The 57,671-nt window shown below is 37.8% G+C and carries 48 protein-coding genes (2 of these 48 cut by a window edge); 21 read left to right on the plus strand and 27 right to left on the minus strand.

Annotated elements, in window-relative coordinates:
• From DM558_RS07105 to lptG, 3 genes are all read left to right on the plus strand, one after another.
• Nucleotides 1-1,021, plus strand: the 3' portion of a protein-coding gene (locus DM558_RS07105) for an MFS transporter (RefSeq protein ID WP_127163032.1). Its footprint begins 908 nt before the window's first position; 1,021 of the gene's 1,929 nt are visible here — the last part of the coding sequence; the start codon falls outside the window, past its left edge; it ends in the stop codon at nt 1,019-1,021.
• Between the two features lie 156 nt (nt 1,022-1,177).
• Entirely contained in the window at nt 1,178-2,296 is a 1,119-nt protein-coding gene (gene lptF / locus DM558_RS07110) for an LPS export ABC transporter permease LptF (protein ID WP_127163034.1), read from the plus strand.
• Nucleotides 2,290-3,414: an LPS export ABC transporter permease LptG gene (gene lptG, locus DM558_RS07115; RefSeq protein WP_127163036.1), complete on the plus strand. Its 1,125-nt coding sequence runs from the start codon at nt 2,290-2,292 to the stop codon at nt 3,412-3,414. Before lptF ends, lptG begins: the two co-directional genes overlap by 7 nt.
• 58 nt (nt 3,415-3,472) lie before the next feature.
• On the opposite strand, the gene DM558_RS07120 is transcribed toward lptG, so the two are convergent.
• From DM558_RS07120 to DM558_RS07135, 4 genes are all read right to left on the minus strand, one after another.
• Nucleotides 3,473-5,161: an NAD-dependent malic enzyme gene (locus tag DM558_RS07120; protein ID WP_127163037.1), complete on the minus strand. Its 1,689-nt coding sequence runs from the start codon at nt 5,159-5,161 to the stop codon at nt 3,473-3,475.
• 46 nt (nt 5,162-5,207) lie between these two features.
• Nucleotides 5,208-6,935 (minus strand): ubiquinone-dependent pyruvate dehydrogenase, encoded by a 1,728-nt coding sequence (poxB, locus tag DM558_RS07125; protein ID WP_127163038.1) that lies wholly within the window; start codon nt 6,933-6,935, stop codon nt 5,208-5,210.
• 98 nt (nt 6,936-7,033) lie between these two features.
• Nucleotides 7,034-8,575, minus strand: coding sequence for a hypothetical protein (locus tag DM558_RS07130; RefSeq protein ID WP_127163040.1), 1,542 nt, complete (start codon nt 8,573-8,575; stop codon nt 7,034-7,036).
• A gap of 89 nt (nt 8,576-8,664) precedes the next feature.
• The gene (locus tag DM558_RS07135) at nt 8,665-10,785 is read right to left on the minus strand and encodes a sensor domain-containing protein (protein ID WP_127163042.1); all 2,121 of its coding nucleotides are present in this window, start codon (nt 10,783-10,785) and stop codon (nt 8,665-8,667) included.
• A gap of 253 nt (nt 10,786-11,038) precedes the next feature.
• Here DM558_RS07135 and argF point away from each other — a divergent pair, with 253 nt between their 5' ends.
• Nucleotides 11,039-11,953: an ornithine carbamoyltransferase gene (gene argF, locus DM558_RS07140; RefSeq protein WP_127163044.1), complete on the plus strand. Its 915-nt coding sequence runs from the start codon at nt 11,039-11,041 to the stop codon at nt 11,951-11,953.
• A 42-nt stretch (nt 11,954-11,995) separates the two neighbouring features.
• On the opposite strand, the gene DM558_RS07145 is transcribed toward argF, so the two are convergent.
• The 9 genes from DM558_RS07145 to tig all read right to left on the minus strand — a co-directional run bounded on the left by DM558_RS07145 (nt 11,996) and on the right by tig (nt 23,586).
• Complete coding sequence (locus DM558_RS07145; protein WP_127163046.1) at nt 11,996-13,207, minus strand: O-succinylhomoserine sulfhydrylase; 1,212 nt, start codon at nt 13,205-13,207, stop codon at nt 11,996-11,998.
• 15 nt (nt 13,208-13,222) lie between these two features.
• On the minus strand, nt 13,223-14,728 hold the full coding sequence (purF, locus tag DM558_RS07150) for an amidophosphoribosyltransferase (RefSeq protein ID WP_127163048.1): 1,506 nt from the start codon (nt 14,726-14,728) through the stop codon (nt 13,223-13,225).
• A 21-nt stretch (nt 14,729-14,749) separates the two neighbouring features.
• Nucleotides 14,750-15,298 (minus strand): CvpA family protein, encoded by a 549-nt coding sequence (locus DM558_RS07155; protein WP_127163050.1) that lies wholly within the window; start codon nt 15,296-15,298, stop codon nt 14,750-14,752.
• Nucleotides 15,299-15,363: 65 nt separating this feature from the next.
• Nucleotides 15,364-17,265 carry a SurA N-terminal domain-containing protein gene (locus tag DM558_RS07160; protein WP_127163052.1) on the minus strand — a complete coding sequence of 634 codons (1,902 nt, stop codon included), beginning with the start codon at nt 17,263-17,265 and terminating at the stop codon, nt 15,364-15,366.
• A 105-nt stretch (nt 17,266-17,370) separates the two neighbouring features.
• Complete coding sequence (locus tag DM558_RS07165; protein WP_109702330.1) at nt 17,371-17,643, minus strand: HU family DNA-binding protein; 273 nt, start codon at nt 17,641-17,643, stop codon at nt 17,371-17,373.
• Between the two features lie 82 nt (nt 17,644-17,725).
• Complete coding sequence (gene lon, locus DM558_RS07170) at nt 17,726-20,119, minus strand: endopeptidase La (protein ID WP_127163054.1); 2,394 nt, start codon at nt 20,117-20,119, stop codon at nt 17,726-17,728.
• Between the two features lie 80 nt (nt 20,120-20,199).
• Nucleotides 20,200-21,480 carry an ATP-dependent Clp protease ATP-binding subunit ClpX gene (gene clpX / locus DM558_RS07175; RefSeq protein ID WP_109702329.1) on the minus strand — a complete coding sequence of 427 codons (1,281 nt, stop codon included), beginning with the start codon at nt 21,478-21,480 and terminating at the stop codon, nt 20,200-20,202.
• Between the two features lie 66 nt (nt 21,481-21,546).
• On the minus strand, nt 21,547-22,164 hold the full coding sequence (clpP, locus tag DM558_RS07180; RefSeq protein ID WP_109704300.1) for an ATP-dependent Clp endopeptidase proteolytic subunit ClpP: 618 nt from the start codon (nt 22,162-22,164) through the stop codon (nt 21,547-21,549).
• A 105-nt stretch (nt 22,165-22,269) separates the two neighbouring features.
• Nucleotides 22,270-23,586, minus strand: a complete 1,317-nt coding sequence (gene tig, locus DM558_RS07185; protein ID WP_127163056.1) for a trigger factor — start codon at nt 23,584-23,586, stop codon at nt 22,270-22,272.
• 260 nt (nt 23,587-23,846) lie between these two features.
• Between tig and DM558_RS07190 the strand changes: the two genes are divergently transcribed.
• Nucleotides 23,847-25,187, plus strand: a complete 1,341-nt coding sequence (locus DM558_RS07190; protein WP_127163058.1) for an adenylate/guanylate cyclase domain-containing protein — start codon at nt 23,847-23,849, stop codon at nt 25,185-25,187.
• A 4-nt stretch (nt 25,188-25,191) separates the two neighbouring features.
• Here DM558_RS07190 and DM558_RS07195 read toward each other — a convergent pair whose 3' ends face one another.
• Nucleotides 25,192-25,518: a hypothetical protein gene (locus DM558_RS07195; protein ID WP_127163060.1), complete on the minus strand. Its 327-nt coding sequence runs from the start codon at nt 25,516-25,518 to the stop codon at nt 25,192-25,194.
• A 266-nt stretch (nt 25,519-25,784) separates the two neighbouring features.
• On the opposite strand from DM558_RS07195, the gene DM558_RS07200 reads away from it, so the two are divergent.
• Complete coding sequence (locus DM558_RS07200) at nt 25,785-29,375, plus strand: DUF2339 domain-containing protein (RefSeq protein ID WP_127163062.1); 3,591 nt, start codon at nt 25,785-25,787, stop codon at nt 29,373-29,375.
• 63 nt (nt 29,376-29,438) lie between these two features.
• Here DM558_RS07200 and DM558_RS07205 read toward each other — a convergent pair whose 3' ends face one another.
• The gene (locus tag DM558_RS07205) at nt 29,439-30,458 is read right to left on the minus strand and encodes an NAD(P)H-dependent glycerol-3-phosphate dehydrogenase (protein WP_127163064.1); all 1,020 of its coding nucleotides are present in this window, start codon (nt 30,456-30,458) and stop codon (nt 29,439-29,441) included.
• Between the two features lie 262 nt (nt 30,459-30,720).
• Between DM558_RS07205 and fabA the strand changes: the two genes are divergently transcribed.
• Nucleotides 30,721-31,236, plus strand: a complete 516-nt coding sequence (gene fabA, locus DM558_RS07210; protein ID WP_127163066.1) for a 3-hydroxyacyl-[acyl-carrier-protein] dehydratase FabA — start codon at nt 30,721-30,723, stop codon at nt 31,234-31,236.
• Nucleotides 31,237-31,247: 11 nt separating this feature from the next.
• Nucleotides 31,248-32,465 (plus strand): beta-ketoacyl-ACP synthase I, encoded by a 1,218-nt coding sequence (gene fabB / locus DM558_RS07215; protein ID WP_109702322.1) that lies wholly within the window; start codon nt 31,248-31,250, stop codon nt 32,463-32,465.
• 67 nt (nt 32,466-32,532) lie between these two features.
• On the opposite strand, the gene DM558_RS07220 is transcribed toward fabB, so the two are convergent.
• Nucleotides 32,533-33,237, minus strand: a complete 705-nt coding sequence (locus DM558_RS07220) for an MlaA family lipoprotein (protein ID WP_109702321.1) — start codon at nt 33,235-33,237, stop codon at nt 32,533-32,535.
• 281 nt (nt 33,238-33,518) lie between these two features.
• Here DM558_RS07220 and glnL point away from each other — a divergent pair, with 281 nt between their 5' ends.
• Nucleotides 33,519-34,580, plus strand: coding sequence for a nitrogen regulation protein NR(II) (glnL, locus tag DM558_RS07225; protein ID WP_127163068.1), 1,062 nt, complete (start codon nt 33,519-33,521; stop codon nt 34,578-34,580).
• 4 nt (nt 34,581-34,584) lie between these two features.
• On the plus strand, nt 34,585-36,018 hold the full coding sequence (gene ntrC / locus DM558_RS07230) for a nitrogen regulation protein NR(I) (RefSeq protein WP_127163070.1): 1,434 nt from the start codon (nt 34,585-34,587) through the stop codon (nt 36,016-36,018).
• A 32-nt stretch (nt 36,019-36,050) separates the two neighbouring features.
• On the opposite strand, the gene DM558_RS07235 is transcribed toward ntrC, so the two are convergent.
• Together DM558_RS07235 and DM558_RS07240 are read right to left on the minus strand one after the other, a co-directional pair.
• Nucleotides 36,051-37,016, minus strand: a complete 966-nt coding sequence (locus DM558_RS07235; protein ID WP_127163072.1) for an AEC family transporter — start codon at nt 37,014-37,016, stop codon at nt 36,051-36,053.
• Nucleotides 37,017-37,037: 21 nt separating this feature from the next.
• Nucleotides 37,038-38,210 carry an MFS transporter gene (locus DM558_RS07240; protein WP_127163074.1) on the minus strand — a complete coding sequence of 391 codons (1,173 nt, stop codon included), beginning with the start codon at nt 38,208-38,210 and terminating at the stop codon, nt 37,038-37,040.
• Nucleotides 38,211-38,611: 401 nt separating this feature from the next.
• Between DM558_RS07240 and DM558_RS07245 the strand changes: the two genes are divergently transcribed.
• The 3 genes from DM558_RS07245 to DM558_RS07255 all read left to right on the plus strand — a co-directional run bounded on the left by DM558_RS07245 (nt 38,612) and on the right by DM558_RS07255 (nt 40,639).
• Nucleotides 38,612-38,917 carry an HU family DNA-binding protein gene (locus DM558_RS07245; RefSeq protein ID WP_127163076.1) on the plus strand — a complete coding sequence of 102 codons (306 nt, stop codon included), beginning with the start codon at nt 38,612-38,614 and terminating at the stop codon, nt 38,915-38,917.
• A 165-nt stretch (nt 38,918-39,082) separates the two neighbouring features.
• A complete protein-coding gene (locus tag DM558_RS07250) occupies nt 39,083-40,159 on the plus strand; it encodes a hypothetical protein (RefSeq protein ID WP_127163078.1) in 1,077 nt (358 codons plus the stop codon).
• A 78-nt stretch (nt 40,160-40,237) separates the two neighbouring features.
• Nucleotides 40,238-40,639, plus strand: coding sequence for a hypothetical protein (locus DM558_RS07255; protein ID WP_127163080.1), 402 nt, complete (start codon nt 40,238-40,240; stop codon nt 40,637-40,639).
• A 53-nt stretch (nt 40,640-40,692) separates the two neighbouring features.
• Here the strand turns inward: DM558_RS07255 and dapD are convergent, their stop codons facing one another.
• From dapD to DM558_RS07275, 4 genes are all read right to left on the minus strand, one after another.
• Complete coding sequence (gene dapD / locus DM558_RS07260) at nt 40,693-41,727, minus strand: 2,3,4,5-tetrahydropyridine-2,6-dicarboxylate N-succinyltransferase (RefSeq protein ID WP_127163082.1); 1,035 nt, start codon at nt 41,725-41,727, stop codon at nt 40,693-40,695.
• A gap of 33 nt (nt 41,728-41,760) precedes the next feature.
• Nucleotides 41,761-42,126: an ArsC family reductase gene (locus DM558_RS07265; protein ID WP_127163084.1), complete on the minus strand. Its 366-nt coding sequence runs from the start codon at nt 42,124-42,126 to the stop codon at nt 41,761-41,763.
• A gap of 149 nt (nt 42,127-42,275) precedes the next feature.
• The gene (locus DM558_RS07270; RefSeq protein ID WP_127163086.1) at nt 42,276-43,226 is read right to left on the minus strand and encodes an adenosine deaminase; all 951 of its coding nucleotides are present in this window, start codon (nt 43,224-43,226) and stop codon (nt 42,276-42,278) included.
• Between the two features lie 2 nt (nt 43,227-43,228).
• Complete coding sequence (locus DM558_RS07275) at nt 43,229-45,139, minus strand: potassium transporter Kup (RefSeq protein WP_127164835.1); 1,911 nt, start codon at nt 45,137-45,139, stop codon at nt 43,229-43,231.
• A 362-nt stretch (nt 45,140-45,501) separates the two neighbouring features.
• Here DM558_RS07275 and DM558_RS07280 point away from each other — a divergent pair, with 362 nt between their 5' ends.
• Both DM558_RS07280 and nudC read left to right on the plus strand, forming a co-directional pair.
• Nucleotides 45,502-47,775 carry a hypothetical protein gene (locus DM558_RS07280; RefSeq protein WP_127163087.1) on the plus strand — a complete coding sequence of 758 codons (2,274 nt, stop codon included), beginning with the start codon at nt 45,502-45,504 and terminating at the stop codon, nt 47,773-47,775.
• A complete protein-coding gene (gene nudC, locus DM558_RS07285; protein WP_127163089.1) occupies nt 47,760-48,596 on the plus strand; it encodes an NAD(+) diphosphatase in 837 nt (278 codons plus the stop codon). Before DM558_RS07280 ends, nudC begins: the two co-directional genes overlap by 16 nt.
• Here nudC and DM558_RS07290 read toward each other — a convergent pair.
• Both DM558_RS07290 and DM558_RS07295 read right to left on the minus strand, forming a co-directional pair.
• Nucleotides 48,564-49,340, minus strand: a complete 777-nt coding sequence (locus DM558_RS07290; RefSeq protein WP_127163091.1) for a TSUP family transporter — start codon at nt 49,338-49,340, stop codon at nt 48,564-48,566. The two genes, nudC and DM558_RS07290, sit on opposite strands and share 33 nt — an antisense overlap.
• A 16-nt stretch (nt 49,341-49,356) precedes the next feature.
• Entirely contained in the window at nt 49,357-49,668 is a 312-nt protein-coding gene (locus DM558_RS07295) for an SCP2 sterol-binding domain-containing protein (RefSeq protein WP_127163093.1), read from the minus strand.
• A 166-nt stretch (nt 49,669-49,834) separates the two neighbouring features.
• Here DM558_RS07295 and sohB point away from each other — a divergent pair, with 166 nt between their 5' ends.
• Complete coding sequence (sohB, locus tag DM558_RS07300) at nt 49,835-50,863, plus strand: protease SohB (protein ID WP_127163095.1); 1,029 nt, start codon at nt 49,835-49,837, stop codon at nt 50,861-50,863.
• Nucleotides 50,864-50,897: 34 nt separating this feature from the next.
• On the opposite strand, the gene DM558_RS07305 is transcribed toward sohB, so the two are convergent.
• On the minus strand, nt 50,898-51,785 hold the full coding sequence (locus DM558_RS07305) for an alpha/beta fold hydrolase (RefSeq protein ID WP_127163097.1): 888 nt from the start codon (nt 51,783-51,785) through the stop codon (nt 50,898-50,900).
• A gap of 101 nt (nt 51,786-51,886) precedes the next feature.
• Between DM558_RS07305 and DM558_RS07310 the strand changes: the two genes are divergently transcribed.
• Nucleotides 51,887-52,477 (plus strand): IMPACT family protein, encoded by a 591-nt coding sequence (locus tag DM558_RS07310; protein ID WP_127163099.1) that lies wholly within the window; start codon nt 51,887-51,889, stop codon nt 52,475-52,477.
• A gap of 96 nt (nt 52,478-52,573) precedes the next feature.
• Nucleotides 52,574-53,092, plus strand: a complete 519-nt coding sequence (locus DM558_RS07315) for a hypothetical protein (RefSeq protein ID WP_127163101.1) — start codon at nt 52,574-52,576, stop codon at nt 53,090-53,092.
• 51 nt (nt 53,093-53,143) lie between these two features.
• On the opposite strand, the gene DM558_RS07320 is transcribed toward DM558_RS07315, so the two are convergent.
• A complete protein-coding gene (locus tag DM558_RS07320; RefSeq protein WP_127163103.1) occupies nt 53,144-54,286 on the minus strand; it encodes a PilT/PilU family type 4a pilus ATPase in 1,143 nt (380 codons plus the stop codon).
• Nucleotides 54,287-54,344: 58 nt separating this feature from the next.
• On the minus strand, nt 54,345-55,364 hold the full coding sequence (locus DM558_RS07325) for a type IV pilus twitching motility protein PilT (protein WP_127163105.1): 1,020 nt from the start codon (nt 55,362-55,364) through the stop codon (nt 54,345-54,347).
• A gap of 94 nt (nt 55,365-55,458) precedes the next feature.
• Between DM558_RS07325 and DM558_RS07330 the strand changes: the two genes are divergently transcribed.
• The 3 genes from DM558_RS07330 to metX form a co-directional block, all read left to right on the plus strand.
• Entirely contained in the window at nt 55,459-56,154 is a 696-nt protein-coding gene (locus DM558_RS07330; protein WP_127163107.1) for a YggS family pyridoxal phosphate-dependent enzyme, read from the plus strand.
• A gap of 85 nt (nt 56,155-56,239) precedes the next feature.
• Complete coding sequence (locus tag DM558_RS07335; protein WP_127163109.1) at nt 56,240-56,815, plus strand: YggT family protein; 576 nt, start codon at nt 56,240-56,242, stop codon at nt 56,813-56,815.
• A 32-nt stretch (nt 56,816-56,847) separates the two neighbouring features.
• A protein-coding gene (metX, locus tag DM558_RS07340) for a homoserine O-succinyltransferase MetX (RefSeq protein WP_127163111.1) crosses the window boundary here: on the plus strand, nt 56,848-57,671 show its 5' portion. It continues 319 nt past the right edge of the window; the window shows 824 of its 1,143 coding nt (coding positions 1-824); it begins with the start codon at nt 56,848-56,850; the stop codon falls past the right edge of the window.

Below are 57,671 nucleotides of genomic sequence, written 5' to 3' on the forward strand. Positions count from 1 at the left end.
ATCTGATCATAAAGTGGAGATTGGCCTTGTACCTTTTGGTTCTATCGGGTTAACACTGTTTAGTATCTTACTGTGGTGGCACTCAACAACATTGCCCATGGTAAACAACTCCCTCAATACATGGCTTGATGTACTTTCTTACCCCAGAGCTTGGTTGATATTATTTGATGTTTTTGGGATTGGGTTATTCGGTGGTTTTTATATTGTTCCGTTGTATGCCATCATGCAAACACGCTCAGCGGTTGAAGAAAGAGCACGTGTGATTGCTGCCAATAATATATTAAATGCACTTTTTATGGTTTTAGCCTCAGTATTAGCCATTTTATTATTAAGTATGGCAGGCTTAAGTATTCCTCAGCTTTTCCTTGTGGTTGGCTTGATGAACCTTGCTGTTAATACCTATATTTTCAAAATAGTTCCTGAGTTTACATTACGCTTTATGATGTGGTTACTCTCTCATTCTATTTATAAAGTATCGCATAAAGGTTTAGATAATATCCCAGAGCAAGGTGCTTGTGTGTTGGTATCAAACCATGTGTCCTATTTTGATGCATTGTTAATAGGCGGTGCTGTTAAACGCCCTATTCGTTTTGTCATGTACTATAAAATTTTTGACATGCCTGTCCTTAACTTCGTGTTTCGCACTGCCAATGCCATTCCTATTGCAGGCCACAAAGAGAACAAAGCTATTTTTGAACAAGCGTTTACAGATATTGCTCAAGCACTCCAAAATGACGAGCTCGTGTGCATTTTTCCAGAAGGTAGGTTAACGACGGATGGAGCGATCAATGAGTTTAAATCTGGGATTGAAAAAATCATTACTCAAACACCGGTTCCTGTTGTTCCAATGGCTATTCAAGGATTGTGGACAACCTCTTTTACTCGTAATCCTAAACGCAAACTGTTACGTAATATTTGGGCACGAATCGGCATCTTAGCGGACACGCCTATTCCACCCGAAAAAGTTAATGCGCCCATGTTATACGACAAAGTACAAACCTTACGTGGAGATAAGGCTTAATGCCTTATCTTCCTATACACTTAAATATCACCCTATACAATATCGTACTTTATGTTTCAAGAATCAAAAATTATCAAGACAACAGCATCATTTTTTAGGATAATAGCTAATTGGTATTTTTATATCACACCATTTTGACATTTGGAGTCATCTAGTTTGATCGTTTTACGCTACCTATCTCGAGAAGTTTTAACAACACTCTCTGCTATCAGTGCCGTACTACTGATTATCATTATGAGTGGGCGCTTTACAAACTACTTAAAAGATGCAGCCCAAGGCGGTATCGATCCTAGTATTTTGCTATGGATCATGTGGTACCGCTTACCTGACTTTCTTTACCTAATACTGCCTTTAGGATTATTCCTTGGCATATTACTAGCTTATGGACGCATGTACCTCGACAGTGAAATGGTTATCCTTACTAGTGCGGGCATGAGTATTAGAAAGATTTTCGCTTATACATTGATTCCTACAACCATTATTTTTGTTATCGTTGCTTGGTTATGTTTTAGTCTTGGCCCAGCAGGTATTAACAAATTTAGAGAACTGATCGAAAAACAAGACTCCATTACCGAGTTTAATACCCTAATTCCTGGGCATTTTCAAACGTATGACAAAGTAACAGGATCAACTATTACTAATCGTGTCACTTATACTGAATCTATTTCTAACGATAAGAGATACTTAAAGAACATCTTCATCTCTCAAATAGATGTTAATCATGCAACAGGTAAAACAACCAGTAATTTATTGCTTGCCAAAACAGGGAAAATTGCGGTACAACCTGATAATAGCCGTTACCTTATCCTAGACAATGGTTATCGTTATGATGGGCAAGCAGGACAAGCAGATTATCGCGTTACCCACTATAAAACCTATGGTATTTTATTACCTCAACCAGAAATCAACATTGAGCTAAAATCCAATGCATTAACAACAGAACAACTCATTGACAGTGATAAGTTTGTTGATAAAGTAGAACTGTATTGGCGCTTCTCTATGCTATTATTAGTGCCCATTATTGCAATGCTTGCCGTTCCATTGGCTAAAGTAAACCCACGCCAAGGCCGCTTTTTTAAACTAATTCCTGCAATTTTTCTCTATATGCTTTACCTTGGATTATTGATTGCCTCACGTGGACAAATGGACAAAGGGAAACTTCCTATCTTTGTATTCTGGATTATCCACTTGATATTCTTTGGCTTAGGGTTAACCCTATTATATTGGGATATTATTAAATTAAAATTCCAGTCAAAGGGAGCTAATCTATGCTAGGAAATCGCTTAGAACGCTATATAGCGGGTAATGTTTTAAATAGCATCCTATTGATTATGCTAATCATTATCTTACTGGCTTCATTATTCTCTTTGGTTGATCAGTTTGACAGTTTTAAAAATAACTATGGTATAAACCAAGCGCTTTACTACGTTCTTTTAAGTACCCCACGTCGACTTTATGACAATCTCCCCATGGCATCGCTTGTGGGAAGTTTGATTGGTTTAGGAATGATGGCAAGCCGTAGCGAACTGACCATTATGCGTGCTGCAGGTATGTCTACAGGGCGTATTGTGTACGCTGTTTTAAAACCTATTTTTATTATTATGATCGCGTGTGTATTACTAGGAGAGTTCATCGTTCCCATCACGCAGAATAAAGCTCAAGCTTATAAAGAGTTAGCCCAAAGCTCAAATATTGACAAAAAGATTCTCACCCAAATACTCTTAAAAGGTACATGGCATCGCCAAGGGAATGAATATATTCGCATTAATAGTGTACAACCTGATGGATTGATCGGCATTAATATTTACTACATAAAAGATCAAAAACTCATTTATACTACTTATGCGAAACAAGCAAATTTTGAAAAGAACCAATGGTACTTAACAGATGCAACTACCACTTGCTTGCATGATGATCATACTAGCGTTGTAAAAGAAGAGAGTGAAGCTTGGTTATCTCCTACTAATGTTTGTGATATAAAAGATTTAAGTATGCCAAAACCTATAACAATCACCCTTGATTTATTAAATACAATTAATAGTGATCCCTCCTATTTATCAATATCAGGCTTATGGGATTATATTCATTACTTACAAGCACAAGAGCTTAACAATGATAATTATTGGTTAAAGTTTTGGGAAAAATTACTACAACCTATTAATACATTGGCCCTCGTCATACTGGCCATTTCATTTATTTTTGGTCCATTACGCAGTGTAACCATGGGACAACGTATTTTTATTGGTATTGCCATAGGTTTTATCTTTAAAATTGTTAATGATTTATTAGGCCCTGCCAGTATAGTCTTTAACTTCCCTCCACTATTGGCGGCGATGGCACCTAGTTTAATCTGTATTATTATTGGTGTTTATTTAATAAACCGTAAACGCTAATAAGAATAGGCAATAAAAAAGGCTCATTATATGAGCCTTTTTTTTCACACCGAAAAACTTATACAGAAGAGCGACGATAAAGACGATATTCTGGTTGCCAAAAATTATCTTCAATAGATTGAAGAGTTTTCTCATCAGAAACTTCTAATGCAACACCATCTTTCTGTGCCTGCTTAGCCACAGCAAATGCAATCTTCTTACTAACGTCTTGAATACTTAGCATAGGTGGTAATATAGCCCCTTCCCCTTCAACGACAATAGGAGAACAACTTGCTAAGGCCTCAGCCGCTTTCATCATCATATTTTCTGTAACACGTTTTGCCCGAGATGCAATCACACCTAAACCAACACCGGGGAAAATATACGAGTTATTACATTGTGCGATAGCAATTTCTTTATCATTAATAGTTACAGGAGTAAATGGGCTACCTGTTGCGACTAGAGCCTCACCATCAGTCCACGTCAATATTTCTTTAGGTGTTGCTTCAATACGTGATGTTGGATTAGATAAAGGCATAACCAATGGTTTAGCGCAGTGGCTATGCATTGTTTTAATAATCTCTTCCGTAAATAGGCCACGTTGTGCTGATACACCTACCAATACAGTAGGCTTTGCATTTTGCACGGTTTCTAACAATGAAATATCTTTACCTTCAGCAGACCAACCCTTAACATTATCTTCTTTTTGTGCCAAACGACGTTGAAAATCAGGTAAATGTGACATGGAATCAGTAATTAATCCCCAACGGTCTACCATAAAAATACGTTGGCGAGCTTGCTCTTCTGTTAATCCATCTAACATCATAGCACTTACGATTTGCTCTGCGATACCACAACCAGCCGACCCAGCACCAAGGAAAGTAACCACTTGTTGTGAAATTTTTTCCCCTTTAGCTTTACAAGCTGCCCATAATGTACCTACTGCTACTGCCGCTGTTCCCTGGATATCATCATTAAAACAGCAAAGTTCATCTTTATATTTTTCTAATAATGGTAAAGCAGCATGTTGTGCAAAGTCTTCAAACTGTAGTAAAACTGATGGCCAACGGCGTTTTACTGCTTGTACGAATAAATCGACAAACTCATAATACTCATCGCCTGTGATACGTTCATGACGCCATCCCATGTACATAGGATCATTAAGCAAGTCAGGGTTATTCGTTCCAACATCTAATACGATAGGCAACGTGTACGCAGGACTAATACCGCCACAAGAAGTATAAAGAGATAGTTTACCAATAGGGATTCCCATACCACCGACCCCTTGGTCACCCAAGCCTAAAATACGCTCACAGTCACTAACCACAATGACTTTAACATTTTGTTTTGTGGCGCTGTATAAAATATCATCAATTCTATCTTTATCAGGATAACTAACAAAAATACCCCGATGTTTACGATAAATTTTTGAAAACTCTTGGCATGCCTCACCAACCGTTGGGGTATAGATAATAGGCAACATTTCGTCAAGATGATCTTCAACTAAACGATAAAATAATGTTTCATTATCATCTTGAATTGAGCGCAAATAAATATGGCGTTCTAAGTCGGTATTACAAAACTTGTACTGATCATAAACACGTACAACCTGCTCTTCAATCGTTTCCATCGTATAGGGCAATAACCCCATCAAATTAAACTCTTGACGCTCTTCACGTGTAAAAGCACTCGACTTATTTAATAAAGGCGTATCTAATAATTTAGGGCCAGAATAGTGAATGTGCAAAGGACGTTTGTTACTAGTCATATATAACCTTCTTATTTTTAAAAACAAAATAAATCACGTTGAAAAATTAAGACCTGAATAAGTTTGCTTTAACTAATTCTTTAACTTCATCACCTCGCCCACTTAATATAGCTTTTAACATGTAAAGACTAAAACCTTTAGCTTGTTCTAGATTAATTTTAGGCGGGATCGATAACTCCTGCGTTTCTGTGTGAACATCTATGACAACAGGGCCATTATACTCGAAAGCAGCTTTTAATGTATCATCAAGTTGTTCTGATGAGGTCACTGTAAAACCTTTAACACCACATCCTTCGGCAACAGCAGCAAAATCTGGACTGTTCAAATGAGTGATATCATCCATTAAACCTGCAGCTTTCATCTCCATCGCGACAAACCCAAGTGACTTATTATTAAATACAATAACTTTAACGGGGAGTTTTGTTAAGGCCAGCGAACAGAGCTCACCCAAGAGCATGGAAAGACCGCCATCACCAGCAAAAGCAATCACTTGCCTATTAGGAAATGCCTCTTGCAAACCCATTGCTTGAGGAGTTGCATTCGCCATCGAACCATGAATAAATGACCCTGTTAAATAGCGCTTACCATTCATTTTTAAATAACGTGCTGCCCACACAGTAGGCGTTCCTACATCAGCAGTAAATAACGCGTCATCATCAGCCAATGCGGAAACTCTAGCCGCTAAATATTGTGGATGAAGTGCTCGCTCTGGCTTATTAGGAATTGCAAGTTCATCCAACCCTTTACGTGCACTCTCATAGTGCGCTAATGCCTTATTAAGGAAGTTATTATCTGTTTGTTCTGAAAGAAGAGGCAATAATAAATCCAGTGTTGACCCGACATCCCCAACAAGCCCCCTCAATAATGGGGTACGCCTACCCAAATGCTCTCCTCGTAAATCTATTTGTACAACATTACCATGTTCAGGATAAAAATTACGATAAGGGAAGTTTGTTCCTAACATTAATAAGAAGTCACATTCTTTTAATGCATGGTAGCCCGATGAAAAACCTATTAGACCTGTCATACCGACATCATAAGGGTTATCATATTCAATAAAAGACTTTCCTCTTAAAGCATGAATAATAGGGGCTTTCAACTTTTTAGCCAAAGCAACCACTTGTTCATGAGCATGACGACAACCATAACCACATAAAATAGCAATATTTTTAGTTTTATTTAAAAGTTCTGCAAGATCTTCTATCTCTTTTCTTGGTGGGGTAACTACTGGTAATATAGGTGTTGACCATTTAACTGGTTGTGTAGCGGCTTTACTAAAAGCAACATCTCCAGGAATGACTACTACTGAAACACTGCGTCGTGTAATCGCTGAACGCATAGCTGTTTCTAATACCCTAGGCAACTGCTCTGCACTTGATACTAGCTCACAATAGTCGCTACATTCTTTAAATAATATTTCAGGATGTGTTTCTTGAAAATAGCCTAAACCTAACTCACTACTAGGAATTTGTGCCGCTATTGCAAGCAAAGGAGCATTCATCCGTTGAGCCTCAAATAAACCATTAATCAAATGTAAATTGCCAGGCCCGCAAGAACCTACACACACACCAAGTTCATTAGTGGCATCAGCATAAGCACTAGCAGCAAAAGCGGCGGCTTCTTCATGACGAACTTCTAACCACTTAATATGATTACGCTTACCTAACGCATCAGTAAATGCATTTAACGAATCTCCCGGAACACCCCAAACAGATTTAACACCTGCTTGTTCTAATGTTTCAACTAAAACATCAGCGGCCAATTGAGTACCCATAATAATCCTCTCTTATAATTATAATGCAATATTCTATTAGGCATGGCTAACGTCTTAAAGTTTCATAAAAGAATTATCAATTCATTTCAACGTTTAATTCACCAAGTTTTAGCTATTTTGCCATCCGCACAATCACGGACTTGTTGATCAATAATATTACCTGGCTTTATACACTCAATAAGATATCTTCTTCTTGGCACATTGATTGTTTTGCGCTCACGGATAAAATACTCGCCTGTCTCTATCTGATTTTGCAGACTTTCATCCACCCATCGATATTGGTCTTTTTTAAATTCAGCTATAAGCTCTTGTATATCAGGCTTTTCTGCTTGAAGTTTAGCAAAAATATTTTTCTTAACGACTTCATACTCTTCATTAATCTGTACTTTTTGTTCATTCGTAAAATTGAGCATATCATTCGAAATTATTACTTCTTGTTGCTGTCGATTGCTATTAGCAACAACCACACTACGTGCGATAATATCGTTATTAAAACTAATCGCTAGATGTAATTCTATTTCACCTGTTTGGGTATTTAATACTTCTTTAGCGAAAACATAAAGCAACCGCTTGCCAGTAAACTGTTCGACCACCATTAGGTGATTCAATGCAAGACTTACTTCTGAATGAATGCTGCGATAAGAGCTAGGCTTCAAGTCACTCGCCAACCTCAGTTTAAAACGATCTGTTGAGAATTGTGATAAATGCACTAAAAAACGCATATTCTCACTTCTAGCCCATTCTAATAGTAGACTATTTAACATCGTATAACGTTGACTTAACGACTCATGACTATAATAGTTAACCACCGTTGACAATAGCACAGAACTTTCAGCCGTCGCTTCTTGTAAATCTCGAACTAACCCCGACCCTTGTACATTAGGAATTGATTTAATTTTATCAGGAACTTTGATAGTCGTTAGGAACTCTCGATAAAAAGGATCTTGAAATAAATCAACCTCTAAGATACTTCCTTTAGAGCCATCGGCTCTAAGGTAAGAGCCTTCACGATTAATAACACTGCTGTTAATGCGCCGATTAACTACTCTCATAGAACCAACATCAATAGAAATAATACCCAAGTCTTTTAAGCTAATTAATTCTCCCCTATCAACTTGTGCATTTTGATTATAATCGAGCCAAACATAGAGATAAGGGTAGTTAATATTATCTTTATCGATTCTTCTATTGTTATTCACTGTTAAGTCTAAAAGTGCATTATAACCATTTTTTGCAGCGGTTTTAGCGATCGTCTTATAACGATACCCTAACATTTCGATTGTAGAACCATCATAACTTTTAACTAAAAATCCCGCTTTTCCCTTAGGCCATTCTGTCGCTATTTTTTTTTCCTTAGAGAAAGGAAACATTATTTTTTGGGTGATAGCTATTGTTTCAAACGATTTATTATTATCTAAGTTAATGATAATTTGCTGATGGCTATCTACAGGAACAACCACTGTCTTAAAAATATTACTAGAAACGGATCCAACAACTTGCGATCCATTAATAAAAGAGAAAATATTAGTATAACTTACTAAGGCAAATACAATACCAAAGATTAGCATTCCAACAATTAATAAGACTAATAGTACATCCAACAGCGTTACGCCGGATTCCTTGCCCAAAAACCTAAACATTATATAACATCACTCTACAACAAAATGAATACCTTTTCATTAAGCCGACTATTTTACTATTGACTAACATAAAACACATCAACAAATTGTTAAATTTGTCGACTACTTTGCGCAACGAGCAATGCTTGTAAAGAATCGAATGTTAGGGGCTTGCTAAATAAGTAGCCTTGGTATAAGTAACATCCTTTTTCTTCTAAAATAGATAGTTGATCTGCCGTTTCTACTCCTTCTGCAATCACTTCAAAATCCAAGCTATTCGCCATAGTAATGATCGCGCTCACAATGCCTGCATCATGGATATCCGTCGTAATGGTATCAACAAATGTTTTATCAATCTTTAACATATCAATGGGGAGTTTCTTCAAATAGGACAGAGAAGAATACCCTGTTCCAAAATCATCAATAGCAAAATTAACTCCCAATTCTCTTAACAGGCACATTTTCTCAATAATAGAATTGGTTTTTTGAATAACAATGCCCTCAGTTACTTCTAGCGTGATAGCATTTTTAGGGATACCATATTGTTTAAAAGCTCTTTCAATTAGAGAATAAAACCCTTCATGCTGTAATTGCCTTGGGCTAACATTCACACAAAACTTAAAGTCTAACAACGAAATCGCCTTATTGTTCATTAGTTTTGCGTATAACCGGCAGGCCTCTAGAATAATCCATTCACCGACCTCAATAATGAGCTGTGTTTCCTCAAGAATATCAATAAAATGCTCAGGAGAAAAAATATCCTTTCCCTGCACCCATCGAATAAGTGCTTCAGCCCCTGTAATTTCATGGGTTCTAGAAAAAACTTGTGGATGAAAACATAATTTAAACTCTTTGTTTTGTAGGGCCTGGCGCATTTTGGCCTCAATTCGCATCCTTTGTACAACAGCCGATTGCATTGAGCTACGGAAAGTTGCAATCATATTGCGACCTAACTCTTTTGCTTTATACAATGCAATATCCGCACGTTTAATCAACTCAGATGTATTAATGCCATGTTCCGGAATAATAGTCACACCAATACTGGTAGAAATCTGTAATCGATGTGCATCAATTAACATAGGCTCACAGAGAATTTCTCTGACACGCTCAGCTGTAATTAATACCTGACGCTCAACATCATTAAAGTCGCCCTCTAAACGAGCTAATAGAATAATAAACTCATCACCGCCTACGCGTGAAACTGTATCATTCGCTCGAATACTTGCCTTAAGACGTGTTGTCACAATTTTTAATACCGCATCACCGATAGGATGTCCGATGGAATCATTAATATTTTTAAAATGATCTAAATCTAAAAATAATAATGCGGCATGGAGTTTATAACGCTGCACTAATTTAATTTGTTGGTCTAAGCGTTCATATAGTAATGTGCGATTAGGCAAATTAGTCAGTGGATCATGATACGCTAAATGAATTGCTCGTCGTTCAGCTTTACGCAAACTCGTGACATCATGCCCAACCATTAGAACATAACTACTACCATTGGCTGTAAAAATATCAACCATAAATTTAATCGGCATATAACCCATATCAGGCCGATACATAGCCGCCTCTAAGAGTTTTGCTCCTTCTATTTTTACTGTTTCTAAAAAAGTTTTTCGCTCAGATTCACTCGCCCATATGCCTAAATCAAACTCATTTTTAAGAAGTAACTCAGAAGGATCACAACCCAATATTTCTCTTAATGATTCACTCACCTTAATGTACTTAGCTGAATCAAATTCAGAAATAATAACCACATCACCAATAGGATCAAAGGCCGATGAAAACTCCATATCATCCACATCAAAAAACTGCTCTACCGCCAATAAATTATGACTGTAAAAAAAAGTAGCTAAAATGGCCAATCCACTATTAAGACGTACTACTTTTGCAGATAACTCTCCCGTTAGAACATCTCCATCCATATTATAGAACTGGATATCTGTAAGTTTAATTGAGCGCTTCTTTAAAACTAAATTTATTATTTTTACTCTCAGTGGGTCTTTCCATATTCCTAAGTCAGCAATGGGAATACCGACAACTTGATTCATATCCCAACCTAACACTCTTTCAAAGGCAGCATTAATATCGACGACACGTCCTGTGCGCACATCGATTAAAATCAAAGGCTCTTTAATTAAAGACTTTAAAGTTGAATATTGTTGCCACGCGTCTAATATATAACGTCGAAATTGTTTTCGCTCAGCAATATCATTTAGAAATCCCATTTTCACTAGCCTATTTTAACATGCTTATTAGTTATGTAACCACTATTGAGTAATCTATGGTCATAATATTACTATACACTATTACCTATAATAAATTAAACTTACTCAAAGTAATGTAGATTAAAAAACCACCTCTATTCTTTTATTGGCACAGATTTTATGCCATAATTCCTGAAAAATAGAACTCTTTATAGCCTTTCTAGACTATAGTTTAGTAAACTTAAACTACTAAATTATCAATAGGATATTTCTCATGACTGTACGCCATTTTCTATCGTTATTCGACTGTTCGAAACAAGAGCTAACAAACATTATTCAACGTGCGATAGAACTTAAAAAATTACGCAACAATAATATCCCTCACAGAACACTTGATGGACGAGTTCTTGGGATGATTTTTGAAAAATCATCAACACGCACTCGTGTCTCTTTTGAATCAGGAATAATTCAGTTAGGTGGGCAAGCTATCTTTTTATCACCACGCGATACCCAATTAGGTCGTGGAGAAACCATCCATGACTCAGCTATTGTAATCTCTAGCATGATTGATATCATCATGATTAGAACTTTTGGCCATGACAAAGTAGTTGAATTTGCTGAAAATTCAAGCGTTCCTGTCATCAATGCATTAACTGATGACCTGCACCCTTGTCAATTATTAGCAGATATGCAAACTTTCGCTGAAGCTCGTGGCAATATTGCAGGAAAAACAGTTACTTGGATTGGCGATGGGAATAATATGTGTAACAGTTATGCTGAGGCGGCTGTTCAATTCGACTTTCATTTAAAAGTTGCGTGTCCAAAAGGGTTTGAACCAGATCCTTATTATGTAGAAAAGGCGAAAGGTCATATTGAAGTTATGCATGACCCTAAAGAAGCTATTAAAGGCTCACATCTTGTTAGCACTGACGTTTTCGCATCCATGGGACAAGAAGATGAGGCAGCAGACCGCTTACAAAAATTCCAAGGTTTCCAAGTAACGGAACAGTTACTTGATCTTGCGAGCCCTGATGTTGTCTTTATGCATTGTTTACCTGCTCATCGTGGGGAAGAAATCAGTGAAACGCTATTGGATGATCCCCGCTCTGTTGTTTGGCAACAAGCTGAAAACCGCCTACATGCTCAAAAAGCATTACTAGAGTTTTTATATCAACAAGTCCAAGCATAAAAAAAGCAGGTTAAAAACCTGCTTTCTTATTTTTCTTAAAACTTAAACAGCAGCTAAACCCCTAGCCAAATCTGCTTTAATATCTTCCATATCTTCAAGTCCTACAGCTATACGTAGCAAACCATCTTTGATGCCTGCTTTCAATCGTGCTTCTGGAGTAACACGGCCATGGGTGGTAGTCGCAGGATGCGTTATCGTTGTCTTAGCATCGCCTAAATTAGCCGTTATAGAAATCAAACGTGTAGCATCAATTAAACGCCAAGCCGCTTCTTTTCCTCCCACGACATCAAAACCTAACACTGCCCCAAACCCTTGCTGCTGTTTTTTAGCCAATGCGTGTTGCGGATGACTCTCTAATCCAGCAAAGTATACCTTTTCAACGTTAGGCTGCTTTTCTAGCCATTGAGCCAATAGCAAGGTATTCTCATTATGTGCTTGCATACGCAACTTCAAGGTTTCTAACCCTTTTAAAAAGATCCAAGCATTGAAAGGGCTCATGGTAGGTCCAGCTGTTCTCAAAAAACCAACCATTTCATTCATATGCTCAGCACGGCCTGCTAGCGCTCCACCTAGACAACGTCCTTGCCCATCAATGTATTTCGTAGCTGAATAAACTGCGATGTCAGCACCTAACTTAATGGGTTGCTGTAAAACAGGTGTACAAAAACTGTTATCCACCGCTAAAAGTACACCTCGTGAATGAGCAGAAGTAGCCAATGCAGCAATATCAACTAACTCAGACAATGGGTTTGATGGCGACTCAACAAAAAATAGTTTTGTATTAGGCTTATAAGCGGCTTCCCAAGCACCTATATCCTGCAAAGGTACATAGTCTACCTCAATGCCAAAGCGCTTAAAGTATTTTTCAAATAAACTAATGGTGGAACCAAACACACTTTGTGAAACAACAACATGGTCACCCGCACTGCACAGCGCCATCACTAAAGCTAAGATAGCCGACATTCCAGATGAAGTGGCAACGGCTTGCTCAGCACCTTCCATCGCCGCCAGACGCTCTTCAAAATTACGTACTGTTGGGTTGGTATAACGCGAGTAAACATTTCCCTTTACAGCCCCTGAAAAGTGAGCAGCAGCGTCAGCAGCTGATTCAAAAACATAACTGGTTGTTAAAAATAACGCTTCACTATGTTCAGCTTCTGGTGTTCTCCTTTGCCCTGACCTTACTGCTAGCGTATCTAAACCTACATCATGTAAATCACTATTTAAACGACCTGCTTGCCATTTATTTGTCATAATTACTGTCTCTTTCTAATTATTATGCAACTCTATAATTTCAGTTTCAGCTTGTTTCTGACCCAACGCCTTATCATTACGCTCTTCTTCGATATGATGCAAATAAGCCTCGTTAACATCACCTGTTACATAATGCCCATCAAATACCGCACAATCGAAATCATGTAAATTTGTACCCTCAAAGCGCACAGCTTCTTTTAAATCCTCAAGATCTTGGTAAATTAACCAATCTGTGCCAATCAACTTAGCCACTTCTTCGGTTGTACGATTATGAGCAATCAGCTCATGAACACTTGGCATGTCAATACCATAAACATTAGGATAACGCACAGCTGGTGCAGCTGAACAAAAATATACTTTTTTAGCACCACAATCTCTTGCCATTTGAACAATTTGTTTACAAGTCGTTCCACGAACGATTGAGTCATCGACCAATAGAACATTTTTACCTTTAAACTCTAGCTCAATCGCATTTAACTTCTGTCTTACTGACTTTTTGCGCTCTGCTTGCCCAGGCATAATAAAGGTACGACCAATATAACGATTCTTTATAAAACCTTCTCTAAACTTAACACCTAAGGAATTTGCTAATTCCAGTGCTGAGGTTCTACTTGTATCTGGAATAGGAATCACCACATCAATATCATGATCTGGACGCTCTCTCAAAATCTTCTCGGCTAATTTTTCACCCATTTTCAAACGAGATTTATAAACAGAACTGCCATCAATAATAGAATCAGGACGCGCCAAGTAAACATACTCAAAAATACAAGGGGTAAATTGTTTTACCGCGACACACTGCTTAGTAAATAACTCACCCTGTTCTGTAATATAAATAGCCTCACCTGGAGCAACATCACGAATCAACGTAAAACCTAGCACATCAAGGGCTACACTCTCTGAAGCCACCATGTATTCTATGCCTTGTACTGTTTCACGACTACCATACACTAAAGGACGAATACCATTAGGATCGCGGAAAGCAACAATGCCATGCCCTATAATCATAGAAACTACCGCAAAGCCACCCACACAACGCTTATATAACTGAGTGACAGCGTCAAATATATCATCTGGAGCTAAACGTAACTTTTTAGATTTAGCTAACTCATGGGCAAAGGCGTTCAATAACACTTCAGAATCAGAAGACGTATTCACGTGTCGCAAATCAGATAAATAGATGCTTTTAGCTAACTCTTCTACATTAGTTAAATTACCATTATGCGCTAAAGTGATTCCATAAGGTGAATTCACATAAAAAGGTTGTGCCTCAGCAGAGCTTGAACTTCCTGCCGTCGGATAACGTACATGTCCGATGCCATAATTACCTAATAACCGCTGCATATGGCGCGTATGAAAAACATCTTTCACAAGCCCATTGGCTTTACGCAAAAATAACTTATTGTCTTTACTGGTTACAATACCTGCTGCATCTTGACCACGATGCTGTAGAACAATCAACGCATCATACAATGCTTGATTAACATTTGCTGTTCCTACAATACCGACAATACCACACATGGATTAGATCCTCATAATTAGCTACTGTGACGATGACACAGGTAAATCTATCTTAGGGTTTAAGGGAATATCTTCAGGTTTAGGAATAGAACGCCAACCACCTAATACAACATTCTTTGACCAATTAGCAGCCACAAGAAAAGAAGGAATTAGTGATGACTCTTTCCATGTTTCTGATTCATTCGAGACGGGCGTATTGACAAGAAGCCCCACAACAATAACAACCGCTATGGCTCCACGTGCTGCGCCAAAAAACATACCTAAAAAACGATCCGTTGCAGACAAGCCTGTCGCTTTGATTAAACGAGTCAATACAAAATTAACAATAGCCCCAACAATCAATGTTAAAATAAAGAGGATAGCGCAACTAATTGCTATACGGAGCCATGCTTGCTCTATATTAGGAGATAAATAACTTGAAAATGCTCCACCGTATAACCAAGCAATAACAACAGCTACAATCCAAATAATAAGTGATAAAATTTCTTTTACAAAACCGCGCCACAGACTAATGACTGTAGAAATAAGAATAAGGCCTATAATGCACCAATCTATCTCGTTAAATACCACAAAACACGCTCTCTATTAGTTACATAACAATAGTTACACGTTGGTAACTATTGTTAGTATAAAAACTATTCAAAGTCAAAATATTTAACTTCCGCCTTGTCTTTAAGGTATTTTTGGTATTCTCCCCAGAAGTTATTTGTATATCCTGTCTCGACAATACTTTGATACTGAGCCTTTTGTTCATCAGTTAATGCACCATCAAAAGGATTTACTTTTGTTACAGCAATAATCGCATAGTTCCCATTTTTTAGAGTAAAACCTTGTAAACCTGGTTTGTTATCTACAGGATGAGGTGTACTAAAAACTTTATCCAATATTTCAGGTGCAACCTCTGTTTTTTGTTGAGTATCACCCGCTAATATCGTCTTGATTGGCTGTTCGACATCATTAAAAGCTTTCCAATCTTTAATAACTACTTTACCTGCTTGTACTTCAGCTATTAGTTTTTCACCATCATTTTTAATTTTTTCAGTTTGTAATGCTTTCACAATCACAGGCGTTGCTTGCTCTAATGTCATCATCTCAGGTTCTAGATGTTGTTTAACTCGAATAACAACAGAGCGATCTGGTGATAATTCAATAATTGAACTATTTTCTTCTCCCTTTAGAAGATTTACAGAAAAAGCTTCTTTAATTAGTTTTTCATTTTTTGTTAACTCATCATACCCAGCATCACGAGCAAAAGGCTTCGTAGTATCTAAGGGTAACTTGAGTTGCTCTGCTACTGAAGATAGGCTATCGTAATTTTCATAGGCTAGCCCATCTAACTCACGTTGTGCATTCAAATAGAGCTCAGCCGCCTTTTGCTGTTTTAATTCTTCTGTTATTGATTTCTTTAATGAAACAAAACTTGGAATAACAGGATCTTCAACCGCAATCAATTTAATGATATGCCAACCATATTTTGAACGTACAGGAGCAGAAAGATCTCCAGCCTGATTGAGTTGATTTACAACAGGAGCAAGTGCTTGATCAGGTAAATCTTCTGAATTCAAATACCCCAAATCCCCACCATTCTTAGCGGTTCCTAAATCTTGAGAATCTTCTTTTGCCAATGTTGCAAAATCAGCCCCCTCTTTTAATTTCTTAGCAATATCATCAATCTTTGCTTTAGCAGCTGCATCTGTTTGAGTAGCTGTCACTGGAATCAGAATATGAGCAATACGCTTTCTTGATGCCGCTTCTTCTAAATCATTTACTTTTTTAGCATAAAGGTTTGTTAACTCTTGATCAGAAATAGACACTTTATCTAAAAAGTCATTTTTATTTAATACAATATACTCAAGCACCACTTGCTCAGGTGTTTTTAATGTTTCTTTATGTTTTTCATACCACGCACTGATTTCTTCTTTCGTGATATCATTAATCGTTGATGCATCTAATTCTTTATAAGAAAAATTTCTAGTTTGATTAATTAAATTAGCTAATGACAATACTTCACTAGTGGTTGCGAAATCAGCAGTGACAATACCACTCTGTAACTGTGTTAGATAATATTTTTCTAACTGATCTTGCACATATTGAGTCTCTGAACTATAACCATAATTTCTGATACTTTCTTTAAATAACTCATAATCAAACTTTCCATTGCTTTGATACAGAGGATTATTTTGAATAATCTGTTCAACAAACTGTGCGGGTAAATAGCCAAAACCTGCATTGTCAGCCGCTTGAATTAAAATTTGATAATTTACCAAATTTTCCATCACTGTTTTTCTTAATTGTTCTTTTGCTTCAACACTACCATCAAATTGGCCATTAGCACTCAAAATATACTGTTGCTGCTCGTAGGTAGAATTATACAGTGCTTTACTTAAGCCTTTACCATTAATAGTGGCCACTTCATCGTTATGGCCAACTGCTCTGAAAATAGCGTCAAATCCTGTTAATGCGAATAGCAAAACAATAACAGCAATAATAACTTTAGCAATCCAACCCTGTGATTTATCTCTAAGTTCTTGGAGCATGCCCCCTCCGGAAATGGCTCAAACTATATTTAATTGATCAAACGAAGAAAAAAGGCGCATACCAGAATGCGCCTTTAATTTGTCTGGAACTCAATCTATTTTATATCAAACTACAGCATCTTTTAAAGACTTACCCGCTTTAAAAGAAGGCGCCTTACTAGCAGCAATTTTAATAGGCTCTTTCGTTTTTGGATTACGACCTGTACGTGCTGCACGCTCTTTCACAGAAAAAGTACCGAAACCAACTAGCGCAACATTATCACCTTGTTGTAAAGCTTCAGTAACAGATGCTAATACTGCATCTAAAGCAACGCCTGCGGCTGTTTTAGAAATGTTTGCTTTAGCTGCCAACGCATCTATTAATTCTGATTTATTCACAATCTTTCCTCTTTATCTAAATTTATGTTAACAAAAGACTTATTGTACACTATATAAACTATTCACTGATAACGGTAAAAGATTAATGTGTACTAATAAGCTTACTATCGTTTTTGTCATGCTTTTCATCTTGACCACTTGTAGTTCCTTCTACAGCAGAAAAAGGTTCAGGCATGTATTGTAAAGCGATTTCCAACACCTCATCAATCCATTGAACAGGCTTAATTTGTAAATCACTCAAAATATTTTGGGGTATATCCTTTAAGTTACGCACATTTTCTTTAGGAATAATCACTGTTTTTATTCCGCCACGATGGGCTGCTAATAGCTTCTCCTTAAGACCACCTATCGCAAGTACCTCACCACGTAATGTAATCTCCCCTGTCATGGCAACATCAGCTTTAACAGGAATAGCTGTTAGAGCAGAAACCAAAGCAGTACACATTCCTACACCTGCACTTGGCCCATCTTTCGGTGTAGCCCCTTCAGGAATATGGATGTGAATATCTTTTTTCTCATAAAAATTATTGGCAAGCCCCAATGCATTAGCACGGCTACGAACAACCGTTAATGCTGCAGTAATAGATTCGAGCATAACATCGCCTAATGATCCAGTACGAATGGTTTGCCCTTTACCTTCAACCACTGCGGCCTCAATAGTTAACAACTCACCACCAACTTGTGTCCAAGCAAGGCCTGTAACTTGGCCTATTTGATCTTGCTCTTCTGCCTTACCGTATTGGTATTTACGAACGCCCAATAACTCTTCTAAGCTTTCAGGCTTAATTTTTGTGATTGTTGTCTTCTTCTTGCTGATATTCTTTTTAACTATCTTACGACATACTTTGGCAATTTGACGCTCAAGATCACGGACCCCTGCTTCTCGCGTATAATAACGAATAATATCGCGAATACTGGATTCTAAGAAGCTGATTTCTTTATCATTCAAACCATTAGCTTGTATTTGTTTTGGTACTAAATAGCGTAGTGCAATATTTGTTTTTTCATCTTCGGTATAACCCGGTAATTGAATAATTTCCATCCGATCCAATAGGGCGGGAGGAATATTCATTGAGTTAGAAGTACAAACAAACATAACATCAGAAAGATCATAATCTACTTCTAAGTAGTGATCATTGAATGTGTTGTTTTGCTCTGGATCTAATACCTCAAGTAGAGCAGAAGCAGGATCTCCACGAAAATCACTGGCCATTTTATCAATTTCATCCAATAAGAATAGTGGATTTTTTACTCCCACCTTACTCATTTTTTGGATAATACGGCCAGGCATAGAACCAATATAGGTACGGCGATGACCTCTAATCTCAGCCTCATCACGCACACCGCCTAAAGCCATACGGACAAACTGGCGATTAGTAGCACGTGCTATAGAAGACGCTAAAGACGTTTTACCTACACCTGGAGGGCCTACTAAGCAAAGAATAGGTCCTTTTAGTTTTTTAACACGTTTTTGAACGGCTAAGTATTCTAAAATACGCTCTTTAACATCTTCTAAACCATAATGATCTTCTTCTAGAATTTCTTCAGCCTTAGGTAAATCTAAACAAATTCTACTTTTTGTTTTCCAAGGAACGTTAATCAGCACATCAAGATAGGAACGTACCACAGTTGCTTCAGCAGACATGGGAGACATTTGGCGGAGTTTATTTAACTCAGTGTGTGCTTTTTCTAAGGCCTCTTTAGGCATACCCACTTTTTTAATACGCGCTTCTAACTCATCAAACTCATTAGAACCATCTTCCGAGCTACCTAACTCTTTTTGAATGGCTTTCATTTGTTCATTAAGATAATACTCGCGTTGACTACGCTCCATCTGTTGCTTAACACGCGCTCTAATCTTTTTTTCTAGTTGTAATAATTCTATTTCAGTATCAAGTAGTGCTAAAACATGATTTGCACGATCGGCCAAATCAATAATTTCTAAAATCTGTTGCTTCTGTTCATTCTTTAATGTCATTTGTGAGGCGATTGTATCAACAAGGCGCCCCGTCTCATTAATATCTTGCAACGAAGCCAAAAGATCCGAAGATACTTTTTTACCTAACTGGACATAATGCTCAAATTGACTAATCAGCGTACGATGTAATGCAACCACCTTCTCACTATCAACCACTAGTTCATTGAATAAGGTTACTTTAGCTGTATAGTTTATAAGATCTATCGATTCAACCTTTGCACGTTTTTCTCCCTCAACCAATAGTTTAATAGTGCCGTCAGGAAGACGTAACATCTGTAAAACAGTTGCATAGGTCCCCATTTGATATAATTCACTTTCGGTCGGTTCATCATCACCTGGATTTTTTTGTGCTAACAAAAGGATTTTTTTATCTCCTTGCATAGCACTCTCTAGGGCCTCTGTCGACTTTTCTCTACCCACAAAAAGAGGAATCACCATATGAGGGAAAACGACTACGTCGCGTAAAGGTAATAAAGGTACGTCAGCTGTTTTATTCATAGTTAACTCTGGCACGTCAAGGGGATAAAAACACAGTACAAAAACTATTAAAGCCCTACTAAGAGAGCTTTAATAAATCATTAAGCATTAGTTACCGACGTATCAGCTGGGTTGTCATTGGTGTACATCAAAAGAGGCTTACCACCTGCTACAACGCTGTCGTCAATAATAACTTTACTGATATCTTGGTGAGAAGGAATTTCATACATCGTATCTAACAAAATACCCTCTAAAATAGAACGCAAACCACGGGCGCCTGTTTTTCGCGTTAAAGCTTTCTTAGCAATTGATTTTAAAGCATCCTCACGGAACTCTAACTCAACATTTTCCATCTCAAAAAGTTTTTCATATTGCTTTGTCAGTGCATTTTTTGGTTCTACTAAGATTTGAATAAGCGCCTCTTCATTGAGCTCTTCAAGGGTTGCAATGACAGGTAAACGCCCCACAAACTCAGGAATAAGGCCAAATTTGACTAAATCTTCTGGCTCAACACTGCGTAAAGAATCCGTTAATTTTTTAGCTGTCTCTTTACTACGCACTTCCGCATTAAAACCGATACCGCCTGGCTCTGAACGATTCTGAATCACTTTCTCAAGCCCGGCAAAAGCACCACCACAAATAAATAGAATATTCTTCGTATCTACTTGCATAAACTCTTGTTGTGGGTGCTTACGACCACCTTGAGGGGGAATAGAAGCAACAGTTCCTTCAATCAGCTTTAATAAGGCTTGCTGAACACCTTCACCAGATACGTCACGTGTAATCGAAGGATTATCTGATTTACGGGAAATCTTATCAATTTCATCGATATAGATGATGCCCATTTGAGCCTTTTCTACATCATAATCACAGCGTTGAAGAAGTTTTTGAATAATATTTTCAACGTCTTCCCCTACATAACCCGCTTCGGTTAAAGTAGTCGCATCAGCAATAGCAAACGGCACATTCAATAAGCGCGCTAATGTTTCAGCAAGTAAAGTTTTACCTGACCCCGTAGGACCAATTAGTAAGATATTACTTTTACCTAACTCAATGTCATCTTTATTATCACGACGATTTAGACGTTTATAGTGATTATATACAGCAACCGCTAAAATCTTTTTCGCTTGCTCTTGACCAATAACATATTGATCTAAAATACCGCTAATTTCTTTAGGCGATGGCAACTTATGCTCTTCTTGTGAACCAAGTTGCTGGTCTTGAATTTCTTCACGAATAATATCATCGCACAGACCAACACATTCATCACATATATAGACATCAGGGCCCGCAATCAGCTTACGCACCTCATGCTGACTCTTACCACAAAAAGAACAGTAAAGTAGTTTACCGTTGTTGTCACTATCATGAATATCAGTCATTCAATTAATCCAAGTTATTCTTTATTTCAACAATTATAAATGGGGACTTTTTATAACTTTTCAAGTCTACCCTTCAATAGCCGTACGACTAGTTAATACTTTATCAATTAACCCATAATCCATTGCCGCTTGTGCCGACATAAAATTATCACGGTCTGTATCACGTGCGATCACATCCATAGGCTGCCCTGTATGTTGTGCCAACACGCCATTTAATCTTTCTTTAATATTCAAAATTTCTTTAGCATGAATTTCAATATCTGAAGCCTGACCTTGAAAACCACCTAATGGCTGATGAATCATGATACGAGAATGAGGTAACGCATAGCGCTTTCCTGCTGCACCCGCTGTTAATAATAGTGATCCCATACTGGCTGCTTGGCCAATACAGATGGTAGACACATCAGGCTTAATAAATTGCATCGTATCATAAATAGCCATCCCCGCTGTCACTACGCCACCTGGAGAGTTTATATATAAATGAATATCTTTATCAGGATTCTCTGCTTCTAAAAATAGCATTTGAGCCACGATAAGATTTGCCATGTAATCTTCAACTTGTCCAACCAAGAAAATAACACGTTCTTTTAGTAGTCTTGAGTAAATGTCATAGGCTCTTTCTCCACGGGCAGACTGTTCTACTACCATAGGAACTAAACCACCTGCAGATTCTATATTACTCATTTGTTGTAAAATGGATTTTGACACTTTACCTTCCTCAATCACTATTTTTAAAGGCGTAATAAGCCAGCAAAAGCTGGCTTATTATGATTTATTATGGTCTAAAAATTATACATCTAAATGCATTTTCTCATTAGGTCTTACTGCATCCTGATAAACCATTGTTTCATCAGTCACTTTAATTTGACCTAGAAGTAAATCAACAACTTGCTCTTCTAGTACTGCAGAACGAACACCTTCTAACCCTTGTTTATCTTCTTTTAACTGCTCAATCACTGCCTGAGAATCATCATAAACAGATGCAATGTCTTCAATCATTGCATTAACACGCTCTTCATCCACTTTAATTTCATTTTTCTCAATAATTTGTCTAATGACCATACCTAATAAAATACGGTTTTTAGCTTTCTCTTTAAAACGATCAAATGGGAAATCTTGTGGATTTAATTTCATGTTGTATTGAGCATTCATTTGATTAATGGACTGATCACGTAAAGCAGAAGCTTCACCATCAATCCAAACTCTTGGTAACTCAACATCGTATTTCTTTAATAATGCAGAAAATACTTGGTTTTTAATTTTACTTTTAATAGCTTGGCGTAATTCACGTGCCATATTTTTACGTACTTCCGCAGTAAATTTCTCAGCATCTCCTTCAGCCATACCATAACGCTTAAATAGCGCTTCATCTAAAGGTGCTAATTCTATTTCTTCAACTTTAGAAACCTTAACTGTAAACTCTACTTCTTTACCTGCTAAATTCTCTGCGTTATAGTCAGCAGGGAATGTAACGTTAAACGTACGTTCCTCACCTTTCTTAACGCCGATCAACGCTTCTTCAAAGCCTGGAATCATTTGTTTAGAACCGAGTACTAATGCATGACCATTAGCTGTACCACCTTCAAAAGGCTCGCCATCTAACTTACCAACAAAATCAATGATGATTTGATCTTCATCTTTAGCTGCACGATCTACTTCTTTGAAAGTAGATGCTTGCTTTCTTAATGCAGTAATCATTTCTTCAACATCAGCATCCACTAATTCATGCACAGGACGAACAATTTCAATATCTGAATGATCAACAAGTTCAATTTCAGCAGGCATTACATCAAAATCAATAACAAATTTAAAAGGTTTTCCTTGAGTAAATTCTTCTGGTTCTACTGCTGTAGGCTGACCAGCCAACTCCAGCTTTTGCTCTTTCACTGCCTCTTCAAACTTTTCTAGCATTATATCTTGTAAAACAGCGTCTCTATAACGTTTTTCAGTAGCCTTAGACACTTTACCAGGACGAAAACCATTCATTTTCGCATGACTTACAGCATCTTTTAAGCGCTTGGCTACTTCTGACTGAATTATATTTCCTGGGACCTCAATGGTCATACGGCGGGCAATAGCAGAAGTGTTTTCAACAGAAACTTGCATGGTTTTTCCTCGTAGTGCATACAATTAAACAATGGGTACTGTGCCCACTTTCAAAATTAAAAGGATATATTTTAGTGTTTTCTTAGCAAGAAGTCATCCTAATTACCGATTAAAATCTTTAACTAAATAAAAATAGTTGATTTTTATTAAACTTCTCACATCAATCTCTATATAATGGGGACTTTGTGTGCGATTACAATACTAAAGCTTAGTATTATTTTGAAAAATTCGATTTAATTAAATATAAAGGCAATTCATTAATGCAAAAACTCTCTCTCTATCACTTACGTTTTTTTGCTTATTTTTGCTTTGCAATGATCATCATCGCAAGCCAATACATCGGTTATCTTGATCGCTCATCTTTTATTATTTTACTATGCCTATCTATCCTCACACCTTGTACTGGATATCTTTCATCATTTGCTAAAGTAGTTAATCAACAAGATATATTGGCTTTAGTATTATTAGACGCTATCGTGGCCAGTATTGTACTGTTACTGCTTGATGAAACCAATATTATTGCTTTACTTTTTGTATTAATGATTATGTTTAATACCTTTATAAGTAGCAATACCCGATTAACCATTATTTCTATTTGTACACTTATTTTACTCACAGGGATCTCTAATTTTTACTTCGATAAAGTTCTTTTTAAGCAACCTCCCAATGTTCTTATTGTTATTTCTATGCTTTGTACAGGGCTTTATTTAGGCATTTGTGCCATTTATATTTTACAAATAAAAACAGATAAAGAAAGCTTGCAGCATCAAATCTTCCAAAATGAAAAAAATCAACAAGCAACCGCTAAACTACTAACTAAATATATTTCACCCCCTGTTTGGGACTCTATTTTCGGACAAAAGAAAAATCAGCGTATCGAAACTCAGCGTAAACGGCTAACTATCTTCTTTTCCGATATCAAAGATTTCACTCAACTCTCTGATGAATTAGAGGCTGAAGCATTAACAGAAATACTTAATCATTATTTAACAGAAATGTCGACTATTGCTCAAAACTATAATGGGACTATCGATAAATTTGTAGGCGACAGTATCATGGTCATCTTCGGCGATAACAATAGCCTTGGCTCAGAGTCTGATGCTATTGCAGCCACCTCGATGGCTATTGCCATGCAAAACCAAATGAAATATATTCGTAGTCATTGGGCATCAAAAGGAATTAAGCGCCATATAGAAGTGCGCATGGGAATCAACACAGGTTTTTGCACAATTGGTAATTTTGGTGCTAACTCGCGAATGGAATATACAACCATTGGTCGAGAAGTTAATCTCGCTAGTCGTTTAGAAAATGCTGCTGAACCAGGAAAAATCCTCATTTCAGAAACAACTCATGCCCTGATAAAAGATTTTATCTTATGTAACGATATGGGAGAAATAAAAGTAAGAGGATTCGCTAACCCCATTCGTACCTATGAAGTAGCAGGGTTGCGTAGCACATTAAGCATGGAAAACTATTATGTAGAGGAAGAAACAAAAGGCTTCTCCCTCTATTTAGATAGCATTCATATAAAATCGGAAGAAAAAGCCAAAGTAATTACAATGCTTGAAGAAGCCTCTGCCAAGTTAAAGAACATCAAATAACTTTTTAGTGTGCACTTTTTAATAACGCTTCTGTTACTTTCTGATTCCATTCAACCGTACAAGGGGTAATACCAGAAGCATTAGCAAATAACTTTTTCTCAACCACAAAACACCACTCTTGTGAGCCATAATCTGGCCCATGACCTGCACCATCACCCGTTCCAACACTCTTCTCAACCCACACAAGCCAGTCCTCAGAACCGATAACTGGGATACTTGCTGAAGTCTTTACCAGTGTATTTTGTGTCGATGTTTTTTTCTCAGTGCCCTGACTGGAGCACCCCACACAAACACCTAAAATAACCAAGCCTAATGCGATACCTTTTAACATGAGCTATTCCATCGTAAAAAACTGAATCGTTTAAGAATAGCATAATCATTACATTAAAAAAAATGGTCAAATTTTCACTATCTATTATCTTTCAATTGAGTCAAGCCTTTACCTCTGCGATAAGAACAAGAGCACGGATAAACTAGCTAAAAAATATTTTTCAAATAAATTAATACAAATGTATGAATTTTTACTGTACAAATCAATTTTTAAGATTATGATAGCGATATTCTCTATAAGAAATAAAAATATTAATAGGAAATAATATGCAATGGGTTTTGTTAATTCTGGGCTCTATTTTGGGTTTTATTATTCATAATAGTTTTTCAAGCACCTTTATTGGAGCCCTCCTTGGCGCATTCATAGGGCTAAGTATTCGTGTTAGGCAACTTTCTCGTATACAAAAAGAACTGTACAACAATTTACACACACTAAAAAATCAAATTCGGCAGTTACAAACTAAAAACATACCTCCTCGCTTATCAGAAGCTAAATCTACGGAAGAACCTATAATTGATAATCCTTTAGAAAATGGATCTTCACCCGTTTCTTCTGTCGATAACTCGATAAAAAATTACGCAGAGAATATAGAGAATACAGAGTTTATATCGTCAAATGAGTTAGAAATAATCACGTCAGATGAAGCACTACACGTTCAACCTATATCTCAAGCATCAGCAATTAAGCTAGAAAACATACCACCATTAGATACATCAGAACAAATTACGGCATCGTTAGTACCAGAGAGACAACATCAAGCTCCTTCAACCCGTGCCCAATCCCCAAAAGAGTATCAAGAAAGTGTTGTGTCTAAAGTTTATAGTATGGCGCGTAACTGGCTATTGGGTGGAAATACAATTTTAAAAATAGGCGCCATCATCCTCTTCTTAGGATTAGCCTTTTTATTGCGCTATGCAACAGAAGGAATGACATTCCCAGTAGAAGGGCGCTACATTGCTGTCGCCCTAGGTGGATGCGTCATGATTGGGTTAGGATGGTATTTACGAAACGCTGAACATAATTATGGGCTTATATTACAAGGCACAGGTGTAGCCATCCTTTATCTTACCAGTTATGCTGCCATGTATTTACATCAACTCTTAACACCCAATGTTGTTTTTATCTTTTTACTTGCGTTTACGGCGTTAGCTGCATTATTAGCCCTTTATCAAAATGCGCTTAGTCTTGCTATTGCAGCCACACTAGGTGGCTTTGCAGCACCTGTTTTAGCCTCATCGGGCGGGGGAAATCATGTTGCGCTGTTTTGTTATCTATTACTACTCAATATCGGCATTTTATCTATTGCTTGGTTCAAAGCATGGCGTCCACTTAACATTATCGGTTTTATAGGTACTTTTGGTATGGGATTTGCTTGGGGTATAAAAGCCTATACCCCTGCAATGTTCTGGAGTACGGAACCTTTTCTAATTATTTTCTTTCTCTTGTATATTGCGATTGCATTGCTTTTTGCACGCCAGAAACTCTATGAAAAAGAACATGCGCCAAAGACGAGACAAATTTTATTAAACTGGTCTATTCAACAAACGAACTACTTAGATGCAACTCTTATCTTTGGCACACCTATAGTTGCTTTTGGTCTGCAATATACATTGATTCAACACTTCACCTATGGCTCTGCTATTAGTGCACTCACTTTAGGTATTTTTTATCTAATACAAGCTTTCCTATTCTACCATTATGGCTCAAAACGCATTACCTTATTAATGGAAACAAACCTAGCATTAGGTGTTATATTTACAACACTCAGTATTCCATTAGCCTTTGATGCAGAATGGACATCTGCCTCATGGGCATTAGAGGCAGCAGGGGTATTTTGGCTTAGCTTAAAACAACATCGAAAAATAGGTCAGTTTTTCTCAAGCTTTTTACAATGTGCTGCCAGTATAAGTTATATCTCTCAACTAAACAGGGGAAGCCAAACACTAATAGAAGGTTCATCATTTGGTGCCGTATTACTAACACTCTCTCTCCTCTTTAGCCTCTATCAGGGGCTAAAATATCGTGAAGCCCTACGACTACCTGAAAAAATAATTTTACCTATTTTCACTATATTAGGTTGTGGCTTCTTCTATCTTCTCGCCCCCCTCAATTTAATGACCCAACAAATAGCAATTTGGTGGGTCATTATGGGCGTATTGACACTCTTCATCGGTAACCGAATTAAATATTCAACATTTTTTAATTGCGGCCAGTTTATTCAACTCTTGGCTATTATTGTATTTATTAGCCAATTACCCTACAAACAGCTTGGCATTGGTTTTAATAGCAATAGTCATTTATTTATACTTTGCCTTACAATGGGTGGGCTATTAATAAGCAATGCATTCTTCATCATCAGCTATAAAAAAGAAAATAGTTTTATTCAAGATATTCGCTTACTACAAATCACTTTATTATCTGGACTTATAATCCTTCACCTTGCTCCCCTATTCATACTGCCTTGGCTGTGGGTCGCTTGTTTATGGTCTATATTAGGCTGCTTAATGAGTCTATTGGCTAGACGCTTCAATAGTTTGTTACTGCTTTATTTCGGTTTAGCGCTCACTGTCGTTGCTATCAGTACGTTTATCATCAACAACACACTCTCCACAACAGCCAACAGTTTCTTTAATAGCGACTTCGTTTCATTACTTATTATCAGTATCAGCAGCTTAATAATGGCTTGGCAAATACAACGCTCTTCAACGTTAACGCTGTCAACACTGAACTTACACACCATAAGCCGTACTTTAATGGTCACCGGCATTATTCTTTGGAGTAGCGCCTTTATTTTTGAAATCAACAGTATGGTGGACAGACAATATCAAGACATCGTTTTATTACTCGCAGCAACCCTCAGTTTACTAATAGCAGGGTTATCTGCTAATTATCTGAAGTGGCAAGACCTCTCATTGTCACAACTCCTATTGATACCTATTGCTTTTATTTTTCTCAACCAAAACTTCCTCCATCCATTCAGTCATTTTGGTTGGTTAGTGTTGGGGTTATTAACTGCAGTTCACTTCTTCAACTTAAACCGTTTAGAAAACCTAATGCCCCGTACTAGCCTATTATTTTGCCATACTATCGGGCTTTGGTTTATTGTGATAACGCTTAGCAGTGGTTTATCACAACTTTTACACATGACACCGACAATAAATCATACATGGGATTGGATAGTTTGGATGGTTGTTCCTAGTTTATGGCTTTTCATCATTCTCTACTGTAAAGTCTTACCTTGGCCTATAAAAACCTTTAACTCTACCTATTGCTATGTAGTATCACTACCTATTGCCATCTATTTATTTGCTTGGTTTTGGTTAGCTAATACTTATAGTACGGGTTCAATAGTCTTAATTCCCTATATTCCGCTTATTAATCCTTTAGAGTTAGGTTTAATAGCCGTCCTCACCAGCAGCTTTATTTGGTTAAATCGCTACCAACAGCATCTACCTATACAATTACCTTCCTACTTTATAAAAGGACTACTTGGCATTTCCCTCTTTGCGATGAGTACTGCTATAGTCTTCCGTACCGCATTCAACTGGTTAGGCGTTCCCTTTCACTTTGAGAGCCAAATTCACTCAATGAGTGTTCAAGCCAGTCTTTCTATTCTATGGACCATCATTGCTCTAGCACTAATGATTAAAGGGCATCAAAAAGTAAGCCGCGAACTTTGGGGCATTGGCGCCGCATTAATTGCATTAGTGGTGGTTAAATTATTCTTTGTCGAATTAGGTAACAGTGGCAGTCTTGCACGGATTATCTCATTCACCATCGTCGGTTTATTACTTCTCATTGTCGGGTACTTTGCACCGCTCCCTCCAAAGAAAAAAGAACAAAATACCGTTGATTAAAAAATAATAAAGGGTGAAAAATCACCCTTTAGAAATTGCCTCAAAATAACATCAACTGATTATTTAAAAGCCTTTAGCTGAAATAAAATCAACATCTGTTTTAGGTTCAGCAGTCATTAATTTTTCAATGACTGCTCCTAATTTCATACCGCCAAAGATAATAGCATAAAGTCCTGTGACCAGAGGCATATAAATATCTAAATCCTCAGATTTTGCTTTTAATACCTTGAGAGTATTTACCCCTTCAGCAACCTCACCAATTTGTTTAATGGCCTCTTCTAGTGGAGTCCCCTGCCCTAAGGCATAACCCACTTGATAATTACGGCTTTTAGAGGAGTTACAAGTTACTAATAAATCACCAACTCCCGCCAGCCCTAAAAAAGTCATTGGATTAGCCCCTAACTTAACGGCAAACCGAGTCATTTCTGCCAATGCACGGGTGATAAGCATTGCTCGGGTATTTTCACCCATACCTAACGCAACTGTCATACCTGACATAATAGCATACACATTTTTTAAAGCGCCACCTAACTCAACACCATAACGATCATTACTGGCGTAGACCCTAAATGTTTTGTTGTGCAATACCTCCTGCACCCTTTGACATAAAGTATCGTCTTCGCTGGCTATCACTGTCGCTGTTAATGCATGCTCGGCAATTTCTTTAGCCAAATTAGGTCCCGACAATACACCAATTTTTGCTGTTGGTGCTAATTGTTGCAAAATTTGACTCATTAACAAAAAAGTATTCGCCTCAATACCTTTTGTCATACTTACTAGCATTTTATTGTTGAGTTGCGAGGCGATAGGTTTTAATACTTCACGTAATGCTACAGAGGGTAAAGCAATAAAAAGTAAGTCAGGGGAAATAGCCTGCTGCAAATCAGTAGTTGGCTCGACATCCTCATGAATTCTTACCCCTTTTAAATAGCGAGGACTATAACGTTCACGGCGAATAATATTTACTTGCTCCTGATCTCGCATCCACATCAATACAGCATAACCATTTTCTGCAAGCAAGTTCGCTAACGCTGTCCCAAAATTACCGCCACCAATGACAGCTACTGTTTTTTTAGCACTCATATTCGCCCCTGTTTCTCATCATTTTAAGCCAGTATATTTTAATTTATACTAAATTATGTATTCAATGTTTTAGAATATTTGTATTTTGTTAGTATTAAAAGGTAAAATAAACCTTTTATAAATAGTAGCCGCCCGTTCGTTAAAGAGATTGTTAGACTATATTATAATTTGTTCCTGCAGTTATGAATCATGTGGGCATGATAGCGAATAGTTTAGCAGGTAGCTATAACCTTTTAAATGATAGATAGTCGAAGGAGTTTACATGATTCAACAACACAGTTATTCCTATGAGGACCTGCTTAAGTGCAGTCGAGGAGAACTGTTTGGTCCAGGTAATGCACAATTACCTGCCCCTAACATGTTAATGATGGATCGAATAATTACAATAAACTCAACGGGCGGAAAATATGGTAAGGGTGAAATTATAGCTGAGTTAGATATTCATCCTGATCTATGGTTCTTCCAATGTCACTTCATTGGTGATCCAGTCATGCCTGGTTGCTTAGGACTAGATGCATTATGGCAACTAGTTGGCTTTCACCTTGGCTGGCAAGGCTACCCTGGTCGTGGTCGAGCATTGGGAGCGGGAGAAGTCAAATTCTCTGGCCAAGTTAAGCCTCATGCTAAAAAATTAACTTATCACATTCACATTAGACGTACTATTAGCCGTACACTCGTGCTAGCTATTGCTGATGGCAGTGTAAGCGTTGATGGTAAAGAAATTTATATTGCTGACGGTTTACGCGTTGGCTTATTTACATCCACTGATAACTTCTAAGGATTTTTCGTATGCGCCGTATTGTTATTACTGGTCTGGGTATTACATCTTGCTTAGGTAACGATAAAGAAACTGTTTCAACTAGCCTGCGCACTGGTCGCTCAGGTATCCGCTTTAATCCAGAATATGCTGAAATGGGATTACGCAGCCATGTCTGCGGCTCAATCGATCTTGATTTAGACGAACTCATTGACCGTAAAGTTAAACGCTTTATGGGAGATGCAGCAGCATTCTCTTATTTAGCAATGAAACAAGCTATTGCTGATGCTAACCTCTCAGAGGAGCAAGTTTCTAGTCCTCGAGTTGGTTTAATTGCAGGCAGCGGTGGAGCATCTACTTTTAACCAAATGGATGCGTTAGACACTTTACGTGCTAAAGGCATTAAACGTGTAGGGCCTTATCGTGTAACCCGTACTATGGGAAGCACTGTTTCAGCTTGTTTGGCTACACCTTTTAAAATCAAAGGGATTAACTACTCTGTTTCTTCTGCTTGTGCTACCAGTGCTCACTGTATCGGTATTGCCATGGAACAAATCCAAATGGGAAAACAAGACATTGTTTTTGCAGGCGGTGGTGAAGAGGAGCATTGGACTCAATCTTTCCTATTTGATGCAATGGGTGCTCTATCAAGCCAATACAATGATACTCCTGAGAAAGCTTCACGGGCCTATGACGCAAACCGCGATGGTTTCGTTATTGCAGGCGGAGGCGGTATGGTTGTTGTTGAGGAATTAGAACATGCATTAAAGCGTGGTGCTAAAATTTATGCCGAGCTAGTTGGTTATGCTGCAACGTCTGATGGTTACGACATGGTAGCGCCTAGTGGTGAAGGAGCTATACGCTGTATGGAGCAAGCACTTGCCATGACATCGGGTCCTATTGATTATTTAAATACCCATGGTACTTCTACACCTGTCGGTGATATTGCTGAAATTAAAGCAGTACGTGAAGTATTTAAAGGCAATGCACCAACCATTAGTTCAACCAAAAGCTTATCAGGCCATTCATTAGGAGCAGCTGGTGTACAAGAGGCTATTTATAGCTTATTAATGATGGAAGGTAATTTTATTGCGGGCTCTGCCAATATTGAGACTATCGACCCTGCAGTTGCTGATCTACCAATACTAACAGCAACGCGTGAGAATGTAACACTTAACCAAGTGATGTCAAATAGTTTTGGATTTGGTGGCACGAATGCAACCTTAATCTTTAAGCGTTTTGAAAAATAATAATGCAGTGCTAAAAAAGGGGCTTGAAAAGCCCCTTTTTTATTGATCTGATCAGTTAATAGGAAGACTAAAAATCGTCTTCTACATAACCTTTAATCTTATATTCTCTATTTTCTAAATACGCATTACGTATAAAAATATAAGGATCACCCACAATCATTTTATCAAGAGGTAACAATTGTACTCGGGTATCAACGATATCAACGCCCCAAATAGCATACTGTACACCATCATCGTTAATATAGTTATCTACTGACATAAAGTAATCAGGTACTTTACCTGTTGCATCTCTCACCGTGCTTGGGCCTAAGAAAGGTAAAACCACATAAGGTCCTGTTGGAACCCCCCAATAACCAAGCGTTTGTCCAAAATCTTGATCACTACGTTGCAATCCCATTTTAGAACCCACATCAAAAAAACCTAACAAACCAAAGGTACTATTGAAACCGAATCGTGCTAAATCAACACCAGCGTCATTAAATTTCAGTTGCAAAACATTATTACCAAAATTCTTAGCTTCGCCTAGGTTATTAAGCATATTAGTTACTCCATGCTGCACAAATGTTGGAGTAACCCATTGATAACCTTCTGCAATTGGTTTTAATGTGTAATGATCAAGTACTGAGTTAAAAACAAAAACAGGACGATTAAAACCTTCCCAAGGATCACTAGTTTCCTCTGCCCAACCTGTATTAACCAATAAACTACTTAACCCAATAGTTAATAGTATTTTTTTAAAAAAACGCACCTTGCTCACAGACAGAGGGCTCATAACTATCTCCAAAATATCCCAGTATTCTAATGCTATAAATGCATAGTATAGCTAATTAATTTTTCTTACAATAATAGTTTGTATCTATTTTGTACTAATGTAGCGTTTTAGACCATAAAAATATTAATCACTATAATGTTATTGAAAACGCACAAAAATAGTGCATAATTTACTAACATGGCTATAAGACCCTGTGGATCATTATAAGTTTCAAGGATTACTAAACCCATTCAGGTTGGTTTAATTTTTGCATAATCCCTTAAAACAATGGGAAAAGCGTTATGTCACTCACACGAGCACTCAGTCAATCCTTACTGGATAATTTAACTATCAATATTATTGTATTAAATCACCAGTTACAAGTTAACTATATCAATCCATCAGCAGAAGTAATGCTAGCAACAAGCCATCAACGTTGTCTCAATTTGCCGATTAACGAGATAATCACCGAGCAAAGTCAAGATATTACCCTAGAAGAAGCGCTCAAAAAAGGGCACCCCTGCACCAAACTAGACGCCCATTTAATTCTTCATGATAATCAGTCTATTATGGCAGATTACGTAATTACCCCTATACAAGCCGATAATGAAACCTACTATTTGATTGAAATTTCTACCTTAGAAGCACTAAAGATTTCCAGAGATAAAGTCACCCATACACAACTTGAAGGCAATAAAATGTTACTGCGTGGGTTAGCCCATGAGATAAAAAATCCTCTTGGTGGAATCCGTGGTGCAGCACAACTACTTGAAAGAGAATTAACAGATAATATTTTTAAAGAGTATACCCGTATTTTTATAGAGGAAGCAGATAGAATCAGTAATCTGGTTGATCAAATGCTGGGAACAAACAAACTCCCCCAACTTGAAATCACCAATATTCATGAAATACTTGAGCGCGTTTATCAACTCATTGCTGCTGAGAGCCAAGGGCACATTAAACTTATAAAAGACTATGACCCTAGTATCCCTGAACTTAGGATTGACGCCCAACAAATGATACAGGCACTACTAAATATCTCGCGTAATGCATTACAAGCGGTCACAGAAAGTAATGTTGATGTACCTTGTATACGTTTCAAAACCCGTATTATTCGACAACTAACGATTGGAACAGCCCGCCATAAAATGGTACTGAGTATCGAAATTATTGATAATGGCCCAGGTATACCCGACGCTATCAAAGACACCCTATTCTATCCATTAGTGAGTGGACGCTCAGAAGGAACAGGTCTAGGACTATCTATCACTCAAAATATTATTACCCAACACAAAGGCGTTATTGAGTGTCACAGCCAACCAGGGGAGACAACCTTTAGTCTTTTTCTCCCTTTTAAGGAGTAAACTAATGACAAATCGCTTAGAACACGTTTGGATTGTTGATGATGATAAATCAATCCGTTGGGTTTTAGAAAAAGCATTACAACAAGCCCAAATGCAGACCAAAACCTTTGAAAGAGCTGATGCTTTATTGCAAGCATTACAAGATAACCAGCCTGATGTAATTATTTCAGATATTCGGATACCAGGAACAACAGGACTAGATTTATTAAGTCATATCAAAAATAATTTCCCTAAAATTCCTGTCATTATTATTACGGCACATTCCGACTTAGACAGCGCTGTAACCTCCTATCAAAGTGGAGCATTTGAATACCTACCAAAACCCTTTGATATTGATGAAGCCATCTCTCTCGTCAAGCGTGCTTATATTCATAGCCAAGAATTGAATCAGACACAAACAACGACTCCACCTCCCTCCTCCGTCTCAGAAATCATCGGCGAAGCTCCCGCCATGCAAGAAGTTTTTCGAGCCATCGGACGACTTAGTCAATCCAATATCACTGTTTTAATTAATGGTGCCTCAGGAACGGGGAAAGAACTAGTCGCCCATGCACTACATAAACACAGCCCTCGTAGTCGAGCCCCTTTTATTGCTTTAAATATGGCGGCTATCCCCAAAGACCTTATGGAGTCAGAACTTTTTGGCCATGAAAAGGGAGCTTTCACAGGTGCCACGACTTTACGCCAAGGGCGTTTTGAGCAAGCGAATGGTGGCACATTATTTCTTGATGAAATAGGTGATATGCCTGCTGATACACAAACACGCTTATTGCGTGTTCTCGCTGACGGGGAATTCTACCGTGTTGGTGGGCATACGCCTATTAAAGTGGATGTCCGAATCATTGCGGCTACCCATCAAAATATCGAACAACGAGTAAAAGAAGGCTTATTTCGAGAAGATTTATTTCATCGCCTTAACGTGATTCGTATCCAGATTCCCAAACTTTCCGAGCGTCGTGAAGATATTCCTAGTTTAGCTAAGCACTTCTTACAACAAACTGCAAAAGATCTTGCCGTTGAACCGAAACTTTTAAAACCAGCAACAGAAGAATACTTAAAAAATCTGCCTTGGCCAGGTAACGTACGGCAACTAGAAAATATTTGCCGTTGGATAACCGTGATGGCATCAGGACGCGATGTACATATCGATGATCTTCCCCATGAAATAACAAGTCAAACTACTGAAACTACTAAAAGCACAAATTGGCAAACACAACTAAAAACATGGGTTGAACAATCCCTTGAGGAGGGAAAAACCAATCTACTCGCCGAAGCCTTACCTATCTTTGAAACAATCATGATAGAAGCTACTCTAAAACATACGGCTGGGAGACGACGTGAAGCTTCCGAACTACTAGGCTGGGGAAGGAATACACTGACGCGAAAAATCAAAGAGCTTGATCTTGAGAAAAGCATTAAGATCGACACACTTGACTAGCATCTTAAAAAAAGAGAGGAAAAATCCTCTCTTTAGGTCAATAATGTTACCAATGCGGTCACTGTAATAAGCATACCAACGGTTGATACAGCTAAAATTGATGAAGCTTGCTGTTGATACTTCTGATAACGTGTTGCTAACAACACAATCATAGGGCCTGAAGGTAATGCAGCCAATAATAGTCCCTCATTGAAAACAATAGAACCTTTGGTCATATGAAAAATAAAAGCCACGCCTAAAAATAATAACGGTAAGCCAATATTTTTTAGCATCGCAATTAACAGGACTTCGCCAGTGAATTTAAACTTATTAGCAGCAATGGTCATCCCTGCAACAAAGACAGCTAGTCCCGCGGTTGCTTTACCGATCAACTCTAACGAGTGAAGTACTACCGCTGGCATTGGAATATTTAAAAATACAAGGATAAACGCTAATAAAGGCGCCCATACAAAAGGTGTTTTGAAAATAGCTTGATAAATAGATTCGCCTAATAACTTACCTATTGTATAACGCTGACCAGAGTTTTCACCTAAATTAATTTTAATAATAATAGTTGCTAGCGGAACGAGAAATACGTTAATAACAACGGATATGATACTTACTGCAACACCACTTTCAACCCCATAAAGTGCACCTAAAAGTGCAGGGCCATAAAAAGGCCCAGCAGAGAAGCTGACGGCGAGACCCGCAATAGCAGATTCAATCACAGAACGCTTAAACAGCAATTTAGTCAAAAAGAAACCAAATGCAAAAGCGAGTAATAAGCAAACCAATAAAGCAAAGAACAAGGGTAGTTCTTCCAGTAACTTCGCCCTTGAAACAGTTACCGTACCTACAAAAAGTGCTGGAGGTAAAGCAAAATTCAACACTAACTCGTTTATCGTGTGAATAGGATTTCCCTCTGTGCCAAAAAAGCGCTTTTTTCCTGCCCAAAAACCAAAAGCTAATACAAAAATAATAGGGATAACAACACCCGCTGACTGAAAAATATGACCCATACTCACTTACCTCCAGATAAACTACGGCTTACTATGACCAACTAATAAAGCAACAGCAATACTTGAAACCAATAAAGCAATAAATGATAAATGTAAGCCTACAATATGAGCTAAAAAGCCTATCATCGGTGGGCCAAACAACATCATGACATAACCCATCATCGCCACTGACGCAATAGCCGCTGAAGAAGTTACCCCTTTAGGCTTAACTCTATCAGACAACGTCAGTAAACAAGGAAAAATAATTGAGATACCTATACCTGCAAACGTAAAACCAATAATAGCCACGACAGGTGAATGGCTAAACAATGCGATTAACAAGCCTAGCGCAGAACAAAGGCCACCTAGCTGAATCGCTTTAATACGACCAATATAATCAACCCAGCGATCACCGAATAATCGACCAAGCGCCATGGTTCCTGTAAAAAAAGCCAAGCCCAAAGCAGCTACTGATTCAGTCGCTTTCATATTTTCTAAGAATAAGGCTGACCAATCGGCCATCGCCCCCTCGACAAATACAGCAGCGGCAGCAACAAAGCCTAAGACCCACAACTTCCCTTTGGGAACAACAAACAGCGGTGTTTTTACTTCTTCTACATCAACAGGCAAACTATCAATATTTTTTAATAAATGTTGTTGGTTAAACAAGACGCCCACAATAAGGAATAAAGAAACAATCAATAAATGATGCCCCGGAATCATATGGTACCTAGCAACAAAACCTCCAAACAAAGCACCTAGCATAGCACCTACACTAAAAACACCATGAAAGGAAGACATAATAGATCGTTGGTATAACTTTTCTAACGCAGCGGCTTGGTCGTTCATTGAAATATCAATTAATCCCATCCCTAAGCCAAACATAATAAATGCACCAGCAAGAAAAATAACACTCGGGGCAAAGCCAATTAAAGAAATAGCAATCAAGACAAGGTATGCAGCAACAGGGGTTATCCGATGGCTACCAAAGCGACTGATCAAGAAACTTGACATCAAAGTAGCCATAAAGGAACTAAAAACGGGGCAAAGTAGTAAAAACCCCCAATCTATTTTCGTCAGCTGTAATTTCTCTTGAATAAAAGGAGTGCGAACAGCCCAACTACTAAAACTTAATCCTGCCAAACCAAAAAAAAACGCAATGGATAGACGTAACCTTTTTAAATTATCGCCTACCTGAGAAATAGTTGAATTCATAAATATTACATATAATTAACAAACTAGTGCCTATTGTACTAAAAATTCAATTGTGATGTGTGTTTTTGATTTCTACCATCAGTACTATTCAACATACATTACATGATTACTTATTCTGTATAAGCTAGTCATTAGTAAAAAATATACCAGATAACTTTTTATACCGATAAGCTTTAAAAGTATTGATCTTTATCATTTTGAGCTCTATTGTAAGCTTATATTCAGTTTAACTTTGTTATTTTTTAAAAAAAACCTTGAAAATGTGCTACAAAGTTATAAAATCACAGCCTATGTATATAATAAGTATTGATTATCCAGTGTAGTTAGGGTAATTTTGTCTATACTCTGTCATTAGGGTATTTTTTTGCTTTAAACTTTTCCCATTATTAAGGAATATATGTATGAACAAAGCTGAACTTGTAAATGCGATTGCTAGCAAAGCTGAAATCACTCAAACAGAAGCTAATAAAGTATTAAACGCTTTATTAGAAACTGTTACGGAAACATTAAAAAAAGAAGAGTCAATTGTATTAGTTGGCTTTGGTACTTTTGAAGTTAAAGCACGTGCTGCACGTGTTGCTAGAAACCTAAGAACTGGCGAACCAATGAACATTCCTGCTAAGAAAGTTCCTAGTTTCAGAGCAGGTAAAGGCTTAAAAGAAGCTGTTAATCAAGCTAAAAAACCAGCTAAAAAAGCTAAAAAATAATTGAGACCAATTATTTTTACCCTAGAAAAGCAGATAACCTTGACTTATCTGCTTTTTTTATAATAACAAAAAACTTGAAAATATTCACAATACCATTAATTAGATTTAATCTTTGCATTAGCTTATGATTATAATGAGCCCACTGATCTGCTTTTAGGATGAAAAATGACTTTTCGCTTTAAATTTTCCATAGCTATCATATTTGCTAGCCATATAGCGATAACATCAGCTAATACAACTGCTCCGATTGACTTAACCAATCCTGTAGAAGAAATTAAAAAACAACTACCACAAGAACTTGCAGAGGGTGTACTCCTCACAGATATTAACTATAATCTTAAAAAACAAACCTTAATTTATAGTGCGACAGTCTTAGATACCAAGCCAGATCAGATCAATCAAGAAAATATTGTTAATAAAGTTTGTTATACTCCTCTGCTACGTGATGCCATAAAAAGAGAAGTTACTGTAAGCTTTTTCTTTTATGACGAAACCAAAACCCCTTTAAAGCATGTCGTTATCACAGAGGCACTTTGCCAGAGCAACTTCAAAGCATTTGAACGTGCCCTAACCGAGAATCTTAAAAAAACCAACACAACGATGCTTCCTATGCAGATCAACGATCAACTCATACTCTTTAGTTTGAATTATCAATCTGCACAAAAGACCATTGTTGCTGATTTAAAAGCAGCTAATAATAAAGTAGATGTAGCAAACTTTGACAAAGCAAAAAGTGTAAAAATAGCATGTACAGATGATTACTTGTCACTGTTTGCAGCACGTAATCTCAACTATATTTTTAACTATTACGATGAAAGCGGTAACAAACTTGTTAAAACAGTCAATGTCAGTGCTAATGATTGCCAGTCTAATGCACCAATACTAACTAATGCATTAGACCAAAAGCTAACAGAAGATGCTCAAAAGATGAAAAGTAATTTAAAAGCCTTGAGCTCTAATCAAATTGAATTGATTGATGTGGGGTATGATAGCCTAAAACGTATCATTTGGAATAAGGCCATTATAAAAGATGTAACCATCACTAAAGATAAAATCAACGCACAAGCGACGATCGCATCTCTTTGTACGTTAGATTCTACACGTCAGATTATCAATCAAGGTATTACATACAGTTATAGTTACTACAATACTAACAAAGAACCAATGATTAACTTCTTCGTAGATACCAGCGTTTGTAAACACTATAATAAAGAGAACAACATCTTACTTCAAAAACATTAGTAACGCTTACGATCATAGCTGATCACAGATACTAACTAACACATACACCATTTATTAACCGCCGAACGAGCTGAAACCATGGCCGAATTTGCAGATATATTTATAGCAAAAAACTCAGACGAAGCAATTAACTACCAGATATTAGAACCTAACCGCCCACATATCGGTATTAATGGCTTAACTGATTACGAGATCAGTGCCCTTTGGGCAAGCTTGGAGCATAGCCATATTAAAGCTAAGCACGAACTTATCTACATAGACACAGAGAGCGACGCGGTGCTTTATCAGCTTCCAGAAGACTTTACTATCGCACTGGCAAATTTACCAGAAGATGATTTTATTTCGGTGGCTATTGTATGGGCTGAATACGAAGAAATACATTGGTCTCGCGAAAAAGCAATGGACAAAATAAAAGAAATCAAAGATCTAGCGCAGAAAGCTCAACAAACACAACAGCAGCTTTATTTTATTCTTATCTAACGATATCGACAAAAAGCATAAAAAATCCCCTACTGGGGATTTTTTATTTAACATTAATTATGGCTATGCAGCTCATTATTTAATGATACTTTTTGATTTTGAAGCTTACACTCAACACGACCAGACTCAGAGTTACGACGGAATAACAAATCATCTTGCCCTGCTAACTCACCCGCTTTAACAATATTAATGACGGTACCAATACCTGAAAGTACAGCAACTTTTGTTCCTGCCGTAATGTATAAGCCTGCTTCAATAGTACAATTATCACCTAAAGGTATTCCCGTTCCAGCATTGGCGCCAATTAAGCAGTTTTTACCTACTTTAATTACAATATTACCGCCGCCAGACAACGTACCCATAGTAGAACAACCACCGCCTAAATCACTTCCGGCCTCAACGAATACACCTGCTGAAATACGCCCTTCAACCATGTTAGGGCCTTCTGTTCCGGCATTAAAATTAACAAAACCTTCATGCATCACAGTCGTACCTTCACCAAGGTAAGCCCCTAAACGAACACGTGTCGTATCGGCAATACGAACCCCAGTAGGTACAATATAGTCAACCATACGTGGGAACTTATCAACAGAGATGACTTCTAGCGAACGTCCTTTAATACGCTCTTCTAGTTGGCGCTCAGCAAGCTCTGTTACATCGATAGCCCCAAGATTAGTCCATGCCACATTAGGTAATACACTAAAAACACCTGTTAAATTAGTCCCATGAGGTTTAACTAAACGATGTGATAAAAGATGTAGCTTTAAATAAGCCTCAGGCACTGATTTAGGTGCTGAATCTTCTGCTAATAATACTGCAACAATGGGACGGCTACTTTCGGCTAAACGTGTTAATAAATTAGCTTGTTTCTCGTCAACAGCTTTTAGCTCTGCGGCTATCTCTGCTGCCTGAGTAATCGTCATGTTGATAACTTCATTACCACCTTGATAACCAACAATAGGCGCAACGATATCTGTTAAATCTTTACTAGGATTTAACAATGGTTGAGCATAATAAACCTCTAACCATACTTCTTTACGATTTTGTGTACCAACCCCAAATGCCATACTAAATAACGTTTTTGACATAAATTCCCCTTTATCTTTTGATCTTCTTTATTCTTAAACCAATACCTGATCATATTCCTCAGGCTTAAATCCTAATACCGTTTTATTACCTAAATCTAAAACAGGACGCTTAATCATCGAAGGCTGAGCAATCATTAACGCAATTGCCTTTTCCTCTGTTAACTCTTGCTTGTGTTCATCGGGTAATTTTTTAAACGTCGTCCCTGCTTTATTTAACACATTTTCCCATCCGTGCTCTTGACACCAAGCTTGTAAATGGGCCTGATCAATACCCTGCTTCTTATAATCATGAAACTGGTAAACTATCTGGCGCTCATCCAAATAAGTCAATGCTTTTTTCATGGTATTGCAATTTTTTATACCATAAATAGTAATTACCGTCTCTTTTTTAGATGTCATGTCTATCCAACCTGAATTTAGTAACTGCTATAAGATAGCATAAAACATGCCGTTTTAAGTGTTTTCTTTATTATTTTTTAATAACACTTATAAGCTTAAGGTAATCAAGACGAACTAAGCAATAACTAATTTAGCTCGTCCTTCTAATGTTATTTCACCAGACGTGCTTCAAAGCTATTTTTTATTAATTTTTCTGCTTGCTGTTGTGTCATCTTGAGATGGTTAAACATAGACTGGAAGTTTTCATTCACATACCCACCAAAGTAAGCAGGATCATCTGAATTTACTGTTACTTTCACACCACGATCAAGCATATCAAGAATGTTGTGTTGCTTCATCTCATCAAAAACACACAGTTTAATATTGGATAGAGGGCAAACAGTAAGAGGAATTTGCTCATCAATCAAACGTTGCATTAAACGTTCATCCTCAATAGCACGCACACCATGATCAATCCGCACTACTTTTAATAAATCCAATGCTTCCCAAATATACTCAGGTGGACCTTCTTCCCCCGCATGGGCAACAGCTAATAACCCTTCACTACGGGCCTTAGCAAAGACTTGCTCAAATTTACGAGGAGGATGCCCTACTTCGGAACTATCTAAACCCACTGCAATAAAATGGTCTTGATAAGGAAGCGCTTCTTCTAACGTTTTAAAAGCTGCCTCTTCAGACAAATGACGTAAGAAAGATAAAATCAAACCACTTGTAATCCCAAATTGGTGTTCAGCCTCTTTTAGCGCTGCATTTATACCGTTAATTACCACCTCAAAAGACACACCACGATCAGTGTGTGTTTGTGGATCAAAGAAAGGCTCTACATGGGTAATACATTGTTCTTTACATTTTTGCAAATACGCCCAAGTTAAATCATAAAAATCTTGTTCAGTTCTTAATACATCAGCCCCCTGATAATACAAATCAAGAAATTCTTGTAAGTTACTAAAATCATAAGCTTTTCGTAAACTTTCCACATCACACCATGGCAAAGCGATACCATTGCGCTGTGCTAAATTAAATAATAACTCGGGCTCTAATGAACCTTCAATATGTAGATGCAACTCTGCTTTGGGTGTTGTATTTAGCCATTCTTTCATGGTCATATTTCCACTTGTGTTCCTAGTTCAATCACACGGTTCATTGGTAAGTTAAAATAACGTAAACTCGCGCTTGCATTCTTCATCATAAAGGAAAATATTGCCTGACGCCAACGAGCCATCCCCATTTTAGATGGAATAATGGTTTCTCTTGTTAAATAATACGTCGTTGTCATATTACTAAAATCTAGCTCATTTAAATGACAAAGCTGCTGTAAAGCCTTTGGAATATCAGGATCATCCATAAAACCGTAATGTAAGACGACACGGTAGAAACCTTCACCAAAGAGTTCAACCTCAAATCGTCTTTCTGGATGCACACGAGGAAAATTATCAACCACTACGGTTAATAAAACCACTTTTTCGTGTAAGACTTGGTTATGTAATAAATTTAATAACAAAGAATTAGGTACAACATCTAAACGTGATGTTAAGAAAACACCTGTTCCCTTAATACGATAAGGAGGGGCAAGACGAATACTGGAAATAAAACTAGGCAATGGCAAACTATTTTCTTCTAAACTCTTAGTTAACAATTCACGACCTTTACTCCACGTACTCATCACAATAAATAAGACAGCGCCTACGATAATAGGAAACTCTCCACCATGTAAGACTTTGGGTAAATTGGCTGCCAAATACAAAGAGTCAACCATAAAGAAAGATAATAAGAGAGGAACAGCACACCAAAGCGGCCATTTCCATAAGAAAATCACTACCACAGAAACTAACAATGTAGTAATCAACATGGTACCTGTTACTGCGATACCATAAGCAGACGCCAATGCAGATGAAGAACCAAAACCGATAATCAATAACACCACGCCTACCATTAATGACCAATTAATAAAAGGAATATAAATTTGGCCTTTTTCATCACTTGATGTGTGTTTAATCAACATATTGGGTAGATAACCCAATTGAATCGCTTGCTGAGTCAACGAATAAGCACCCGAAATAACTGCTTGTGAGGCAATAATGGTTGCTAATGTAGCTAAAATAATTAAAGGTATTAGAGCCCAATGAGGCGCTAATAAAAAGAATGGATTATGCACATTAGCAGGATGTAATAAAATCATTGCTCCTTGGCCAAAATAATTAAGTACTAGTGCAGGGAAAACAAAAAAGAACCAAGCACGAGAAATAGGCGCGCGTCCAAAATGCCCCATATCAGCATACAATGCTTCTGCTCCTGTTAATGCAAGAACTACAGCACCTAAAATCAGCATACCCAATGCTTTATGCATATACACAAACTCAAAAGCACATAAGGGATTTAAAGCTTTTAATACTTCAGGATTACTCACAATGCCATAACCACCTAATAATGCAAGAACGGCAAACCACAACATCATGACAGGGCCAAATAATTTACCAATACTTGCTGTGCCAAAGCGTTGAAAGGCAAAAAGAACAATCAAAATAACAACTGCCATAGGCACAATAAAAGCATCAATCTCACTTAAAAAAGGAATTAGCCTAATACCTTCCACAGCAGACAACACAGAAACAGAGGGTGTAATCATGCTATCGCCATAAAAAAGCCCTGCTCCAAACAACCCTAACAAAATAATGACTTTGCGTAGGTTAGGGTAGTTTTCTGTGGCACGTTGAGCCAAGGCGATAAGTGACATTGTCCCTCCCTCGCCTTCGTTATCCGCTCTTAAAATAAAGATGACATATTTAATGGATACCACCCAAACCAATGACCAAAAAATAAGTGATAAGATACCTAATACCGCTGGTTGAGTAACCGCCATCCCACTTAAATGAAAAACTTCTTTTAATGTATAAAGTGGGCTAGTGCCGATATCGCCATAGACAACGCCCATAGCACCTATTAGTAACGCCATCGTTACTTTTTTTGACTTAGCCTTTTCCTTGCTTAAAGGTTCTTTTGCTTTAGTGGGCATACTTATCGCCATAACAACTCTCTTAATTTAACACTCTTTAACATAAAAATAGATGGCAAATTATACACCTCCTACTACAAATAGTTATCTTTTTAATAGCGACACCCGCTTGTAATAGGTAAAAACTAACAAAATTAAATAGTTATTTAACTAATTTTTATTATATACTGTCATTACTTTAATACATGCTAATCAATAAGAATTGTTTAGCATATTTTATTGTTTGCGCTAGCAAGCTATAATGGTCTGAGTATTATTTTAAATAATGGGTTAAGGAAATTTAGTCCCGATAGAGATTTTACCAACGAATATTTTCTTCAATGATAAAGCCATCTATACATAAACGATCTAGGCAATGATAAATGAATAATATAGCAACTCCCACATTAACAGCACCAAAACAAATGAAAACTATCATCACTCTCTTTAATCTGGTAAAGAGTGAATTATTCATTACGTTAGACCATGCGGAGCGTTGTTTAGAAATGTTCATTTCTGAACGTCAAAGTAATGCCTCTTTACAGCAGTTTACTCAAGCACTTCAGCAAATTCGTGGGTCACTTGCGTTGATTGAAATTAAAGGTGCAATGCTATTAACTGATTTAATGTTAGAACGTACAGCCGATATCGCTGAAGATATAGAAAAAAATAGTGATGATCTTTTAAGTCTACTTAGTACTTCTATTTTTAAACTACGTCGTTACTTAGAAAATATCGAAAATTATCCAGACCTACTTTCTCAATTATTAATACCTACAATTAACGATTTAAGAGCAACCAAAAAGCTTCCACCGTTGCCTATTAGTTTTTTTGCAGATATCAAACTTTCATATCCTCCTCTGGCTGTTCCCATACCCAAAGCGGTTGATAATGAAGCATTTGGACGTTTACGCCAAATGTACCAAATAGGGTTACTCGGACTTATTAAAGAGGAAAATAAAGAAGCCAGTTTACGCATGATGTCACGTGCGGTTGATAGATTGCAAACCGTTATCAATCAAGAGCAAGGCGTTCGTCTTTGTATCATTGCTGCTGCTGCAATAGAAGCTTTTAATGACTCCAACATGACACCTTATCCTCTACGCAAAAGAGTTTTCAGACAAATCGACCAGCAACTACGCGATATCCAAATTGATCATACACCTTGTAATGAAACATTACTAAAAGACTTACTGTACCTTGTACTGCTCGATAATGTATTAGGAACAAAAGCACTCACTGTATTTGCTGATTATAATTTATTACCATTATCGTATGATAATCGCGCACTAGAAACAGAAATCGCTAACCTTATAGGGCCAGGTCAAGATGCTATTTGTTCCTTCACTGCGGCTATCACTGAAGAGCTTAGACAAACCCAACAAACCATAGATAACTTTACGACTGAAGAGGCAGATCATACAGTCCTAATAGATCCGCTCTTAACGAATCTCAAAAAGCTATTGAAAACTCTTTCATTAGTTAATTTACATAAAGCTGAGGTAATGCTAAAAGAACAAATTGGCATCCTTGAGCAAAACAAAAATAAAGAAAGTTTAAGCCCTACAGTTTTGGACAATTTAGCAGATGTTATTTTGCATGTTGAGAGCATTGTATTACAGTATGAAACAAATGCTTCTTGTAGCCCAACAATACAAATTGTGCCTAATAATACAACGCAACCCACAGCTAACCTTTATTTAAAACAAGGGCGTGAACTTGCGGTAAAAGAAACATTATCATCCATCAGTACAGCCCAACTTAATATTACGGCTTATGTTGAATCTAAAGGTGATAAACAATTTTTAGAAAATATGCCGCAAATACTTGATGAAGTATATGGCTGTCTTTTATTTTTAAATCAGCCTCGAGCAGCACAAATCGTTCGTCAATGCAGTCTTTATATTAGCCAAGACATGCTTATTCAAGAGGTCTTACAAGACACAAGACAACTTGATAATTTAGCCGATATTTTGGCTAGTCTGGAGTTCTTTATTGAAACAGGCATGCCGCAAACTAATAATACCGAGAATGAAGTTCTTGATTTAGCTGAAGAGAGCCTTGCATCACTCAATGCTCCCCACTTTGAAGCCCCTATAGCACCGTCAACAACAGCTAAAGCTATAACACAGCCCTATCCTGCTTCATATCAAACAGAAAAAGATAACTTACTCTCTTCGCCAGAAGAAATACCTCTCACAAAAAAAGATAAACCCTTATTCTTTGAAGAAGAACCGTCTTCTACAAATGTAAATGAAGCCTTATCTTTTGAGAAAAAGCCCCTTTCTATAAAAACAGAAAGTCCATTATCTATGCAGTCCCCTGAATCAATAGAAATGGAAGCACCATTATTCCAAGAAGAACCAGCCAATGAAACAACCCCATCAAGTGCTGACAATAACGCGCTTGACTTCAAACTAGATAGCCTCTCCTCTTTTTCAATGCCTTCACCCGATGATATTTCTAAAGCAAAAAAAGAAGAGGAGCAAAAGCAACTGCAAGCACTAAAAGCCAAAAGTGTATTTGCTCTTGAGCCACTAGATGATAAGCAATCTAGTGCTGAAGATGGAGAGCAGCAAACGGCAGAAAAAACGCCTAAAAAAGATGATGACAGTGATATCACGTTTACAAGACCCGAAAAATGGACACTTTCATAAAAACTATCGTTCCACTACAGTTAACACACAAAAATTGGGGGTTGGTTTATGCCAACAACCAGTTTTTGTGTCAGCAACAACAGGTTATTTTCGATCTAGCGACTATTTGTAAACAACTTAAGACCTCTGATTACCAACTGATAAGCCTTGGCTTATGGAAAAGCAGACCCATTTATTTAGTGATACTAAAACAGCAGATAACAGTCCTCGACAATACCCAGTGGCTCTCACTGCGTCCCATTATGCTCCAAACTGATTTAGACACCTTTAAACTACTAGGTTATGCTGCTCAACTAGCTACGTGGATGATTGATTATAAATACTGCGGTCGTTGCTCAAAAAAAATGCAAGCCAATAGTCAACAACATGTCATGCAATGTAAACATTGCGGTTATCAGATTTATCCTCGCATAAACCCCAGTATGATTGTACTCATTACACGGGGAGATGAAATACTACTTGCCCGTTCACCTCGCTTTACTGTCAATATGTACAGTACATTAGCAGGTTTTGTTGAACCCTCAGAATCTGTTGAAGATTGTATTCATAGAGAAGTACAAGAAGAAGTAGGCATCACAGTAAAAAATCTACACTATATCGCCAGCCAGAACTGGCCGTATCCTAATGCTCTCATGCTAGGTTTTCATGCAGAGTATAATCACGGTGAAATAACGCCCCAACCTGAAGAGATTGAGGATGCTCGCTGGTTTTCTGTTCACGATCTTCCTGAACTCCCCCCCAAACAGGCTATATCTCGTTACCTTATCGATCTGTATGTAGCAAAAAGGCTAGCCACCCCCGAGCCAGTTTTTCCACACTAAACGAATAGTAATTGCCATGACCACACAAATAAAGATAGGCTTGATCAGCTTTGAACCGCCTTTAATAGCGCTATTAGCTCCTAAATAGGAGCCTATCATCAAAGCACATCCCATACAAAATCCCAGAGACCAAGCCACCTGCCCATAGCTAATAAACACAACCAATGCTACACCATTACTCACAAAATTCATGGTACGTGCAACGCCACTAGCTCTTAATAAATCAACAGGATACATCACTAACGTGCTGATCATCCAAAAAGCCCCCGTCCCAGGGCCAACCAGACCATCATAAACACCTAAGGTAAGCCCTTGTGGCCACTGTCTGCCCCGCTTAATAACCACATGATCTGGCATTTTTTTATCTGGTGTTTTAGAAAATAAAAAATAAATACCACACGCAAAGACAATCACTGGTAAAAATTTTTCTAAGAAACTTGCCGATAGAAAATGGGCAATGACTGCACCAATACCGGCTCCAATAGCAGTAGCTAATAGATTTGGCCACCATAATGAGGGAGAAAAGAGCTTCTGACGAATATAAGCAAAGCTAGCAATCGCTGAACCAAAAGTAGCACTGAGCTTGTTAGTGCCTAAAACCATGTGAGGAGGAACGCCAGCAGTCAACAGTGCAGGAACAGTAATTAAACCACCGCCACCAGCAATAGAATCAATAAAACCTGCCAAAAAGGCAACAGCAGAAAGGATCAATAATAGCTCAGGTGTTAATGAAAAAGTATCCAAAAGAGCCTCGTCTTAATTAGAAAGAAAATAGCTGACTTAACTGCATTGCCAACAAAGGGTTGCCTTGTATTTTTAACTTACCACTCATCAGAGCTGTCATCGCATTAAGTTCTTTATTTAACATCGCTTTAAAGTCTTCTTTAGCGACAGTCAGAGTAACATCTGCACGATCATCAACCCCTTCATTAATATCACAAGTACCGTCTTTAACATGCAGTGTATAATTTTGGTAATCATCGATCATAAACTGAAAAACTAAATCTTTCCCTTGAGCAGCCTCTGCATTAAACTTTGATTTTAAATGCTCAATCATCTCATTTGCACTCATGCAACAACTTCCTCTACTGATTATGGACAAATAAATTGGATGGTTAGTTTACATCAGATAATAATTTTTTCATTAAATTATCGTGCAAATAACAGAATTCTTTTATTAAAACCGTTACAATACTCGCCTAATTAAGTCTACTTTTAATAACCTTGGGGAATATACTGTGGTTTTTTTACTAGAATATGCTAGTTTTCTTTTAAAAACAGTTACGTTGGTCATAGCGATCATCGCTGTTTTAGCCTTTATTGTCAGTTTAAAAAGCCGTAAAAACGAAGCTCAAAAAGGCCATTTAAATATACAAGAAATGAATGAGCATTTTGAAAAACTTCATGATCAATTAGAAGAAGCTATTTTAGATAAAGATGCTTTAAAAAAACTAAAAAAACAAAGAGTAAAAGAAGACAAGGCCAATAAAAATAATGCTGAAGAACAAAAACAACGTGTCTTTGTATTAGATTTTATAGGTGATATCAAAGCCTCTGCTGTTGAAAATCTTCGTCAAGAAATCACTGCAATCCTAACCATAGCCACTCCAAATGACGAAGTAGTATTACGCCTTGAAAGCCCTGGAGGTATGGTTCATGGTTATGGGCTTGCTGCATCACAACTATCTAGAATACGAGAAGCTAACATTCCGTTAACTATTTGTGTGGATAAAGTAGCTGCAAGTGGTGGCTATATGATGGCTTGTATTGGTAACCGCATCCACGCAGCACCCTTTGCTATTTTAGGCTCTATTGGTGTCGTTGCTCAAATCCCTAATGCTCATCGCTTACTTAAAAAGCATGACATTGATTACGAAGTACTAACCGCAGGTGAATACAAACGTACCATGACCGTGTTTGGTGAGAATACTGACAAGGGGCGCGAAAAATTCAAAGAAGATCTAGAAATCACTCACAAACTTTTTAAGACATTTGTTTCTGATAACCGTCCACAGCTGGCCATCGATGAAATTGCTACAGGTGAAACATGGCTCGGGACAGATGCTTTAGAGAAGAAGCTAGTTGATAGTATTATCACCAGTGACCAGTATTTAATGAACAAGGCCAAAAAAGCCAATATTTACACTGTTCATTATGCAATTAAAAAGGGCTTACAAGAAAAAATCGGTTTAGGTGCAGCAACAACTGTAGACCACGTATTAACCAAAGCGTCAGATAATCTAAACCAACTCCGCTTTTGGCGTTAATCTCACACATTATAGGGCGCATAAGCGCCCTTTTTTAAGCCATAAATTGATTAAAAGACTCGGCTATTTCCTTTGCAGCTTCTTCACTCTCTAAATGTAAATGATGTGTTCCTTCAATATTATTGACTTGGCAATTAGGCAGTGTGGCTAAACGCTTCATAAAAAGGGGATTCATCGCCAATAGCCCTTGACGTGCCACAACCAAATTTATAGGACATAGGCGCTGTTCTGCATAAGACCACGCCGCATCCTCTGTCAATGGGCAAGGTGAAGGGATCATTAACTGACTATCAGAACGCCAACAGTAGCCCCCATCAACTTTTTCTGCACCTCGTTCCATCAGTAACCGAGCAGCCTCATAACTTAATGGAATAAAACCATTCTGACGCCGTTTGATCATTTCATCCAATGAGGAATAAACAACTTTTTGCGGTGTTTTATGTAACGATCTGGCGAGCCCCAACATTGCTTGCTGCAATTGCGCAGGAAACTCTTCTGGTTGCTTAGGGATAGCAATAAGCCCATCAATCAACATCAAACGCTCAACTTGTTGAGGACAAATGGACGCTACCATCACTGAAAGTATTGCGCCTAGTGAATGACCTAACAATGAATACTGCTGCCAACCTAATGCCTGAGCTACTGCCACTGCACTAAAAGCGGCCTCCCATAGCTGATACCCTGTTCCTGCTGGCTTATGACCTGATAGCCCATGCCCCATTAAATCCAGTGCAATAACATGCATCCCCTCCAACTTCGGGGCTAAACGCGCAAAGCTCATCGCATTGTCTAACCAACCATGTAAGGCAAGAACGGGTTTACCTTGAGCGTCGCCATATTCAAGGGCTGCTAGTTGAATATGAGGCAATTGAATGGTGATTTCTTTAGGTTGTAAATTTTTTATACAAACCTCCTTAAACAAGTGCTAATTGACTTAACTATTATCACTGATTTTACTAGCCTCTACTAGTCTTAACTTGTTATCATAGTCTTCAAATTAACCCATTATTTTTCTTGTTCGTTATGCCCTTTACGTTAACTGAGCCTTTCCAGACAGTAGAAGAAATTAAAAAAAGTCGCTTTTTAGTCAATGTAGCCCCTGTGAATAATATAGAACAAGCAACTGACTTTATTAATGCTGTCAGTGATATAAGTGCGACACACAATTGTTGGGCATGGAAATTAGGCCAGAACTACCGTTTTAATGATGATGGAGAGCCGTCTGGAACAGCTGGTCGTCCAATGCTCAGCGCCATAGAAGGCCAACAATGTGACTATGTTGTTGCCGTTGTTACACGTTGGTTCGGGGGGATTAAACTAGGTACAGGTGGATTAGCTCGAGCATACGGAGGAAGCGTTGCTCGCAGTTTACAACAAGCTAATTTGATTGAATTAATTGCCCGTACCTCTTGTCAGTTTCATTGTTATTATAATGAGTGGCCTTTGCTGGAAAGCCGTCTTCCTACAATAGACGCTATTATTGAACAACAAACCTTTGATGCAGAAGGTACCCAACTCCACTTAGCCATCCCTAACCACCAACTTCCCACGCTGCAACAATGGCTAAATGATGTAACCAAAGGTCGTGTACAGGCAAAACTCATCGAAGAGTAACAGTAGCGTTAATAACTAATTAACGATTAATGGTATACAATCCTATTTTTCTTAGTACAATAGATTCATTTTATACAACAAGCTGATTATCTGACCATGATTACACGTGTTTTATCATTCTCTTTTTTCTTAATTGCTCTATCAACGCTTTTACCTGCTCATGCAACTCAAAAGCCAGAAGAAAATAAAGCGAGTCATACTAAAGAAACAACACAACCTGAACAAAATAAACCTGAGCCAGAACCTGAAGAGGTCATGACAGCCCCTTTCGTTACAAATGCGTCTATCACTGGTGATTACTATTTTGCTCATGAGAACTTTATTCGTGATGTCTATGTCACAACGCCTCTTAATGGTAAATTTTATTTTAGAGTTTTTGTCGCTCAGACACCCATTAAAAATGGTATGACAATCCAATATTATAATGATGTTGATGGAGTTGCTACATTTACAACAAAAGGCATGGGTGTTTACCGTAGTCCCTTTAAAAACTGTAATTTATATTTCTTTTTTAAACCACCTAGGCTCATTATTCAACAAGAACATGATTGTGGTATGTCATCCGATTTAGGATTTGAACCAAGAGGAAGTTATAAGCAAATAGAATCTTTCTAATTTTAACTATATAACCAATAAAAAAAAGACCTTCAAAAAGGTCTTTTTTAATTAGATATCGTCTTCATCCTCTTCATCATAGTCCCTTAACTTAACGCCTGAGAAATCATTTTTCTTTTGTGTACCCTGTTTTTCGGAATGTAACTTAATCATCAAACGTAAGTCATTGACTGAGTCTGCGCATGCTAAGGCTGAATCATAAGTAATCATTCCTCGCTCAAACAAGCTAAACAGTGCTTGGTCAAACGTCTGCATACCTAACTCAACTGAACGCCCCATAATGCCTTTTAGCTCAGTAACTTGCCCCGTCCGAATCATATCCGAAACAAGTGGAGTACCTAACAATATCTCCACCGCAGCATGTCGCCCCATACCGGACTTATCAGGAATTAATTGTTGAGCAACGATAGCACGTAAGTTTAAAGATAAATCTAACCATATTTGTGAATGACGTTCTGGAGCAAAGAAACTGATAATACGGTCCAACGCTTGGTTAGCATTATTCGCATGCAACGTCGCCAAACAAAGATGTCCCGTTTCAGCAAATGCTAAGGCATACTCCATGGTTTGACGAGTACGTACCTCACCAATCATAATCACATCAGGTGCTTGACGTAATGTATTTTTTAGAGCAACTTCAAACGATTCTGTATCCAGCCCTACTTCACGTTGGGTCACAATACAGTTTTTATGGCTAAACAAATACTCAATGGGGTCTTCAATAGAAATAATATGACCTGTTGAATTGGTATTACGGTAATCTACCATGGCAGCTAATGATGTAGATTTACCTGCCCCAGTTGCCCCAACAAATAATACTAAACCACGCTTTACCATGGCTAGATCTTTAATCATCTTAGGGAGACCTAGCTGATCAATGGTCGGAATATCTGTCACAATACGACGCAATACCATTCCGACTTGGTTTCGCTGGATATAAGCACTAACACGAAAACGTCCAACACCTGGATAACTGACTGCGAAATTACACTCTTGAGTTGTAACAAACTCTTTTTGCTGGCGCTCACTCATCAGCTTACGTGCGAGCTCCTTTACTCTTTCGCCCGAGAGCCTTTCCAAAGGCAAAGGAGAAAGCTTTCCATCCACTTTAATACAAGGAGGCACGCCAACAGTCAAAAATAAGTCAGAGGCCTTTTTATCGACAATAGTCTGTAATAGGTGTTCAAACTCCATCGTTTTACCCTAAGAATTAGAAAAAAAATATATTATTGTTCAACTAAATTATTGATCATTATGATTCAAATTTTCTTAGATGAACGCGTTCAATCAATCCTTTTTCTACCAGTAGCCTTAAACTACCTTCCATTGTCTTCATACCGACTTGCGCGCCCGTTTGAATTGCAGAAGCCATTTGAGCCACTTTATCTTCACGAATAAGGTTACGAATGGCCGAGGTTCCAATCATAATTTCATGAGCCGCCGCTCGCCCGCCACCAATCTTTTTAACTAAACGCTGAGAAATTACGGCTTGCAAAGACTCTGATAACATCGAACGAATCATTGATTTTTCAGCAGCTGGGAATACGTCAATAATACGGTCAATCGTTTTAGCCGCAGAACTGGTATGCAAAGTACCGAAGACCAAGTGTCCTGTTTCTGCCGCTGTTAATGCCAATCGAATGGTTTCTAAGTCACGCAACTCACCCACTAGAATAATATCGGGGTCTTCACGCAATGCACTACGAAGCGCTTCATTAAAGCCCAATGTATCACGGTGTACTTCACGCTGATTGACAAGGCATTTTTTTGATTCATGCACGAACTCAATAGGGTCTTCAATGGTTAAAATATGTTCGTAACGTGTTGCATTCACATAATCGACCATTGCAGCTAACGTTGTTGACTTACCGGACCCTGTAGGCCCTGTAACTAATACAAGTCCACGGTCATTATTACAGATTTTCTCAAATACATCACCCATACCAAGTTCAGTCATGGTCAAAACTTTTGAGGGAATGGTACGAAATACAGCCGCGGCACCACGGTTTTGATTAAAAGCATTTACCCGAAAACGTGCAAGACCTGGAACCTCTACAGAAAAGTCTGTTTCAAACTTTTCTTCATAGTCCTTACGTTGACGGTCATTCATAATGTCATAAATGAGCGCGTGGACTTGTTTGTGATCCAACGGTGGTAAATTAATACGGCGCACATCACCATCTACACGAATCATTGGTGGTAAACCAGCAGAGAGGTGTAAGTCCGACGCCTTATGCTCTGCACTAAAGGCTAATAACTCTGTAATTTCCATAAGTACCAAAACCCTAAAAAATCATATAATCTATGAAAGCATGCTAAAATAATATCGCTAAATATACCATATCTTCATTACATGCAGGTTAGAAATGTCACAAATAAGTAAAAATATTGAACTTATTAAGCAACGTATCACACAAGCCGCAACCGAGGCAAAACGTGACCTTGAGCAAATCCATTTACTGGCTGTAAGCAAAACCAAACCTGTAGAAGCAATAGAGGAAGCCTACCAAGCGGGTATTATAAACGTTGGAGAGAACTATCTACAAGAAGCATTACAAAAACAATCACAATTAACTGCCCTTCCCTTAATCTGGCACTTTATCGGCCCCATTCAATCGAACAAAACTAAAGACATTACTGAAAATTTTACTTGGGTGCATACAGTTGATCGTCTAAAAATTGCTGAACGTTTAAGTCATCAAAGACCTAACCACCTACCTGAATTACAAATTTGCATTCAAGTCAACATCAGTAATGAATCAACAAAATCAGGTTGCAAACCAGATGAAATCTTAGCTTTGGTTAGCGCTATTGAAGCACTACCAAACATAAAGCTACGTGGGCTTATGGCTATCCCAGAACCGACGGAGGATACATCCCTACAGCGTGAAGTCTTTGCTAAACTTAGACAACTAAAAGATACAATCAATGAACGACTTTCTCTTTCATTAGACACATTGTCTATGGGCATGAGTCATGACTTAGAGTCGGCCATTATTGAAGGCGCCACATGGGTACGTATTGGTAGCGCTATTTTTGGCGAGAGAAATTACAAAGTTTAACAGCTCTGTTGTTTCCTTAATGGTTATTTTCCCTTAAAATGCTTCTCTTACTCATTTAAGTTTTTAACTAATCAGGTATAAACAATTGACAGGTTTTACAAGCACACTCTTATATATTATTAGATTACTTGGCGAAATTTATATTTCTATCATTTTATTACGCTTTTTATTACAAATGGTAAGAGCAGATTTTTATAATCCTATCAGTCAATTTATTGTCAATGTTACCCACCCACTACTTAAGCCACTTCGTCAAATCATCCCAAGTATTGGCAGACAAGATATAGCATCCCTCGTCTTAGCCTATCTAGTACAAATGGTACTAACCTGTATTTTACTTCTTATTATTGGCATACCTTTTGGTGCATTCATTGCAAAAGTACCTATTATTGCACTGATTAATTTATTAGAAGCGGGATTTTACTTACTCTTTTTACTTTTTATTGGCAATGCAATTTTATCGTGGATTGCACCAGATAGCCGTTCGCCAGCGGCTATTCTTATACAACAAATTTGCTATTTTATATTAGCTCCACTACGACGCATTATTCCACCGATTGGAATTTTTGATATCACGCCGATGATTGCGTTACTATTGTTGTTCTTTCTTAATAACTTCATTATTGGAGCACTGGCATCATATATTGTGCCAGGTTTATAAATGGACAATAAAATAAGGGATGTGCACACTAAATGACCATATCATTTCCTAAGGACTCAGTTGGATTAGTCATACCACAGACAATGGCATTTAATGAACCACTGATGTTGGTTTGTGGCAAAGAACTAGCTGCAGGCTATCAAATTACTTATGAAACCTATGGCATACTAAACCCAGAATGCAACAATGCCATTCTCATCTGTCATGCGCTCTCCGGCAATCATCACGCAGCGGGCTATCATAGTTATGAAGATAGAAAACCTGGCTGGTGGGATAACTACATAGGCCCTAATAAACCGATCGACACCAATCGTTTCTTTGTTGTTAGTTTGAATAATCTGGGAGGCTGTAACGGTTCAACAGGACCAACCAGCATCAACCCCAAAACAGGAAAGGTCTATGGTGCCAGCTTCCCAATCGTTACAGTGGAAGACTGGGTACACAGCCAAGCCCGTTTAGCCGACAGTTTAGGTATCAAACAGTGGGCAGCTGTTATTGGCGGTAGCCTCGGCGGTATGCAAGCTATTCAATGGGCTATTACCTATCCAGATCGCTTACGCCATTGTATTGCAATTGCGTCAGCCCCCAAATTATCTGCTCAAAATATCGCGTTTAATGAAGTAGCTCGGCAAGCTATTGTGTCAGACCCTGATTTTTTTGATGGTAATTTTACTGAACATAACACTGTCCCCAAACACGGCTTAGGTTTAGCACGTATGGTAGGACATATTACCTATCTTTCTGACGATGCCATGGGCCAAAAGTTTGGTCGTGACCTTAAAAATGAAAAACTTAACTACGATATTTATAATGTAGAATTTCAAGTTGAAAGTTATTTACGCTACCAAGGAGAAGA

It is taken from the genome of Entomomonas moraniae, from assembly GCF_003991975.1.
Taxonomy (GTDB): Bacteria; Pseudomonadota; Gammaproteobacteria; order Pseudomonadales; family Pseudomonadaceae; genus Entomomonas; species Entomomonas moraniae.

What these genes read in the sequence shown, in the direction of transcription:
- lptG (WP_127163036.1), top strand. Translation starts at nt 2,290, where the DNA reads ATGCTAGGAAATCGCTTAGAACGCTATATAGCGGGTAATGTTTTAAAT.
- DM558_RS07120 (WP_127163037.1), bottom strand. Translation starts at nt 5,161, where the DNA reads ATGACTAGTAACAAACGTCCTTTGCACATTCACTATTCTGGCCCTAAA.
- poxB (WP_127163038.1), bottom strand. Translation starts at nt 6,935, where the DNA reads ATGGGTACTCAATTGGCCGCTGATGTTTTAGTTGAAACATTAGAACAA.
- DM558_RS07130 (WP_127163040.1), bottom strand. Translation starts at nt 8,575, where the DNA reads ATGTTTAGGTTTTTGGGCAAGGAATCCGGCGTAACGCTGTTGGATGTA.
- DM558_RS07135 (WP_127163042.1), bottom strand. Translation starts at nt 10,785, where the DNA reads ATGGGATTTCTAAATGATATTGCTGAGCGAAAACAATTTCGACGTTAT.
- argF (WP_127163044.1), top strand. Translation starts at nt 11,039, where the DNA reads ATGACTGTACGCCATTTTCTATCGTTATTCGACTGTTCGAAACAAGAG.
- DM558_RS07145 (WP_127163046.1), bottom strand. Translation starts at nt 13,207, where the DNA reads ATGACAAATAAATGGCAAGCAGGTCGTTTAAATAGTGATTTACATGAT.
- purF (WP_127163048.1), bottom strand. Translation starts at nt 14,728, where the DNA reads ATGTGTGGTATTGTCGGTATTGTAGGAACAGCAAATGTTAATCAAGCA.
- DM558_RS07160 (WP_127163052.1), bottom strand. Translation starts at nt 17,265, where the DNA reads ATGCTCCAAGAACTTAGAGATAAATCACAGGGTTGGATTGCTAAAGTT.
- lon (WP_127163054.1), bottom strand. Translation starts at nt 20,119, where the DNA reads ATGAATAAAACAGCTGACGTACCTTTATTACCTTTACGCGACGTAGTC.
- clpX (WP_109702329.1), bottom strand. Translation starts at nt 21,480, where the DNA reads ATGACTGATATTCATGATAGTGACAACAACGGTAAACTACTTTACTGT.
- clpP (WP_109704300.1), bottom strand. Translation starts at nt 22,164, where the DNA reads ATGAGTAATATAGAATCTGCAGGTGGTTTAGTTCCTATGGTAGTAGAA.
- tig (WP_127163056.1), bottom strand. Translation starts at nt 23,586, where the DNA reads ATGCAAGTTTCTGTTGAAAACACTTCTGCTATTGCCCGCCGTATGACC.
- DM558_RS07190 (WP_127163058.1), top strand. Translation starts at nt 23,847, where the DNA reads ATGCAAAAACTCTCTCTCTATCACTTACGTTTTTTTGCTTATTTTTGC.
- DM558_RS07195 (WP_127163060.1), bottom strand. Translation starts at nt 25,518, where the DNA reads ATGTTAAAAGGTATCGCATTAGGCTTGGTTATTTTAGGTGTTTGTGTG.
- DM558_RS07200 (WP_127163062.1), top strand. Translation starts at nt 25,785, where the DNA reads ATGCAATGGGTTTTGTTAATTCTGGGCTCTATTTTGGGTTTTATTATT.
- DM558_RS07205 (WP_127163064.1), bottom strand. Translation starts at nt 30,458, where the DNA reads ATGAGTGCTAAAAAAACAGTAGCTGTCATTGGTGGCGGTAATTTTGGG.
- fabA (WP_127163066.1), top strand. Translation starts at nt 30,721, where the DNA reads ATGATTCAACAACACAGTTATTCCTATGAGGACCTGCTTAAGTGCAGT.
- fabB (WP_109702322.1), top strand. Translation starts at nt 31,248, where the DNA reads ATGCGCCGTATTGTTATTACTGGTCTGGGTATTACATCTTGCTTAGGT.
- DM558_RS07220 (WP_109702321.1), bottom strand. Translation starts at nt 33,237, where the DNA reads ATGAGCCCTCTGTCTGTGAGCAAGGTGCGTTTTTTTAAAAAAATACTA.
- glnL (WP_127163068.1), top strand. Translation starts at nt 33,519, where the DNA reads ATGTCACTCACACGAGCACTCAGTCAATCCTTACTGGATAATTTAACT.
- ntrC (WP_127163070.1), top strand. Translation starts at nt 34,585, where the DNA reads ATGACAAATCGCTTAGAACACGTTTGGATTGTTGATGATGATAAATCA.
- DM558_RS07235 (WP_127163072.1), bottom strand. Translation starts at nt 37,016, where the DNA reads ATGGGTCATATTTTTCAGTCAGCGGGTGTTGTTATCCCTATTATTTTT.
- DM558_RS07240 (WP_127163074.1), bottom strand. Translation starts at nt 38,210, where the DNA reads ATGAATTCAACTATTTCTCAGGTAGGCGATAATTTAAAAAGGTTACGT.
- DM558_RS07245 (WP_127163076.1), top strand. Translation starts at nt 38,612, where the DNA reads ATGAACAAAGCTGAACTTGTAAATGCGATTGCTAGCAAAGCTGAAATC.
- DM558_RS07250 (WP_127163078.1), top strand. Translation starts at nt 39,083, where the DNA reads ATGACTTTTCGCTTTAAATTTTCCATAGCTATCATATTTGCTAGCCAT.
- DM558_RS07255 (WP_127163080.1), top strand. Translation starts at nt 40,238, where the DNA reads ATGGCCGAATTTGCAGATATATTTATAGCAAAAAACTCAGACGAAGCA.
- dapD (WP_127163082.1), bottom strand. Translation starts at nt 41,727, where the DNA reads ATGTCAAAAACGTTATTTAGTATGGCATTTGGGGTTGGTACACAAAAT.
- DM558_RS07265 (WP_127163084.1), bottom strand. Translation starts at nt 42,126, where the DNA reads ATGACATCTAAAAAAGAGACGGTAATTACTATTTATGGTATAAAAAAT.
- DM558_RS07270 (WP_127163086.1), bottom strand. Translation starts at nt 43,226, where the DNA reads ATGAAAGAATGGCTAAATACAACACCCAAAGCAGAGTTGCATCTACAT.
- DM558_RS07275 (WP_127164835.1), bottom strand. Translation starts at nt 45,139, where the DNA reads ATGCCCACTAAAGCAAAAGAACCTTTAAGCAAGGAAAAGGCTAAGTCA.
- DM558_RS07280 (WP_127163087.1), top strand. Translation starts at nt 45,502, where the DNA reads ATGAATAATATAGCAACTCCCACATTAACAGCACCAAAACAAATGAAA.
- nudC (WP_127163089.1), top strand. Translation starts at nt 47,760, where the DNA reads ATGGACACTTTCATAAAAACTATCGTTCCACTACAGTTAACACACAAA.
- DM558_RS07295 (WP_127163093.1), bottom strand. Translation starts at nt 49,668, where the DNA reads ATGAGTGCAAATGAGATGATTGAGCATTTAAAATCAAAGTTTAATGCA.
- DM558_RS07310 (WP_127163099.1), top strand. Translation starts at nt 51,887, where the DNA reads ATGCCCTTTACGTTAACTGAGCCTTTCCAGACAGTAGAAGAAATTAAA.
- DM558_RS07315 (WP_127163101.1), top strand. Translation starts at nt 52,574, where the DNA reads ATGATTACACGTGTTTTATCATTCTCTTTTTTCTTAATTGCTCTATCA.
- DM558_RS07320 (WP_127163103.1), bottom strand. Translation starts at nt 54,286, where the DNA reads ATGGAGTTTGAACACCTATTACAGACTATTGTCGATAAAAAGGCCTCT.
- DM558_RS07325 (WP_127163105.1), bottom strand. Translation starts at nt 55,364, where the DNA reads ATGGAAATTACAGAGTTATTAGCCTTTAGTGCAGAGCATAAGGCGTCG.
- DM558_RS07330 (WP_127163107.1), top strand. Translation starts at nt 55,459, where the DNA reads ATGTCACAAATAAGTAAAAATATTGAACTTATTAAGCAACGTATCACA.